Raw genomic sequence first — 57073 nt, 5'->3', positions numbered from 1 at the left:
CGGCAAATGGTGGGAGGCCGGTGGTGGCGGCACCGCGTGGGACACCCTCACCTTCGACCCCGAACTCAACCTGATGTACGTGGGCACCGGCAACGGCTCGCCGTGGGCGCACCGCACGCGCAGCCCGGCCGGCGGCGATAACCTGTACCTGGCTTCGATCGTCGCGCTGGACCCCGACACCGGCAAGTACGTGTGGCACTACCAGGAGACACCGGGCGACAACTGGGACTACACGTCGACGTCGCCGATGATCCTGGCCGACCTGAAGATCGACGGCCAGCCGCGCAAGGTGATCCTGCACGCGCCGAAGAACGGCTTCTTCTTCGTGATCGACCGGACCGATGGCCGCTTCATCTCCGCGAAGAACTACGTCGATGTGAACTGGACCACGGGCTACGACGCCAACGGCCGTCCCGCCGAAGTTCCCGAGGCACGCGCGACCGACAAGCCCTATGACGCGATTCCGGGCCCGTACGGTGGCCACAACTGGCAGTCGATGTCGTTCAATCCGCAGACCGGGCTGGTCTACGTGCCGGCGCAGAACGTGCCGGCGAACCTCATGGACGACAAGCGCTGGCGCTTCAATGCCACTGCGCCCGGTGCGCTGCAGAGCAACACCGGTTGGAACACCGGCAAGATCGTCGGCTCGGCGAGCCCGGCCAACAAGCCGTTCGGACGCCTGATCGCGTGGGACCCGGTGCAGCAGAAGGCGGCATGGACGCAGGAATACGTCGCGCCATGGAATGGTGGCACGCTGACCACGGCGGGCAACCTGGTGTTCCAGGGCACGTCGGACGGACGGCTGATTGCCTATGACGCGCGCAACGGCGACAAGCTGTGGGAAACGCCGACGGGTACCGGCGTCATCGCTGCCCCGACAACGTACATGGTCGATGGCAAGCAGTATGTGTCGATCGCTGTGGGCTGGGGTGGTGCGTATGGCGCGTACCGCCGCGTCGCCGACCGCGAGGGTCCCGGCACGGTCTATACGTTCGCGCTCGGCGGCAAGGCGGCCATGCCGGAATTCGTCAAGGCACGCGTGGGCGAACTGCTGTCCGGGGTCAGCTACGATCCGGCCAACGTAAAGGCCGGTGCCGGCCTCTACGTCAGCAACTGCGTGGCCTGCCATGGCGTGCCGGGCGTGGATCGCGGCGGCAATATTCCCAACCTGGGCTATATGCACGCGACCTACATCCAGAACCTGGACAAGTTCATCTTCAAGGGGCCTGCGATGGTGCGCGGCATGCCGGACTTCAGCGGCAAGCTGAGCGCCGACGATGTCGAGAAGCTGAAGGCCTTTATCCAGGGCACGGCCGACGCGATCCGGCCCAAGTCGGTCGCCGGTACCGGCCAGTAGCCTGATTGCAAGCGGAAGGCCGTCCGCCCCGTCAGTCGATGGCGGGGCGGCGGCTGATAGTCCAGCCCGTGAACGGCGTGGCCGTGCTGCGATGCGCGGTCCAGAGCGTCTGGCAAGACTCGCACTGATGTTCGCGGGTCTGGCACAGCGCGCTGCCGCCGAAGTTGCGCTCACGCACTTCACCGAGCGGGCGCAGCGCACCATGCCCAGCGGCGCAGCGCGCGTCCAGGCGCAGCCGTTCGCAACGCCGGCACAACGGGCGCGGCGCAAGCTCAGTGCATGGCTGCGTGGCGGAAACGCGTTCCGCGGGCAGGAGCGATGCGCCTGCCGCCGCCGCATCATCCTCCATGGGTGCCGTGCCGCCGACGCGATGCCGCGTGCGATGCAGCGCCGCCCAGTAGAGCGCCCGCAGCGCGGGCGACCCGTCGCGCATGACAGCCTGGCGGCAACGCTCGGCATGCCGCGCCATCGGCAGGCCGAACTCCGCGGCCGAAGCAAAACAAACGACCTGCACCTGCGGTGCGCCATCGTCCACCCATTGCTCGAACAGCGCACTCAACTGCCGGCGGTAGTCGTCCTCGCCGCCCGAGGCGCGAGCCAGTGCGGTGCGGTGCGCGCGGCGGCTCAGGGCCCGCACTTCGCGCCTGAGTTCGCTCATTGCCGGCAATAGCCGCGCGGGCGTCTCCTCCCGTACCGGCGTGGCACGCATCCTGTGCAAACGGCTCACTTCCTGCTCCTGTGTCGTTGGTCCGGCGCCCCACGCGACAACGCTCCGGGCCCGATCTGGCAAGTCGATTCTAGGACCGCCATGGCATACGCCAGCCCCCCGTAACCGGGGGCAACCTGATACGGGTGGGTGATTGCAACCCCGGGATTTGCTCTACTTGTCTGCATGATCAACGGCGCGGTTGCGCCAATGCAGAAGGAATCGGGAGACAGTCATGGGCGTACTGAGCGGCATCCGCGTCGTGGAATTCGAAGCTATCGGGCCGGGGCCGTTCGGCGCCATGCTGCTGGCTGACATGGGCGCCGACGTGGTGCGTATCGACCGCCCGCAGCCTCCGAGCGACCTGGGTCCGAAGCGGACCGGCGGTGGCAAGCGTGTCGATGTGACCGGACGCGGGCGGCGCTCCGTCACGCTGGACCTGAAGCAGGCCGATGCGCAGCAGGCGGCACTGGAACTGATGGCGCGCGCCGACGTGGTAATCGAAGGGTTCCGCCCCGGCACCATGGAACGTCTTGGTCTTGGGCCTGACGTCGCGCTCGCACGCAATCCGAAGCTCGTCTACGGCCGCATGACCGGCTGGGGCCAGACCGGGCCGCTGGCGGACCGTGCGGGGCATGACCTGAACTACATCGCGCTTTCCGGCGTGCTGTCGGGCATTGGCCGCGCTGGCGAGGCGCCCGTGCCGCCACTGAACCTCGTCGGCGACTACGGCGGCGGCGGCATGCTGCTCGCGCTTGGCGTGGTGGCGGCCCTGCTGCATGTGCAGCGCGGCGGCAAGGGTCAGGTGGTGGACGCCGCCATGACCGAAGGCGCTGCGCAGCTTGGTGCCGTGATCTGGGGCCTGCTCGCTTCGGGTAGCTGGCAGGAAGAACGCCAGAGCAATGTGCTCGATGGCGGCGCGCCGTGGTACGACAGCTATCGAACGCGCGACAGCAAATACATGGCCATTGGCCCGGTCGAAGGCCGCTTCTACGCCGAACTGCTCGAAAAGCTGGGACTGGCTGCAGAGGAACTGCCTGCGCAGTACGACCGTAACGGCTGGCCTTTGCTGCGCCGGCGCTTTGAAGCCGCCTTCCTGACCCGCACCCGCGACGAATGGTGTGCGGTATTCGAAGGCAGCGACGCCTGCTGGGCACCAGTGCTCGACTTCAGCGAGGCGCCGTCGCATCCGCACCATCGCGCGCGCGGCAGCTTCATCGAGGTCGATGGCGTGGTGCAGCCGGCACCGGCGCCTCGCTTCCTGGGCACGCCTTCCGAGGTCCGCGGCGCCGCACCGCAGCGCGGGCAGCACGGCGCCGACGCGCTGCGCGACTGGGGCTTTGATGCCGACGCCGTGGCGCGCCTGCAGGCACTTGGCATGGGTTTCCTGTCCGGCGAGTAAGCCGGGCATTGACGTTGTCTCCACCTTGCCGCCACCGCGTGGCAAGTTTTCAGCTCCGGCCATCGGCCGGAGCCTTTTTCCCGCATGAATATGTCAGCCACCCGATCCATTGCCTTCGAATGCGGCGCGTTGCCGGCGCGGCAGGACGTCGCTGTCGTCCCCGCAGGCTTCCGGCCACTCCCGACGCACCGCGGTTTCATCCATCTCTTCGGGCCGGTGTATCTGCACGAGACCGAGCCCGTGGTCGGTGCGCGGGTGGCCGCAGAGCATCTCAACGTGCAGGACATTGCCCATGGCGGCTACCTGGCCGCGCTGGCGGACAGCGCCTACGGCATCGTCATGCGGCGGGACAACCCCGACCTGGTGCCGCGCACGGCTCACCTGAGCGTGGACTACCTGTCCGCCGTGCGTGAAGGCGACTGGATCGAAGCGCGGGTGACGTTCGTCAAGCAAGGCAAGCGCATCACCAACGGCCTGTGTTGCCTGACTGTCGACGGGCGCATGGTGCTGCAGACCACCGGTGTCTTCGCCACGCAGCGCGTCGGGACCGGGGAAACCCGCGCGAGGGAAAACCCGCCCAGCCAAACCTGAGGGTTCCCGCCCGCCGCGCGCACGATACCGTTTCGATTCGCCTGCGCCGCACGCGCAGATCCGCCCTACCCTTGAAGTGAGGTAAAACGAAATGCGTAGCAAACCCCTGTTCTTCCTTGGCCTGCTGGCATGGAGCGCGATGAGCGCGGCGCAGACCTATCCGTCGCGGCCCATCACCTTCGTCGTGCCCGGCCCTCCTGGCGGCGCCACTGATACCGTCGCACGCGCACTGGCCGAGGACATGGGCAAGCGGCTCGGCCAGCCGATCATCGTCGACAACAAGCCCGGCGGCGGCGGCATGATCGCTGTGCAGGCCGTCACGCGTGGCGCGCCGGACGGCTACACCATCCTGCTTTCGCACTCGGCCCCGCTAATCAACACGCCGTACCTGTATGCTCACGTTCCGTATGACGTGCGCCGCGACCTGGCCTTCGTCAGCGAAGTCGCAGTGGGCAAGATCGTGTTCGCGGTCACGCGCGATGTGCCGGCGAAGAACGTGCAGGAGTTCCTGGCTTGGGCGGCGAAGAACAAGGGCAAGGTGAGCTTCGGTTCGTATGGCGTGGGATCGTTTCCGCACCTCGTGGGCGCTCACCTGAACCAGACGCGCGGCCTGGACATGACGCACGTGGCCTACAAGGGCGAAGCGCCGATGGTGCAGGACATGCTGGCCGGCAATATTTCTTGGGCCATCGGCTCGGTGACCACGCTCGGGCCGCAGATCAAGAGCGGCCGCTTGCGCGCCCTGGCCGTGATGGGTGACAAGCGCATCAAGGAGATGCCTGATGTGCCGACCATGACCGAAGCCGGCATGGCCGATCAGGAGATGCGTCCGCCTGCGTGGCTGGGGCTGTTTGCACGGTCGGGCACGCCTGCGGCGATCCTGTCGAGGCTGGAGAGCGAGGCGCGTGCGTCGGTGCAGTCGCCGGCCATGCGTGCGAGGCTTGATGCGATGGCGCTGGAGCCGGTCGGCAATACTTCCGCCGAGTTCAGGCGGGAGTTTGATGCGACGGAGCCGGTAATGGCCAGGTTGATTAAGGCTAGTGGGGCGACGGCAGAGTGAAGGGGGGTGAGGAGGCTGCTGGTGAGGGCGGGGTTTATCGTTCTTGGCAGGCGCCGCCGTTTCGCCGGCGTAGCCGGCGGGGGTTTTGTAGTTGGGATTGAGGTGTCGTTCTTGGCAGGCGCCGCTGTTTCGCCGGCGTAGCCGGCGACCTACTCTTTTGTCCGAGCGACAAAAGAGTAGGCAGAAAAGCGCGTCGTTGCCGCTGGCCATCAATTCCACGGCGGCAGGGGTTCAAACGGCTTTGGACGCCTGCGATGGTGGTCAGCCGTTCGACCCTGCTACGCCATGTGAGTCAGAACCTGTGCCTGGCGCGGCACGGCTTTTGGACGATCCCCAAGACGGACTCGGGTACAGCGTTTCAATAAGGTCAGTGGTGGGACGCCTTCGGCTGCGCTACGCGCGCGTCGTCGTCTGGGCGCAAGCTGATCAACCTCGCTGGTGCCCGAGGTCCCTTTATCCCTTCCGCTGCCCTTTCTCTACTCCGCGCATGCATGCGCGGGCATCGTCACCGAGGCGTGGTTGGCCCTGGGCCTGTGTGCTTAGACTAGGGCTCTGCGCGTAGCGCAGCCGAAGGCCCTTGCACGATGCCGTTGGCAGCAGGGGCCACGAACGCTTGCAGGGCTCGTTCAATCAGCGCCGTATTCCCGGCCACGGTCGTGCCCCACGCGGCAGGCAGCGTGACTGACTCTGAAGCCCATACCCGTACAACACCGCTGGCACACTACGATAAAAATTCGCCCCTTTGGGGCAACCAAAACGCGTTTTTGGTTACTTTTGTCGCTCGGACAAAAGTGACTCGCCGGCTACGCCGGCGAAACAGCGGCGCCCGCCAAGCACGACACCCCCCGATTCCGTCAAAGAACCCATAACCCTCACCCCCTCCCCACCCCCTGCTGCACAGCACTACGCGCCTTCAAAATCGCATCGTAACGACGCGACACCCCCAGCTTGCTGAAGATCTGCCGCATATTCCACTTCACGGTATCGACGCTGAGATTGAGCACCAGCGCAATATGCTTGTTGGTCATCGACTGTTCGAGCAGCGCCAGGATTTCGCGCTCGCGGCGCGTCAGGACATGGCTGAGCGCGCTGCCCATCTGGTCCGGATCGACGCCAGCTACGACAGGCTGCGCCGATGCGCTACGACCAACCGGCTCGCGCGCGACGGCAAGTTGCCGGTCGACTGGCGGCTGGGCCGTATGGCCCGCCGGCAGTTCGCCGGCGTACTCGCCTAGCAGCTTTCGCACGCGTTCCCCTTCGTCGACAAAGGTCCTGACCAGCCCCAGACGTTCGCCTGCAGCCAGCGCGGAAGCCAGACAGGTCCGCGCCATTTCAGATTGCCCGACATCCTCCCAGGCCTGCGCCTGCAGCAGTTCGGCACAGGCTACCAGCCGTATCCTGCCGCTTGCCTCGCCCTCGGAATGGGCGATTTCCAGCGCGGCCTGTGCCTGTTCCGGATCTGCCGCCGCCAGTGCCACGCGGGCGCGCGAGAGCGCCACGATGGCCCTGATCTCCTGGTCGCGCGGTATGTCGAGAACATGGGCGCGCGCGATGTCGTCGAGCGCTGCCTGCAGGCGCCCCGCATGGCGGCGGTCATGCAGCGACAGCGCGAGCCGCACCTGCTCCGCGACCACCCTTGCCTCCCCGCGCGGCAGGCCGCGTTGCTGGAGCGTGGATTCCGCTTCGGCAAGGCTCGCCAGGGCGTGGTGGACTTCGCCACTGCAGGCCAGCAGGCGCGCGCGGCACACCGCCGCCTCGATCAGCACGTCAGGCGTGGCAAAGCGCACCAGCGCGAAGCGTCCCGCCAGATGCTCGCGCGCCTGCTGCGGCTGGTCCTGCTCATACAGCGCACAGGCGACCGGCACCGCGCACAGGCATGCGGCAATCGAACGCCAGCCATAGGTGCGTTCCGCCGTCGCCAGGGCTTCGCCGCCGAGGCGGAATGCCTCGCGCGCATGCCCTTCCAGCCATGCCGCCACGGCTGCAGTGCCGGTGCGCATCAGCGCGATCTCGCTGGCGTCGGCGCGCGCCGGCGCCAGGTGTGGCGGGCGCCGGCCCGTCATCGCGCCGCAACGCGTAGCCAAGGCCATGCGGACGTGCTCGAGCGCCGGGCTATCGATCGGAGGGTCTGGCATTGCCTGGAAAATGGCTTGCGCGCGCGGCAGATCGTCGCGCTGGACAGCAATCGTCGCGGTGACCAGCGCCGTGTGCCGCGCGACGGTCAGCGCATCGCAGGCGCCCATTGCGTGCCAGCGATGCAGCCAGTCCATCGCTTCCTGGGGCCTCGCCGATACCACGCACGCCCACACGGCAGTCAGGCAGAGCACGGGGTGGTCGATCGGGCGGCCCGCGGGGCGGCCATCGAGCCAGCGCAGGAAGTCACGCAGCTGGCTCACTGCAGGCAGATCCGGCGCAACTTCGTCGAGTACCGCAATGACCGGTGCGTCGTCGCCGCAGCGCAGCGCATGCGGCAGCGCTTCGGAGACGTAACCCTGCTGGGCCAGCCACATGGCGGCGCGGCGATGCAGTTCGGCGGCATCGTCCTCGCTTGCGGGATGGCGGTGCCGCAGCGCGGCGGCAAACTGCGGGTGAAAGCGCCACCAGCCGTCGGCCTGAGCCGTTGCAGGCTGCAGGAAAAGCCCCAGTTCGTCGGCTACCGCCAGCCGTTGCGCGGAGTCCGCATCGCCTGTCACGTGCGTGGCCAACGCGGCATTGAAGCGGCGCAGCCGGGAGAGCCACGTGGCCCAGCGCAGCAGGTCCTCGGGGAGGCCTGGCAAGGCTGCTTCGTCGATGTAGTCACGCAAGGCGGCGGGGCATGGAGCGTCAGCCCCATCGCTGTCATTGGCAAGCGCGCCGGCCTGTCCGGCGAGCAGTTCCAGTCCGACCGGCCAGCCCTCGGTCGACTCGTGCATCAACACCGCCGCGTCCAACGCTTCGGCGTTCCCACGGGATGACGCGTTCGGCCGGCGTGCCAGGAAGGCCTGAGTCTCCGCGAGACTGAAAGCCAGGTCGATGGCGCCCACGGTATGCAGTTCGCCAGCGCCCTGAAGCCTTCCGAGCGCCAGCGCGCTCGCCTGCCGTGTGGCAGCAACGACGTGCACGTCCGGCAGGCGCGCATCGAGCAGCGACTGCAGCACAGCAACGGTGGCGGGTTCGCGCACGTGTTCCAGTTCGTCGAGCACCAGATAGAGCTCACCGGCGGCGCCGGCCAGTGCGCCAATCAGGTCGCGCACCAGGATCTGGGGATCGGAGCAACTGGCTGGCTGCCAGCGCAGATTGAGCCCCGCTTGCCTGAAGCTCGCGTGCAGACTGGTGCAGAACGCGTATGGCGAGTCATCTTCCTCGCACAGCGTCAGCCACGCGACGCGTGCACCCTCCTCCACCAGGCGCTTGCGCCATTGCGCGAGCGTGAGGGACTTGCCATAACCGGCCGGCGCACGCAGCAGCATCAGCCGGCAATGCCGTGCAGCATGCAGTTGGCGCACCAGTGCGTCGCGCGGTACCAGCCGCTGGGAAAGCCGCGGCGGCATGAAGCGGGTGGCAAGGGGTGGGTAACGTTCCATCGGGCCTTCAGCGGAGCGCGGGACAAACTGCCGGCCGGCCGATCATCGGCGGCCGGGACGCAGCCGCACTATAGGGGACAGAGGCGATGGCATGGCCGCGCGGTTGCCCGCCCCACCTTTTGCGGGTGGGGCACCGGACCGGCCGCCACTCGCGGCGAAGGGGCCGGGTCAGCGAATGTGGCGCCAGCGGGGTCTGCGCGGCGCCGCAGGTGGCGGCGAATGGGGTCAACTGCCGTACAATCGGCCGCACATGGATCCCACATGGATCCCACAAGGTTCCTTTTCCACGGCCCCTCAACAACTGTACCGAGTGTTCCGCCCCATGCCTGAACGGACCGATACGCCCTCGCCCGCCCCTGCGCCATCTCTCGCTGCAACCATGCCGGCACGTGCCGGCGTGGCACAGCGCGGCGCGGCCCGCGTCGTGGCCCGCGAGCGGCTGCTGGCGCAACTGACCGAAGCGCGCCGGCGCCGCTGCATCGTGATCCAGGGACCGGCAGGTTGCGGCAAGTCCGCGGCGCTGATGGCCTGGCGTCTGGAGCTGCTTGGCCTTGGCTTCGACATGGCGTGGCTGACGGCGGAGCCCGAGGACAACGACCTCGCACGCTGGCTCGACCGGCTGCTGGGATGCCTGTCGGACGTCAGCCCCGCCATCACGCGCGAAGCCATGCTGCTGGCGGGCCGCGGGCTGGACGATGAAGGCGTCGAGCGCACCATCATCGCGTTGGTGCGCGGCATTGCCGCCTGCCCGCGTGAACTCACGCTGGTGCTCGACGATCTCCATCACATCACCGAGTTGCGCGTGCGCGACGCGATGCAATGGCTGGTGGATTACGCACCGCCTAACCTGCATCTGGTGCTGGTTTCCCGCGCTGCGCTGCCGCTCTCTCTGGGCCGCGTGCGGGACCAGGGCATGCTGCTGGAGCTCGACCAGCGCGACCTGCGCTTCACTGCCGAGGAATCGCGCCAGTTCCTGACGGCCCAGCTGGGGGACATCGCTCCGCGCGATGCGCGCATGCTGCACGAACTGACCGACGGCTGGGTAGCAGGCCTGCAGCTGTTCGCCACGCACTGGAAGCGCAAGAAGCAGCACGACAGCGGCATTTCCTTTGCGACCGATTTCGTGCACGCCAATGTGCAGAATGCCGGCGCCTTTGCCGGCTATTTCGAGCGCGAGGTGCTGTCGCGCCTGGCGCCGGACGAGGCCGAGCTGCTGGTGCGCGCCGCCGCGTGCGAGCGCTTCAGTGCCTCGCTCTGTGCCGCGCTGAGCGAGGGCAGCCAGACCGAAGCCGAGGTGCTGACGCTGCTGGCACGGCTCGAAAGCGAGAACCTGTTCATTGCGCCGGTCGACGATTCCGGGCGCGAGACGTGGTATCGCCTGCACCCGCTGTTGCGCGAGACACTGGCCGAACGCTTTCGCGCACGCAGTGAACGCCAGCAAGCGGCTGTGCACGCCGCGGCCTGGCAATGGTTCCGCGACCACCGCATGCTCGAAGAGGCCGTGCGGCACGCGATCCTGGCCGGCGAGCCCGGCACGGCCGCCGATTTCGTCGAACGCTTCGCCACCACGCTGATGTCGCGTGGCGAAACGCGCAAGGCGCTCGCGTTGCTGCGGCTGTTGCCGGCCGAACAGGTCCAGCAGCGCATGGAACTGCGCATGCTGACGTTGCGCATGCATATCTACATGCACGACGCCGATGCTGCCGCGGCGATCGCCGACCGCATCGAAGCGGACCTGCCGGCCGACGCGGACAACCTGCGCTACCGCCTGGCCTTGCAGCGCCTCAGCATCATGGTGTTGCGCGACGACACTGCCGGCGCGCAGGCGCTGCTGCCACAGGTGCTGCAGCCGCCGGAACAGCTGGAGCCCTTCTACGCAGGTGGCCGCAACAACCTGCTGTCGTGGCTCTATATGCATCTCGGTGAATTCGAACAGGCTCGCCGCGTCCAGACCGACGCCCGGCCCCTCATGGTCGAAGGCGCACCGCTGGTCGGTACGGCCAGCGGCAGCCTGAACGGGCGTTGCATGATCGGTTTCAGCTACGCGCTCGAGGGCAAGATGCTGCAGGCCGAGCGCGTGTGCCGCGACGTGCTGCGCGAAGTCGAACAGGCGGGCAGCACGCGTTCGGAGCCCGAGTACTTTGCCGCGGCACTGCTGGCCGAAACCCTCTACGAACAAGGCGACCTGGACGCTGCGCGGCGTTTGCTGGAAGACCGCGTGGACGTGCTGGAACGGGTATCGATCCCCGATACCGTGCTGCGCGTGCACACCGTGCTGGCCGCTGCGCATTGGCTGAGCGGCCACCGGCTCGATGCCTTTGCGCAGCTCGAACGCATGGAAGAGTACGGCAACCAATTCCGGCTCGACCGGCTGGTGGCCCAGAGCCTCGGCTACCAGGTCCTGCTAAATCTCGTCAGTGGCGATATCGACACTGCCGAAGCGGTGCTGGCCCGGCTGCGCGCGGTCGCGCTGCGCCACCAGCATGCGCCCCGGGGCTCGCTCGATGCCATCCACTTGTCCGCCGAACGGGCCAGCATTCTCGTCAGCCTGGCGCACGATGACCTCGACGACGGCTGGCGGCGCGTCATGGACCTGCTGGCGTATTGCGAGGCACGCGGATGGCAGCGGCATGCCACGCAGCAGCACATCCTGGCCGCGGTGATCGCATCGCGGCGCGGCGACACGGAGACGGTCCAGGATCACGCCATGATCGCCCTGCGTCTCGGGCACAAGCTCGGCCTGGTCCGGGCGTTGATGGACGCCTACCCGGGCTCGCTTGACCTGCTTGTCGCCGCGGCGGCCAATGAGCCGCAGGATCCGGTGCTCGGCTTCTACGTCGAGCGCCTGCAGGCTGCGGCGCGTGCGCTGCCGCAGATGACGGCCGATGCTCCCGACAGCGCCGGCCACGCCTTGGCAGGACAGGAAGAACTGAGCGACCGCGAAGCCGACGTGGTGCGGCTGCTGGCGCAGGCGCTGCCCAACAAGAAGATCGCCCGCACGCTCGGCCTGTCGCCGGAAACGGTGAAGTGGCATTTGCGGAACATCTTCCGCAAGCTCGGCGTGAGCAGCCGCGACGAGGCCGTGGCGCGCATGCGCGACCGCGGGCTCGGACAGGACGCCTGAGCGCGGCGCACACGGTTTCCCCCTCCGGGCCGCCCACGCCCTGACCACCCGGCCACCTGATGCGGGTGGTTTTCCCACCCCACCCCTCCCCGGTAACTTAGCGCCATACCAACGCCACGCCCTGCCAGCAGCGCAGGCGGCGAGCGCAAGGCGAGCCACCCTGGCCCGCCCTATACCGTGGAGGCAACAACATGACAGCATCCCTGGCCGGAACTGTGCCAGCCGTGCCGGCTGACCAGCCGGCACGCTACCGCCCGACCGTATTCCCGAGCCGCCAGACGGTGGTGGAAACCCGTGCGGACGGCACCGTCCTGCTGCGTTGCGCCACGCCACCTGCGGACCTGACCCAGCACGGCCTGCCCGAGTTCCTGCCGCAGTGGGCGGAACGGCGCGGCACCCTCCCCGCGTTCCGCGAGCGTGATGCGCAAGGCGAGTGGCGGTCGCTGAGCTGGGCCGATCTGTGGCAGCAAGTGCAGGCAGTCGGCGCCGCGCTGCTCGACATGGGCCTGGGCCAGGACCGCCCGCTGATGCTGCTGTCCGGCAATTCCATCGAACAGGCCGTGCTGCTGCTTGCCGCAGAATACGTCGGCGTGCCGACCGCGCCCGTTTCGCCGGCCTACTCGCTGGTGAGCCGCGATTTCGCCCGGCTGCGCAGCGTGGCAGAGCTGGTGCCGCCGGCCGCGGTCTTCGTGCAGTCGGCCGCGCCCTTCGAACGCGCCATTGCGGCGCTGGACTGCGGCAATGCCCCGGTTATTGCCGTGAGCGGCGCAACGGGCAACCAAATGGCGTGGAGCCAGCTTGTTGCCACCGAACTGACGCCGGCACGCCTGAGCCGCCTGGCGGCCGCACACGCGGCGATCCGCCCTGAGCAGACCGGCCGCGTGCTGTTCACGTCAGGCTCGACCGGCACGCCGAAGGGCGTGGCGCTGTCGTACAGCAACCTGGCCGCTGTCGCCACCTACTATGCAGACACCTATGCTGCGCTGACCGAGCGCCAGCCGTCGTTCCTGTGCTGGCTGCCCTGGCACCATGGCCTGGGCGGCGTGCTCAACCTGAGCCGTGCGGTCGTGCTGGGCGGTACGCACTACATCGACGACGGCAGGCCGCTGCCTGGCCAGTTCGAGCGCACGGTGCGCAACCTGCGCGAAGTCTCCCCGGCAATCTTCACGAGCGTGCCGTCGGCGTGGACCATGCTGGCCACGGAACTGGAGCGTGACCCGGAACTGGCCCGCAGCCTGTTCGCCGAGGCCGTGAATTTCTCCTACGGCGGCGCCAGCCTGCCGCGCGACGTGTGGGAGCGCATCCACCGTGCCGCGGAAGCCACCATTGGCGAGCGCATCGTGTTCTGTTCGGGCCTGGCCTGTACCGAGACCAGCGGCATGGGCATCCAGTGTCCGTGGCCGACCGAGGCGCCGGGCAACGTCGGCGTGCCGATGCCCGGCTCCGAAGTCAAGCTCGTCCCGCTGGACAGTGGCGACGGTCGCTACGAAATCCGTATGCGCGGCCCGTTCGTGTTCGCCGGTTACGTCAAGCGTCCGGACCTGACCGCAGCCGCCTTCGACGACGAAGGCTACTTCTGCCTCGGCGACGCCGTACGCCTGGCCGATCCGGCCGACCCGGCGCGTGGCGTGACCTTCGCCGGCCGCGTGGTGGAGGACTTCAAGCTCACCAACGGCACGTGGGTGCGCACCGGCGCGGTCCGCCTGGGCCTGGTCGAGCAATGCGCGCCGCTGATCACCGACGCCGTCGTCTGCGGCCACGACTACGACTATCTGGCCGCGCTGGCCTGGCCGAACCTGCCCGCGTGCCGCGCGCTTGCGCCGGAACTCGCCGAGGCCGATGCGGAAACCCTGGTGCGCCACCCGGTGGTCATCAACGCAATCCGCGACCGGCTGCGTGGCGGCAGCGCCGGCGCCAGCATGGCCGTGCGGCGCGTGCTGCTGATGGCCGAGCCGCCTTCCATCGACGCCAACGAAATTGCCGACAAGGGCTACGTCAACCAGGCCGCCACGCGCGCGCGCCGGGCCCACCTTGTCTATGAACTGTTCCAACCCCAGCCCGCGCCCCACGTGGCCTGCGCATCCTGAACCCGCTTCCACCGGAGCCTTCCATGCAAATCACCCGTACGATCTACCGCGACGACCACGAAATGTTCCGCACCACGGTGCGCCGCTTCCTTGAGAAGGAATGCGTGCCCCGCCAGGCCGAATGGGACAAGGCTGGCGTGGTCGACCGCGAAACCTGGCTCAAGGCCGGCCGTGAAGGCCTGCTGTGCGTCACGCTGCCGACCGAATACGGTGGCGGCGGCGGCGACTTCGGCCACTCGGCGATCTACAACGAGGAACTGGCGCGCGCCGGCGTGAGCGGCCTGGGCTTCGGCGTCCATTCGGACATCATTGCCCCGTACATCAACCGCATCGGCAATGAAGAGCAGAAGCAGCGCTGGCTGCCGAAGGTCTGCTCGGGCGAATACGTCCTGGCGATCGGCATGACCGAGCCGGGCACCGGCAGCGACCTCAAGGCCATCCGTACCACGGCCGTCCGCGACGGCGACGAGTATGTGATCAATGGCAGCAAGACGTTCATCAGCAATGGCCTGAACGCCGACCTGATCATCATGGTCTGCAAGACCGACCCGGCCGCCGGTGCGCGCGGTGTCAGCCTGATCATGGTCGAAGCCGACCGCGAAGGCTTCCGCCGCGGCCGCAAGCTCGACAAGGTGGGCCAGCACGCGCAGGACACCGCCGAGCTGTTCTTCGACAACGTGCGCGTTCCCGTCAGCAACCTGATGGGCGAAGAAGGCAAGGGCTTTGCCTACCTGATGGGCGAGCTGCCGCAGGAGCGTCTGTCGATCGCCATCAGCGCCGCCGCCAAGCTGGAGACCTGCCTGGAGCACACGCTCAACTACGTGAAGGACCGCAAGGCGTTCAACCAGACCGTGTGGGACTTCCAGAACACCAAGTTCAAGCTCGCCGACATCAAGGCCCAGGCGATTGCCGTGCGCCTGATGGTGGACCACTACCTCGGCGAGCACATCCGCCGCCGCCTGACGCTCGAAGAAGCGGCCATCGCCAAGCTCTACGCGACCGAGGCGCTGGGCAAGGCGCTCGACGAGATGGTGCAGCTCCACGGCGGCTACGGCTACATGCTGGAGTACCCGGTGGCGCGTGCGTTCGCCGATTCGCGCGTGACGCGCATCTACGGCGGCACCAGCGAAGTCATGCGCGACCTGATCTCGCGCAAGCTGTAAGCGTCCCCAACAACAACCCGAAGATATTCAGGAGCCATTCAATGACTCGCAAAGTTTTCGTCGCCGGCGTCGGCATGATCCCGTTCAAGAAGCCCGGCACCAGCGAAACCTATGACACGATGGGCGCTCACGCCGTGAAGCAGGCGCTGGAAGATGCCGGCCTGTCCTACGCCGACGTGCAGCAGGCTTATGCCGGCTACGTCTACGGCGATTCCACGTGCGGCCAGAAGGCGCTGTACCACGTCGGCATGAGCGGCATTCCGGTCATCAACGTCAACAACAACTGCGCGACGGGTTCGTCTGCGCTGTTCCTTGCGCGCCAGGCCGTGCAAAGCGGTGCGGTGGATTGCGCGCTCGCCGTTGGCTTCGAGTTCATGAATCCCGGCGCGCTGAAGTCCGCGTGGACGGACCGCGCCAGCGCGCTAGAGCGTGCCAACAACATCGTGGATGAACTGGTCGGCCGCCAGGAAGGCCTGAGCAATGCCATCCGCCAGTTCGCCGGCGCCGGCATGGCCCACATGAAGAAGTACGGCACGAAGCTGGAAACTTTCGCGAAGATCCGCGCCAAGGCCAGCCAGCACGCCGCGCGCAACCCGCTTGCCGTGTTCCGCAACATCGTCTCGACCGAAGACGTGATGGCCGCGCCGATGCTGTGGGACGGCGTGCTGACGCGCCTGATGGCCTGCCCGCCGACGTGCGGTGGTGCTGCTGCCATCGTGGTGTCCGAAGAGTTCGCCCGCAAGCGCGGCCTGCGCACCGATGTGCTGATCGCCGCGCAGGCGCTGACCACCGACACGCCGAGCACCTACGACGCGAAGGACATGATCCGCGTGGTCGGCTTCGACATGACACGCGCCGCCGCGGCCAGCGTCTACGAGCAGGCCGGCATCGGCCCGCGCGACATCGACGTGATCGAGCTGCACGACTGCTTCGCGCAGAACGAACTGCTGACCTATGAGGCGCTTGGCCTGTGCGACGAAGGCCACGGCGAGAAGCTGGTCAACGATGGCGACAACACCTATGGCGGCGAATGGGTCGTCAATCCTTCGGGCGGCCTGCTGTCCAAGGGCCATCCGCTCGGCGCCACCGGCCTCGCGCAGTGCTATGAGCTGACCCAGCAGATCCGCGGCACGGCCGAAGCGCGCCAGGTTGAGAACGCGAAGATCGCGCTGGCGCATAACGTCGGCCTCGGTGGCGCCTGTGTCGTCACCGTCTACCAGAAGGCCGGCTGACGGCTCACGAACCTCAAGAATTCCACGGAGGCATTCGACATGATCGACAAGAAACACATCGGCAAGGTGATCGCGGATTTCCGCACCACCGCCCCGGCCAGCCAGCTTCGCTTCTTTGCGAAGGCCACTGGCGAGACCCGCCCGGTCTACACCGACGAGTCCGCTGCACGCGATGCCGGCCATCCGGGCCTGCCGCTGCCGCCCACGTTCCTGTTCTCGCTGGAACTGGCGCAGCCGGCCAGCGGCTGGCGCGAAGAGCTTGGCATCAAGACCGAGCGCATCCTGCACGGCGAGCAGTCGTTCAAGTACCACCGCATGGCCTATGCCGGCGAGGTGCTGCACTTCCGCACCACCGTTGCGGATATCTACGACAAGAGGGGCGGCGCGCTGGAGTTCGTGGTGCGCGAGACCCGCGTCACCAACCAGGAAGGCGAGCACGTGGCGGACCTGCGCAGCGTGCTGGTACAGCGCAACGGCTGAGGAGAACTACGCATGACCAAGCTGAGCATTGACCAGGTCCAGGTCGGCGACACCCTGCCGCCGCTGACGCTGGAGCCGATCAACCGCACCACGCTGGCGTTGTTTGCCGGCGCATCGAACGATCACAACGCAATCCATATCGACACCGACTACGCACGCAAGGCCGGCATGCCGGACGTATTCGCGCACGGCATGCTGTCGATGGCCTATCTCGGGCGCCTGCTGACGCTGTGGGTCGACCAGCGTCAGTTGCGCGATTTCGGCGTGCGCTTCGTGGGCATCACGCACCTGGGCCACCGCATCACTTGCACGGGCCGCGTGACCGAGAAGTTCGAAGCCGATGGCGAACAGCGCGTCCGCCTGGAAATCCAGACCGCCAACCAGTATGGCGAAACCAGAATCCTGGGCGACGCAGTCGTCGCCCTGTAAGACCCAAACATACTCAGGAGTCAGAGATGGGAGCACTTGAAGGCAAGGTAGCACTGGTCACCGGTTCGGGCCGCGGCATCGGCAACGCAATCGCACTGCGGCTGGCCCGCGAAGGCGCACGCCTGGTCATCAACGACCTGGACGCCGAGCCCGCGCAGCAGACCGTGGAAGAACTGAAGGGCATGGGCGTGGAAGCCGTGGCCTGCGTCGGCAACGTCGCCGCGCCGGACTTCGCCGAGCGTTTCATCGGCACTGCCATGAACACGTTCAAGGGCATCGACATCATCGTCAACAACGCCGGCTTCACGTGGGACGACGTGGTGCAGAAGATGAGCGACGAGCAGTGGTACGCGATCCTGGACTGCCACATGACGGCACCGTTCCGCATCCTGCGCGCGGCTTACCCGCACCTCAAGGCGCTGCACGCGGCCGACAAGGAAGCGGGCCGCGAGGTGTACCGCAAGATCGTCAATATCTCGTCCACGTCGGGCCTGAACGGCAACGCCGGCCAGATCAACTACTCCGGCGCCAAGGCTGGCGTGATCGGCATGACGCGCGCGATGGCGCGCGAGTGGGGCCGCTTCAACGTCAACGTCAATGCGGTGGCCTTTGGCCTGATCCATACCCGCATGACGTCGGCTGACGCCAAGGCGGGTGCCACGGTCAATATCGAAGGCCGCGAAATCCGCGTGGGGCTGAACCCGGAAATGCTGAAGTCGCACGCGCAGCGCAACCCGCTGGGCCGTGGCGGTACGCCCGAAGAAGCGGCAGGTGGCGTCTACCTGTTCTGCTCGCCGGATTCGAACTACATCACGGGCCAGGTGGTGGCTGTCGCCGGCAACGTGCAGTAACGGGCGATTGTTGAGGAACGGCGGAGCGCATGCCTGCGCTCCGCGCGAGTCAAGGGCCTTGCGCGCAGTGGATGCGGTGTGCAAGGCTTTTTTTGTTTTTCCGCCGAATGGCTTGGGGTGGTGTTCTTGGCGGGCGCGGCTGTTTCGCGGGCGTAGCCGGCGGGGCTACTCGTTGGGGGGGGTTATCGTTCTTGGCGGGCGCTGCTGTTTCGCCGGCGTAGCCGGCGAGTCACTTTTGTCCGAGCGACAAAAGTAACCAAAAACGCGTTTTGGTTGCCCCAAAGGGGCGAATTTTTATCGTAGTGTGCCAGGGGTGTTGTACGGGTATGGGCTTCAGAGTCAGTCACGCTGCCTGCCGCGTGGGGCACGACCGTGGTCAGAATTACAGCGCTGATTGAACGAGCCCTGCAAGCGTCTGTGGCCCCTGCTTCGAGCGATATCGTGTGATCGCCTTCGGCTGCGCTGCGCGCAGAGCTCAAGTCTGAGCACACAGGCCCAGGGCAATCCACGCCTCGGGACGGTCCCCCGCGCATGGCATGCCGAAGTCGAGAAAGGACCTTGGACGCCTCGGGCGCCAGCGACGTTGATGAGCTCGCGTCCCGACTACGACGTGCGCGCAGCGCAGCCGAAGGCGTCCCACCACTGACCTAGTTGAAACGCTGTACCCGAGTCCGTCTTGGGGATCGTCCAAAAGTCGTGCCGCGCCAGGCACAGGTTCTGACTCACATGGCGTAGCAGGGTCGAACCACTGACCACCGTGGCAGGCGTCCAAAGCCGTTTGAATGACTGCCGCCGTGGAATTGATGGCCAGCGGCAACGACGCGCTTTTTGGTTACTTTTTGTCGCTCGGACAAAAAGTGACTCGCCGGCTACGCCGGCGAAACAGCAGCGCCTGCCAAGAACGACACCCCAATCCCAACCACAAAACCCCCGCCGACTACGCCGGCGAAACAGCGGCGCATGCCAAGAACGACACCCCCGCAAAGGCAGCGAAAAGCTTTGAACCATGCATCCGCGCCCACCCCCCCCTCAGTCAATAGGTACTCTCCCCTCCCCCCATCTGCAGCCTGATTGCAACACCCATACCCCCATCCACTCCCTTTTGGATGGGTTCCAAAAGCGTCCCCACGGCTCTAATGCAGGCAGACGAGCAAGCGGCTTGTCGCTGGCGTCACGCATGCGCGACGCCAGCTCCCGGGCCCCGATGGAGGCGGGTACCCGGCTGCAACGAAGACATCCAAGGAGAAGATCTAGCATGAAGAAATCGCTTTTCGCACTGGCAGCGAGCCTGCTGGCTGGTGCGGCGCACGCGCAGACCAGCGTTACGCTTTACGGGGTCATCGACGGGTCGGTCGAATACGTCAATCGGGTTGCATCCGCCGCGGCTACGCCCACCCAGGGTGGCAGCCGCTTCGGCATGCCGAGCGTGGGCGGCCTGTCGGCGTCGCGCTGGGGCTTGCGCGGCGTGGAAGACCTCGGGGCCGGCAACAAGGCCCTGTTCGTGCTGGAAAGCGGTTTCCAGTGGGATTCCGGCGCCCTGCAGAGCGCTCCCCTGTTCAACCGCCAATCGTTTGTCGGCTTGCAGAACGAGACCTATGGCAAGGTGACCTTCGGTCGCCAGTACGCTTCGTTCTTCGATGGCATGGCCAACTTCGCGCCGCTGCGCTTCGCCGCGACGTACGAGCCGGGCATCTGGTGGATGGGCCTGAACTACCGTCAGGACAACATGGTCAAGTACACGGGCCAGTTCGGCCCGCTGCAGGCGGTGGGCCACTTCTCGTTCGGCACCGGCGTGGCGGTGCAGAATGCGGCCATCGCATTGGCCAATGGTGGCGCCGGTGAGGTACCAGGCCATTTCACCGACAACACTGCCTACGGCGGCTCGCTGATGTACCTGGACGGCAGCGGACTGGGCTTCTCCGTCGCCGCCGACATCTGGCGCCCGGCTGCCGTCACGGGCCAGCCCGGCAAGATGAGCAAGTACGGCGCCGCTGCGCTCTACAACACGGGACCGTTCAAGTTCACGGCCGGCTACCGCTACAACAAGGGCGAATTCTCGAACGGTGCGACGCTGCTGCGCGACGACTACTGGTGGGCCGGCGTGAACTACCAGGCCACGCCTGCGCTGGGCCTGTCGCTCGCGTACTACTACGCGGACGTCAAGGGCGCGCGCGCTACCGCCACCGCGGCGGAGACCAATCCGTCGAACATGCAGCAGGTCAGCTTTATTGCCGACTACAACTTCAGCAAGCGCACGGACGTGTATTTGTCGCTGGGGTATGCGCATAACGGCGGCCTGAGCTTCGACGGTCTTGCCACGGCTTACGCGTTCAAGTATCCGACCATGGCCGGCCAGAAGAACATGGTGGGCGTGACGGTGGGCGTGCGTCAGGTGTTCTGACGCACGGACACCCGTGCGCGCAGAGGGGCGTTCATTCGATCGCCCTGAACTGCGCGCACAACCGGAACACATCTTCGGAAAGGGCCATCTGCTTCGCCGTGGCGTAACGGGTGGCCAGCTTCATGAGTTCCTTGATGTCGCGGCCGCTTGCCCTGGGATAGGCGGCCGTCAGGGCATCGACCAGTTCCTCCCCCAGCGACGCACCACACTGTTCGGCCTGCAGGCGCCACAGGCGCGCCGCATCTTCCCTGCCCGGTGTCTCGTACTGGATCGTCGCAATGCAGCGCGACAGTATGGCGTCGTCGACATCACCGGTGCGGTTGGTCGTCATGAACAGCAACCCGCTGAAGTATTCGAGCGTGCGCAGGAACTCGGCGACGATGGCGTTGTGCTCGAGGTCGTTGTCGCGGCGGCGGATGTAGACGTCGGCCTCGTCCAGCAGCAGGACCGCGTTCCAGCGCATGGCGCGACGCAGGATCTCCATCAGCGTGGCGCCAACCGACGCGGCAGTGGTACCCAGCTGCCCCGAATGCACGCGGTAAAGCGGCTTGCCGACGACTTCGGCGTAGACCTCCGCGGTCAGGGTCTTGCCGAGTCCCGGTGCTCCCTGGCAAAGAATGGTCGTACCGCCTGACTTGCCGGGCACGAAGTCCTGCACCAGCACGTCCATGTGCGACGTCAGGATGTCGATCAGATCGCGATGATGGTCCGGCAGCACCAGCTTGTCCCGCAGTTCGGGCCGGTACTTGTACTCGCTCAGGTGCTGCACGTGTACCCAGACGTTCTGATGCCATTCCAGGTGGAACAGGTGCACGTAGCCATGCAGCGGCACCTTCTCGAAGCCGCTGGCGACACCGGCGCGGCGCCAGAACTCCGCATCGCAGCTCATCTCGAAACGCCGTTCGAGCCGTTCCTCGTCATTGATGCAGCGTGCGGTCACGCCATCGGCCATTCGCGCCAACGCGACGGTGTTCTTGCCTTCGACCGTGAAGCCGGCACGCGTCGCGATGAACTGCGCGCCAAAGCTGCGCTGGTAGCGCACGAAGCGCTGAGCATGGATCTCGTATTCGCGCCGGAACTCCGCACACTCCTTGAAGAAGCCGAATTCCGCAAGCAGTTCGGGGATCGTGCGGTCGACGATCTCGTCGCGCGTGACGATGATCGACGTCGTCATGCCTGAACGGCGACGCGTGGGGTCGGTCTGCTCGGAGTTGGCGGACAGCATCGTGTTCGCGAGCATGTCGATGGCCACATAGGGCATGCCCTGCTCCGGCTCGACATGGCGGATGCGCTGGACCAGCCACGGCAGCAGCACGCCGTCGCGGCTGCGCTGGTACAGCCAGCCATCGATGGCATCGCGCGACAGGTAGGCGATCAGCCCTGCCACCAGCATCTCGAGGCCCGGAATCGTGCGCGCTTGCGGCGCGTTGTAGATGTTGTCGAGCGCAAGCATCTGGAACAGCAGTTCGCGCTCGTTCTGCGCCTTGCTGAGCGTATAGAGCGAACTGAGCGATTGCGCGTCGAACAGGCGCGCCGACACCACCATGTTGCCGTGGCAGACACCGTGTTCCCTGAGCTGCCGGGCCAGCGGCGATTCGGCCTCGATCAGCGCGAGCAGCGGATGGATCAGGGACTGCGGGATTTCGAAATTCATGGGTGGCGCTCCGTTAGGCCAGGAAGAACCGGATGGCCTGGCCGACGATGTCGGGCTGTATCGCATGCGGGCCGTCGAACTCGACATACTCGATGTCGTAGCCGGCGGCCCGGAGACGCATCGCGTTGTTGCGGCCACTGGTCTGAACGGGGAGTTGTTCATCGGCGAGCCCATGCGCGATAAAGACCTTGGGCATGCCCTCCTGCATGAACACCGACATGAATCCGCCGGAAAATGCGATCACATGGCTGGCGATATCGCCATTGGTGATGCCGATCGACAGCGCATAGCTCGCGCCATCCGAAAAGCCGGCGAACGCCAACTGGTCGCGGCGGATGTGGTAGCGAGAGGTGACCCCTGCCAACGCCTGTTGCAACCGCTGCAGGTCGGGACCGTTGCCACCGATCACGATATCCCATGTCGGAAACATCGAATGCGGTGCCAGTACCAGGAATTTATGCTGCTCCGCGTGTGGTTCGATGAACGGCAGGACCTTCCCGGGAAATCCGCCTGCCCCGTGGAACATGATCATCAGCGGAACGGGGGCATCGGCATTCAGCCCCTCTGGCACGAACAGGACCGCGTCGCGTTCGTCGGCAATGCCAAGCCGGTGGCGGCCCGGTGGCAGCGGCGCCGCCGAAGGCACGGCATGCGTGAAGGCCATCCGGCCCAGCAGCGAAGGATCGAACATGGCGCAAATGGAGCAAGGTTCACTTTGTTGATATGTAATATATCACCAACTTGTGCGCATGGCGACCGCTGTCCGGGCTGCCAGGACAGCCCTTAGTGCGTTATGTCGTGCTGGTAAAGCAGGCGTTGCCCGTCGGCATTGGCGGCGGCCACTGCATCGATGGCCGCGCTTTCAGGCATCGGCCCCGCGAGGCTGAGCTCGAACTGGTCGTCGAGCATGGGGCGGGCGATCAGTAGCCGTTCATCGTGATGGCAGTACAGCGCGAAGCTGACGCCATGACGCACCGCCTGCTTAGCGCCGGTGCAGAACCGGGCAATGCAGATCGGGCAATTCCAGTCCCATGCACCGGGAGCGGACTCAGGCGCGTGCGCATAGCACTGGATGAATTGTGATGGTGTCGCCATGGGCACCCCGCGCTATTGGGTCGGATGCCAACAGCGTAGGACAAAGGCGGCCTCGGCGCCGGCCAATCTCAGCCGAATTTGATCGGGCAACGGCTAGCGCTTGTTTTGCCCGTCACTCGGGGGCGGGCATCCGCCGATCACTTCACTCCGCCGTGCGCCCCAGCTTGCACGACCGGTCGAGGAAATCGCTCGCATGGCCGGTCGTGCCGGCCGTCTTGTCCACGGGCTGGTCGACGACCAGAAAGCCCGACGCAGCGTCCTGTCGCGTCACGTAAGTGACGAACACGCCGCGATCCCCTACCCGTCTCGGCTCCGGCAGCCCTTTGCGCACGATGTCGAAGGCATTGAAGCGAAGCGCGGTATCCGGTGACGGGATCAGCACCGCGCGTACTGGCTTGCCCTGGAAACGGAGTTCGGTCCAGCCGTCGCTTGCCTTGCCCGCGTTGTCCGCAACAAATGCGCGCGCGGCTTCGCTGATGCAGTCGAGATGGATGTGAAGCTGGTCCTGGCTGCGCGATGCCCGCGAGTTCACCGCCAGGCCGAGCAGATGGTCCGGCACGCGCTTGCCGATCGACTTGCCGACGATGTCGCGCACTTCCCAGCCGAACGCCCACTGGTTCTGCGGCCCGCCATCCCACAGCGCGGGATCGTCGACACCCGTTACCTTGTGGTCGGGGATCACGAGGTAATGGCTCGCCCCGATCGCGTCCTTGTACAGCACCAGGCCACGTTCACGGTCGACGACCGCGCAATCGGCGTGCCGCGGCTGGTCGCTCGTCAGGCAGCGCTCCTGCACGTTCTTCCACAGGCTGTCCCGCGAGATGCCAGGGAACCACAAGTCGTCCTGGCGGCATTGCGCGGTCAGCGCAAGCGTCGACAGCACGGCCAAGGCAGCGGCGGCCATGCCGCGGCGCAGCCACGGACGTGAGGCAGTGTTCAAATCAGGGGGAATGGCACGCATGGCGGCAATGATCGCATGGCAACGGCAAACATCTTCAATAGCACCATGCCATGACGCCAACGTGACCGGCCGCACCGCGCCCGGTCCATGCGGGCACGCTTACTTGAGGAACTGCCCCCAGTAGGCTTCGACCTGTTCGACCAGCGTGGGCGGGAGCGCCACGTAGTTTTCCACGGCGGCATCGGTCTGCCCTTCGCGCAGCGCCCACCGGAAGAACGCGAGCGCGTCTTTGGTGCTGCCGCTGGCGAGCCCGGCGCGCGGCATCAGCACGAACACCACGCCCGCGATCGGCCACGCATTGGCGCCGGGCGCGTTCGTGACCACCTGGTAGAAGTCCTGCTGCGGCGCCCAGCTTGCCGACGCTACGGCCGCGCTGAAGCTGTCGCGAGTGGGCTGCACGTAGCTGCCAGCCTGGTTCTGCATGGCGGTGTACGGCAACTTGCGCTGCAGTGCATACGACAGCTCCACGTAGCCGATCGCACCCTTGACGTTGCGGATATACAGCGACACGCCTTCATTCCCGTTCGCGCCCACGCCGGCCGGCCACTTGACCGTGGTGCCGGATCCCACGCTGCTCTTCCAGTCGCTGCTCACCTTCGACAGGTAATCCGTCCAGTTGAAGGTCGTACCCGAACGATCGCTGCGGTGAACGACGACAATCTTCTGGTCTGGGAAGGCAACACCAGGGTTCACCTGAGCGATGGCCGCGTCGTTCCAGTTGATGATCTTGCCCTGGAAAATGCTGGCCAGCAGTGCTCCGGTCAGTCGCACTTGCCCGGCGCCGATGCCGTCGAGATTCACCACCGGCACCACGCCGCCGACGACCAGCGGAAACTGTGCAAGCCCGGCGGCCTGCAGTTCTTCGGGCCGCAATGGCATGTCGGTCGCGCCGAATGTCACGCTGCCGGATTTCACCTGCTGGATGCCGCTGCCCGAGCCGACCGCCTGGTAGTTGATCGTCTTGCCGGTCTTCGTGTAGTACGTGGCAGCCCATTTGGCCATCACGGGATAGACGAAGGTGGAGCCCGCACCGGTCACCTCGGCTGCATGCGTCACGGTTGCAGGCGCCAGCAGCAATGCCGCACATGTGGCCACGAGGCAGGATCGCACGATATCGAACACGCGGCGACGGGCCATGGCGGCACCTCCACTTCTTGTTTGTCTTTGAGTGTCCGCGGTCACCCGGTGGCAACGGAGAAACAGACCGCATCACCCCGCCTGCGGCCGGACAATGGGTCTTCCGGCGCAATGGAGGCAGGAGTGTTTCTATGACAAAAAAGATTGTATGCGTTGCGCGCGGCAACGGAAGGGCATTTCGCACGGAATGCATGCGAAACCGAGACGACGTGTCGGTCGCCTTTCATCCATCTCGGACAAGCATTCGCCGCACGGAAGCACCGCATGGGTGCGAAAACCACGGTTGCCGTCGAGACAGTTGGCCCGCAGTCAGCTAGTACCGGCCGTACCTGCCGCCATAAAACGATCCGCTGCGCGGATTGGAAATGATGTATGCGCGGCTTCGCGCCCACGTTTGCGCAGCGAGGAAGACTTCAGGCTCACGCTGGCTCCAGTCGCTCACCATCAGCGGGGCCGAGTCGTCTTCCGACGTGGGGTACACCGCCGCCCTGTGCAGGGCGGCCCGTCCGGGAGTCCCCGGTACGGTGATCATTCGAATCGTCACGCGCATCAGCGGTTGCAGAGAAGCCCGATTGAAATGCATTCTGGAAACTCATTATGACTGTTGTGTGACGAAATTCAATGCCGCAATTGCGTTATGTTTTGCCCGCAAAGCCGCTGCACTCGTCATCGTTCTGTCACGGGTGGCCGCCAGAATGCGCACGTCATTCAAGCAAGGGAGTCGAGATGACGCATGCCATCGAAGTCCGCGGCCTGACCAAATCGTTCCGAGCAGACCGCAAGGCGCTTGACGATGTCACGCTGCACGTCGCGCCCGGTGAAATGGTCGCCCTGCTGGGCGCCTCTGGTTCCGGCAAGTCCACGCTGCTGCGCCATATCGCCGGCTTTGTCACCAGCGATGCGGGCGCGGGCGAAATCGTCGTGAACGGCCGCACGGTCCAGCGCAACGGGCGGCTGGCGCGCAATGTGCGCAGTGTTCGCTCGGAAATCGGTTTTGTATTCCAGCAGTTCAACCTTGTCGGCCGCCTGCCGGTGATGACCAATGTGCTGGTCGGCATGCTGTCGCGCCTGCCGAAGTGGCGCAGCCTGTTGCGCCTGTTCAGGGCCAGCGAGATCCAGGCAGGTCTCGATGCGCTTGCCCAGGTTGGTATAGACGACTATGCGTTCCAGCGCGCCTCGACCCTGTCGGGCGGCCAGCAGCAGCGCGCCGCCATTGCACGCACGCTGGTGCAGAACGCCCGCGTAATCCTGGCCGACGAGCCGATCGCGTCGCTGGACCCGGAGTCGTCGCGCCGCGTGATGTCGCTGCTCGCGCAGATCAACCGCACGCGCCAGGTGGCCGTGGTGGTGTCGCTGCACCAGGTCGACGTGGCGATGCGCTACTGCCCGCGCGTAGTCGCGCTGCGCCACGGCAAGGTGGTCTATGACGGCCCGTCCGCGGCGCTCACGCCCGACATGCTGCGCGATCTCTATGGCACCGAGGCCAAGGAGTTGTTGCACGACACCCTCGACAGCGAACCGGATGCCATGCCCGTGCCCGCGCTGGCGGCCATGAATCTCGCAGCGGCCTGACGGCTGTCTCGCAACGCGTTCTTTTCCAGATTCAAGACGTACTCAAGACGTTCACCAAACCGAATTCCAACCGGAGTTATCCATGCTTCGCAGAACTTTCCTCGCCGTGGTCGCATCGACCGTTGTTGCCATGCCCGCGTTTGCGCAGGACGCCAAGACGCTGAACATCGGCTTCATCTCGACGGAATCGTCGTCGAACCTGAAGTCGGCGTGGCAGCCGCTGATCGATGATCTCAGCAAGACGCTGGGCGTGACCGTCAAGCCGTTCTTTGCCTCGGACTATGCCGGCATCATCGAAGGCATGCGCTTCAACAAGGTCCAGATCGCCTGGTTCGGCAACAAGTCGGCCATGGAAGCCGTGGACCGCGCCAACGGCGAGGTGTTCGCCTCGGTGATCGACAAGGACGGCAACCCGGGCTACTGGTCGATGCTGATCGTCAACAAGGACAGCGACATCAAGAGCGTCGAAGACGTGATCAAGCGCGGCAAGGAACTGAGCTACGGCGCCGGCGATCCGAACTCGACGTCGGGCACCGCCGTGCCGGGCTACTACCTGTGGGCCGCCAACAAAGTCGAGCCGAAGACGCTGTTCAAGGCTGTGCGCATCAGCAACCACGAAACCAACCTGCTCTCCGTGCTGAACAAGCAGGTGGACGTGGCCGTGAACAACACCGAGAACTTCGAGCGCTATCGCATCAACACGGGCAAGAACCCGTATGACCAGGTGCGCGTGCTGTGGAAGTCGCCGCTGATCCCGGCCGACCCGATCGTCTACCGCAAGGACCTGCCGGCCGACGTGAAGAAGAAGATCCAGACCTTCTTCGTCAACTACGGCAAGGGCCCTGACGCCGCGCGCGAGAAGCAGGTGCTGGCCACGCTGACCTACCAGGGCTTCCGCCCGTCGACCGATGCGCAGCTCGTGCCGATCCGCCAGATCGAACTGGCCAAGGAGAAGGCCCGCATCGAGACCGACACCACGCTGGCCGCTGCCGACAAGCAGAAGCAGCTCGCCGACGTGAGCCGCCGCCTGGCTGACCTGGACAAGGCAGTCAGCACGCAGTAAGTCCCACTCGCGGCTGGCGGCATGCCGCCGGCCGCCGTATTGCATTCTCTCTTCTCGCTATACCGGATTGTCCCCATGACCACCACTGCCAAGCGTGCTGTGCCGCCCTCCCCCAAGAGCCAGGTGCGGCCGCCGCGCACACCGCTTTCCGTGATGCTGATCTGGGCGATCGTGCTGGCCATGCTTGTCCTGTCCTGGAACGGCGCCGACATGCGCCCGCTGGACCTGCTGCGCGATTCTGGCAACATGGCGCAGTTCGCCGCCGACTTCTTCCCGCCCGATTTCCGCGACTGGCGCCATTACCTCGACGAAATGCTCGTCACGGTGCAGATCGCCGTTTGGGGCACGGCCATCGCCGTGTTCATGGCCGTGCCGTTCGGCCTGCTGTGTTCGGCCAATATCGTGCCCGCATGGATCTACCAGCCGGCGCGCCGCGTCATGGATGCCTGCCGCGCCATCAACGAAATGGTCTTCGCCATGCTGTTCATCGTGGCCGTCGGGCTCGGTCCCTTCGCCGGCGTGCTGGCGCTCTGGATCCATACCACCGGCGTGCTGGCCAAGCTGTTTGCCGAAGCCGTCGAAGCGATCGATCCGCGCCCTGTCGAAGGCGTGCGAGCTACCGGCGCCGGCCCGCTGGAGGAGATCATCTATGGCGTGATTCCGCAGGTGCTGCCGCTGTGGCTGTCGTTCGCGCTGTATCGCTTCGAATCCAACGTGCGTTCGGCGTCGGTCGTCGGCATCGTCGGCGCGGGCGGCATCGGCACCGTGCTGTGGGAAATCATCCGCAGCTTCCAGTACGGCCAGACCTGTGCCGTGATGATCATCATCATCGTCTTTGTGACTGCCATTGACGTGATCTCGGCGCAGATCCGCAAGGTGCTGGTTTGATCGACAAAAATACTCCCTGCAGAACTTCCATGCTGACCCTGCCCCGCATTGAATCGCTGTTTGCGAGCCACGGTACTGCCTACTACGGCGGCGAAGCCATCAGCCAGACCGCCCACGCGCTGCAATGCGCGCAACTGGCCGAACAAGCCGGCGAGCCCGAGCCCCTGATCGTCGCCGCGTTCCTGCACGATGTCGGCCATCTGATGCTGGCCGAAAGCAGCACCACCGATATGCGGCACCAGGAAGCTGCTGCGGATGCGCTGGCTGAATTGTTCGGCCCGGATGTCACGGAGCCGATCCGTCTGCATGTCGCTGCCAAGCGGTATCTGTGTGCGGTGGACGCGGGCTACTTCAGTACGCTGTCCGAAGCGTCGGTGCACAGCCTTGCTCTGCAGGGTGGGCCCTACGATGCCACCCAGGCAAGGGCGTTCGCTGCTGGCTCGCATGCGGATGCCGCGGTCCGCCTGCGGCGCTATGACGATCTGGCGAAGGTGGTTGATCTGGGGACGCCGCCGGTGGCGCACTACGTGGATATGGCTGCACGTTGCTTGCGTGCGGCATGAGGGAATTGGTACGGACGCTGCGCGAGGGCTTGGCAGGTGGTTCGCTGGTGTAGTCGGCGGGGGCTTGTCGTTCGGGATGGGTTATCGTGCTTGGCAGGCGCTGCTGTTTCGCCGGCGTAGCCGGCGGGGCTTCTCGTTGGGGGGGGTATCGCTCTTCGCTGGCGCGGCTGTTTCGCCGGCGTAGCCGGCGACCTACTTTTACCCGAGCGGTAAAAGTAGGCAAAAGCGCGTTTACGTGGTCAACCACGAGCTCAATGCCATTGTTGCATCAGAGGACCACTGGACTGCCTGCCGCGTAGATGATTAGGATGGGACAGCGCGTACGAGCGAACCCGGATTACGGAGTGGTCCCTTCTAACACCCTCATCGCGGGGACGCCTACGGCTGCGCTACGCGCGGCTCGGAGTAAGACCGCCAAGGTCTGACCCGAACCTCGCCTCGGTGACGATGCCTTGGGCGCATTGCATGCGCGTAGAGACGGGAAATCAGGAACTGGAACTGAATTCGGGACTCGTGAGCCAGCCACGCTGATGAGCTTGCACCCAGACGACGCCGTGCGCGCAGCGCAGCCGAAGGCGTCCCACCGCTGAGGCTATTGAAACGCTGTACCCGAGTCCGTCTTGGGGATCGTCCAAACGCCGTGCCGCGCGAGGCACAGGTTCTGACTCACATGGCGTAGCAGGGTCGAACCACTGACCACCATCGCAGGCGTCCAAAGCCGTTTGAACCACTGCCGCCGTGGAATTGATGGCCAGCGGCAACGACGCGCTTTTCTGCCTACTCTTTTGTCGCTCGGACAAAAGAGTAGGTCGCCGGCTACGCCGGCGAAACAGCGGCGCCAGCCAAGAACGACACCTCAATCCCAACTACAAAACCCCCGCCGGCTACGCCGGCGAAACAGCGGCGCCTGCCAAGAACGACACCCCCATACCCTGACCCCCCCCGTTGTACTAAACTCCCCCGTAATCTCTCAAAAAAACAACAATGACAAAAACCGAATCCGCCGACGCCCAGGCTGCCGTGGGCGCCGTACTTGCTTCGCTGATCCATGATCAGCGCGAACTCCATCTGACGCTCCCTGGCGTTGGGACCCTTCACGCACGGGTGCTGAACGTGGACATGGCCGCAAGACGCTTCGTCGTGGAATGCGTGGGTGCCGTACAGGCGCTGGCGACGCTGCCAGCGGATTCCCACCTCCTGGCAGGCGAAGCATCGGCTGTCATTGACGACGTCGCGCTGACCTTCGCCATCGACGTGCCGCGCACTGCTGCGGACACCTTCGCCGCGGACTTCCCGGCAGGGTTCCGCATGGAACAGCGCCGCGCGCATTTCCGTGTCGACACCACCGACTACGCCTATGTCGCGGAAGCACGTACGGTCGGCGGCGATACGGTGCGCCTGAGGATCGCGGACCTGTCTGCATCCGGTGTCGGCCTGTGTTCCGACGAGACCAATCCTGACTTGCTGCCAGTGGGCGCCCTCTTGTCCGATGCCACGCTGCACTTCGGCACGCTGGCCAGCATGGAAACCGCGCTGCGGGTCGTGCGCCACCAGGCCAGCGACGGCCCGGATGGCATCCGCTACCACTTCGGCTGCGAGTTCGTCGGCACGCAAGCGCGGGTTCTCGGCTAGCACGCCCACGCCCACGCTCACGCTCGCCGTAACGCCCCGCTGAGTACTTTTACTCTGTTCGGCCAGACCGCATTCGGCGATATTGCGGTCATGTGAAGTATTGTCCCGGTCCGCGACGAGGCGGCCCGGGACGGTACTCACCGTGCTTGGGCGTACTGCAACGAGTGCCAGGACGGCGTACGCCTTGTCAACAGCTGTGCTTCAAGCCGTCCGTTTCACGCTTAGCATGCCCCCTGACATCGCCCCCACGCTGCCCACGATCCTCGTTGTCGACGACACGCCGGAAGTCCGCGATCTGCTCGCCGACGCCCTCCGCCAGGACTATCGGGTCATTACCGCCAGCAACGGCATGGTCGCGATTGCGATGGCGCGTTCGGCATCGCCCGACCTCGTCCTGCTCGATGTGATGATGCCAGGCATGGACGGCTATGCCGTGTGCCGGACGCTGAAGCAGTCGGCATCGACCTGCGATATTCCTGTCGTGTTCCTCACCAGCGGCACGGAGGAACATGGCGAAGTGCTGGGCTTCGAGGCCGGGGCGGCCGACTATATCCGCAAGCCGCTGAGCCTGCCGTTGCTGCGCGTTCGCGTCGCCGCGCAGATGCGGCTGAAGCTGTTCCGAGACAAGCTGGCGGAGCGCGCCGGGCGCTACGAAGAGGAAACCCGCATGCGCGAGCAGGAGGTCGGCTCGATGCAGAACGCGACCATCGTCGCGCTGGCCTCGCTGGTGGAGGCGCGCGACAACGAAACCGGCAACCATATTCGCCGCACGCAGCACTATGTACGGCTGCTCGCAACACAGTTGCAACCGCATCCGCGTTTTCGCGACGTGCTGACCGATGACGTGATTGCGACGCTGTTCAAGTCCGCTCCGCTCCACGACATCGGCAAGGTCGGCATCCAGGACCACATCCTGCTGAAGCCCGGCAAGCTGACGCCGGAGGAGTTCGCGGTCATGAAAACGCATACCACGCTCGGCGCTGCGGTGATCGCGCGTGCGGAGGTGCAGTGTGGATCGGACCAGTCGTTCCTGAGCTGCGCGCGGGAAATCGCGCAGTTCCATCATGAGAAGTGGGATGGCAGCGGTTATCCGGAAGGCCGTGCCGGCGATGCCATTCCGCTCTCGGCGCGGCTGATGGCGATTGCCGATGTCTATGACGCGCTGGTCAGCCGGCGCATCTACAAGCCTGCGTTTCCGCATGAGCAGGCCGTGCGTATCATCACGGCCGAGCGCGGGCGACATTTCGATCCGGACATGGTCGACGCGTTCCTGATGGTCGAGCACGAGTTCGACGCGATAGCGCTGCGCTATTCCGACGCGGATATCGCATTTCCGTTGCGGAGCCTGACGTACGCAAACTGAGCCGCGCGACAAGGCTTCGATGGTGGCGCCGCGGCGCCACGCCGGGCTCAGGACGCCGGTGCGGATACAACGCCGACCAGGCGTGCGAAGGCTTCGGCCGAATCCGCCAGCGCGCCGCTGTTGTCGATCTCGACCAGCCGGCACTGCGCAGGCACGGCGAACGCTTCGGTCGCACGCGCCAGCCGCCTTGCAATCGCATCCTCCGGTTCGCGGCCGCGCTGCCGCAACCGCGCGGCCAGCACTTCCGGCTTGACGCGGACATGCACGGCACACAGTTGCGGATAGCGTGCCACCGCATGCGGCAGGTATTCGCGCGAGCCGTTGACGATGACCTTCAGGCCGCGCGCCATCCATTGCTCGATCTCGAGGCCGATGCCGTAGTGCAGCCCGTGGCTGCGCCAGTGCAGCGCCAGGCAGCCAAGCCCCGCGCGACGCGCGAACTCGTCTGCCGACAGCGACACCGACGCCTCGTTGGCATCGGCATCGCGCGTGATATAGCGGTGGGCGACGACGACGCGGTCGTCCGGACCAAGCCGATCATGCAGCGCGCGCAGCAGCGAATCCTTGCCGCTGCCCGACGGCCCCATGACATAGAACAGGCCTGTGCCGTTGATGTTCGCGGTCCGCGTCATGATTCGAGGTAGCCGGCGCCGGCGCCATGGCGTACGAGCCCGTCAAAGCCGTAGTGGCGCCCGACAACGAAGTCCTGCCCCGCTTTTGGCTGCACGAAAACGCTGATGCCATCCACGTGCAGCGGCGACTCGAGCAGTGTGCGGCAATCGGCGGACAGCCGCGCCAGCGCGGCATCGGCGTCCACCGGAGACAGCATGCCCGTCAACGTGATATGGAACTTGAACGTATCGAAGACATAGGGGTAGCCCCAGGCTTCGAGCATCAGGCGCTGTGCGGGGGTGAGCTGATCGGGTTTGCGTCGGGCCACTTCTTCGCGCGTGGCCGGCGCGCGGAATGGTTCGAATGCCTGTACGCAGGTATCGGCGAGCGCGTGCATGTCGCGCGCGCCACCCGTGTTCTCGTCCAGGCACCACGCCAGGAAGCCGCGCAGCGAGCGCAGCACCAGCGGCGCATCGAACGCCGCGCGTGTCTTCGCAAAGGCGCGCGCGGCGGCATCAAGCTCCGCCGCATCGGTGCCGGTGGCCAGCCTGAACGGCGGCTTCAGCGTCGCGTGCAGGCCATAGTGCGCGGGCGCATCGATCCATGCCTGCGGACGATCCGCGTGGGAAAGCGCGATGCCGGTGTCGGCGTCGCGGCCGAGCCACTGGCTGCCAAACGTGCGGAAGGGCTCGCCCGGAGCAAGGTAGATGGCGTAGCGATGGGCTTGCATGGTCATGCCGCCATGCTGTCGTTGCGGGCCACGTCCACCCCGCCGATATCGGTCATGGGCAGCGACATGGCCGCGTGCTTCAGTTCGCCACCGACGATCGTGCCGACGACCCGCGGCAGGCCGGGGTGGCGGTCATCGACGACGATGGCATCGGCGCGCAGGCCCGGTATCAACGCTCCACGGTCGCGCAGGCCGGCGGCGCGCGCCGGATTGCGCGATACCAGCTTCCAGGCGCCGGGCAGGTCTACCACGCCAAGCTGCGCGAGCTTGAACGCTGCCTGCAGCGGCGCCGGATAGTAGTAGTCCGACGCAAGCACCGTGCACAGGCCGGCCGATACCATCTCGGTCGCATTGGGCGCGCCGGTGTGGCTGGTGCCTCGCATCACATTGGGCGCGCCGAATACGACGTCATCACCCAACTGCCGGGCCGCATGCGCGGTTTCCACCGTAAGCGGGAACTCTGCAATGCGGCAACCCTGGCGGTGATGGTGCTGCCGTGTGGCCAGGTCAGGATCATCGTGCGATGCGACCGGCAACCCGGCGGCGCGCGCCGCCGCGATCAGGCGCGACATCGCCGCGGGCACGTCCTGCGCATGCCGGCTGGCGGTACGCAGTCGCGTGCGGAAGGTCTCGGCGTCGCACTCGGCTCGCTCCGCGTATTGCTGAACCTTGCGCTCATCGCCGATGCGCTGTGCCATGGTCGGCAAATGGTCATTGATGGCCAGCAGCCCCACGCGCCCCGCTTCCATCCAGGCGAGTGCCGTTTCAACGCCCTCCAGGTGATGGGCCTCGAAACGCAGATGGACCATGTGCCCGGCACCGAGCACCGGCCGCAGCTGAGCGAGGGCCTCGAACATCCGCAACGCGTAGGCTTCGCCGCGCAGGCCACCTTCCCATGACAGCGTCACGCCGTGGAATTCGGTGGTGATGCCATGGGCAAGGAGTTGCCGGTCGACGTCGAGCAGCGCAGTGGCATAGGGAAAGCTGACGCCGGGCCGCGGCATCACGGCGCGCTCGAACGCATCGCCATGAATATCGACGATGCCGGGCAGCACCAGCAGATCGCCTGCATCCAGGCACGGCCCTGCCTGTGGCCCCTGCAGCGCGGGCTGTGTCAGGCAACCGTCCTGGAATCCCAGCGTGGCTGGGCCGATGCCGCCGGTGCCCAGCACGCGGCGGCCTGTGATCCCCGCGAGCGGGGCCGAAGTAGCTTGGCTAGTGGTATGCATGGGTAGCAAGTTAGCGCGCGTTGATGACAGCCAGATGTCTAGACCAATATCGCGGGGGCCGGTTCCTGGCTTGTCACCGGGTCTTCAGGGAACGATTGGCGATTCGCTGTCCGAGACGGTGAGCTGCACCCAGTCTCCGGCAAAGCGGGTCATGCTGTATTGCAGCGGCGAGCCGTCGATGTCGACATTGAGTGCTTCGACCTGCAGCACGGGGCGCGTCTTCGGCTGGTTCAGCAGGCGTGCGACCGGTGCGCTCGGCATCGACGCGGTAATGCGTGACCACTTGCGTGTGTAGTCGGCAATGCCGAAGTGCGCGAGCGCGCGCGAGATCGACAGCTTCTCGCGAATTTCGTCGGCCAGGGCCGGAAAACGCTTGCCGTCGAAGTAATGCTCGGCGACGTCGATGGTGCGCTGCTCGGCCTTGCCGACCATCTGGACATGCAGGATGTCCGCCGTACGTGGCAACCCAAGGTGCCTGGCGACCTCCGGTGCGCGCACCATGCGGCTATCGAGAATCTCGATGTGGCCGCGCATGCCCTGCGCCGCAAGGTTCTGCGAAAACCGCGTGCGGCGACCGATCGCATAGTCGATCGCGTGTTCCTGGACGAACGTGCCGCGGCCCTGCTCGATCCGCACCAGGCCATTGAGCTCCAGTTCGCCCATGGCGCGGCGGATGGTGTGGCGGTTCACGGCGAACCGGCTGGCCAGCTCGGGCTCTGGCGGCAACTGCTCGCCGGGGCCATACAGCTTGTTGCGGATATCCTGCGCCAGCGCCTCGCCAATCTGGCGCCATACCGCAACGCCGGAACCTCGTTCGACTTCCTGATCAGACATCGTCTTGCCTTGCGTCGTGTTGCCTTGCCTTTTGTCATCAAGCATTCACCGGAGCGGATTTCACTGGAGGCCTGCGTCGGCTCGCGTGTCCTTATCCGGTCCATACCCGTGATTGTGCCTCAGCCCCGGCGCATGGCGTTCGAGACCAAGCGCCTGCCAGGTCCGTCATGAAAGCTTCATACCAGTGTGGTCTAGTGTCGCCGTGCTGATACAGTAAACATCTAAACGTATAGACGTATAGGGGTGACGATGCAAGACAACACCACAGTGGATGCCAGCGCTGCCCGTGCGGCGTGGCTGCGGATCCTTGCCCTCGCGCAGCCAGACGCGCTGGATGAGGTCTACGCGCAACTTTCCGGACAGGGCGCCTTGCCCGCCTACCGTCTGCTGCGCAAGCCGGAGGCTGGCATGGCCATGGTGCGCGGCCGTGCGGGCGGCACGGGGGAGCAGTTCAACCTAGGCGAAATGTCGGTGACGCGTTGCGCGGTCGTGCTTGAAGACGGCGCTGCCGAAGGCACAGCAGGCGTGGGGTACGTACAGGGCCGCAGCACGCGACACGCCGAACAGGCGGCCGTGCTGGACGCCCTGCTCCAGCGCGCCGACTGGCACCAGCGCGTGCACGACACCGTGCTTGCCCCGCTGGCACAGGCTCACGCCGCGCGCGCCGCCAATCGGGCGGGCGTTGCCGCACAGACGCGCGTGGAGTTTTTCACCATGGTTCGCGGAGAAGACTGAGATGCAAACGCTTCCCTTCACCACCACTGCCGCCGCGAGCGCGACGTTGTTGCCGGGTTTCGACAATCCCGTCGAAGACGCTCAGCAGGTGTTCCGCGCCACGCTCGATGCCATGGCGCGGCCTGGCACCGTGCAGCCATTGCCCGCCTCCAGCGGCGTGCCGGACGGTCTTTCGCCGGCGCAAGCCGCACTGCTGCTGACGCTCGCGGACGCCGACACCCCGGTGTGGCTGCCCGCCGGGGTGCCGGCTGCCGTGCGCGCGTTCCTGCGCTTCCACTGCGGTTGCCCGCTCGTCGATGACGTACGTGCCGCCACCTTCGTCTGCGTGCCCGCCGGCCATGCGCAACCGGCGCTGGCCGATTGCGCGCAGGGCGAGCCTGCCTATCCTGACCGCTCGGCGACGCTGATCGTCGAAATGGAATCCCTTGCCGACGGCGAGCCGCTGACGCTGCGCGGCCCCGGCATCGAAACCACGCAGGCCCTTCGCGTAGCGGGCCTGCCTGCGGGCTTCCGCACCGAATGGCGCGCCAACCATGCGGTGTTCCCGCTTGGCGTCGACCTGCTGCTCACCAGCGGCGAGCAATTCTGCGCCCTGGCGCGCACCACGCAACTGGAGGACTGACATGTACGTTGCCGTCAAGGGTGGCGAGCGCGCCATCCTCAATTCCTACCAGATGCTCGATGCCTATCGCCGCGGCGATACCTCGGTCCCCGAACTGACGCTGGCGCAGATCCGCGAGCAGATGCCGCTGGCCGTCTCGCGCGTGATGGCGGAAGGCTCGCTGTACGACCCGAACCTGGCCGCTCTCGCGCTCAAGCAGGCTGCGGGCGACCAGATCGAAGCGATCTTCCTGCTGCGCGCCTACCGCACCACGCTGCCACGCTTTGGCTACACGGTGCCGGTCGACACCGGCAAGATGCGCCTGGAACGCCGGATCTCGTCGACGTTCAAGGATGTGCCCGGCGGTCAGGTACTTGGCCCGACGTACGACTACACGCAGCGCCTGCTCGATTTCTCGCTCGAAGCCGAGCGCGACCCGGCTCCGCTGGCGCCGTCGGCGGAGCCGCTGGCGTCTGACATGCCGCGCGTGACCGCGCTGCTCGAAGCCGATGAATTGGTCGAGGCCGATGCCATCCCCCCCGGCGACCCGGCCCCGCCCGACCTGACGCGTGAACCGCTCACACTGCCGGCCGGCCGCGCCGCGCGCCTGCAGAACCTGGCGCGTGGCGACGAAGGCTTCCTGTTGTCGATGGGCTATTCCACGCAGCGTGGCTACGGCAACTCGCACCCGTTCGCGGCGGAGATTCGCTATGGCACCGCTGAAGTGGAACTCTTCGTGGAAGAACTCGGCTTTCCCATCACCATCGGCGAGGTCGAGCTGACCGAATGCCAGATGGTGAGCCAGTTCACCGGCAACGCCAATGAAGCGCCGCGCTTTACGCGTGGCTACGGGCTGGTGTTCGGCTACGGCGAACGCAAGGCCATGTCGATGGCGCTGGCCGACCGCGCGATGCGCGCCGCCGAGCTTGGCGAAGCCGCCGATGCTCCGGCCAACGACGTCGAGTTCATGCTCTACCACAGCGACAACGTCGAAGCCTCCGGCTTCGTGCAGCACCTGAAGCTGCCCCATTACGTCGACTTCCAGGCCAACCTGGAATTGCTGCGCCGCCTGCGCGCCGAGCAGGACGCTGCGCGTCCGGAAGCCGCACCTGCTGCCACCGTAGCCAACAACCAGCCGCAAGAGGAGACGCTGGCATGAGTCAGACCCACGCCACTGTCGCTCGCGACGACCATTACAACTTCGGCTACCTCGATGAGTCGACCAAGCGCATGCTGCGCCGCGCGCTGCTGAAAGCCGTAGCGATTCCCGGCTACCAGGTTCCGTTCGGCAGCCGCGAGATGCCGCTGCCGTATGGCTGGGGCACGGGTGGCATCCAGGTGACGGCTGCCATCATTGGTACGCAGGACGTGCTCAAGGTGATCGACCAGGGTTCGGACGACACCACCAACGCCATCAACATCCGCCGCTTCTTCGGCCGCGTGACGGGCGTGAAGACCACCGAGCGCACCGCCGAGGCGAGCATCATCCAGACGCGCCACCGCATTCCCGAATCGCCGCTGCGCGCCGGCCAGGTGATGGTGTTCCAGGTGCCGATCCCCGAGCCGCTGCGCTGGCTGGAGCCGAGCGAGCGCGAAACGCGCACCATGCACGCGCTGGCCGAATATGGCTCGATGCACGTCAAGCTGTACGAAGACATCGCCCATCACGGCCATATCGCCACGACCTACGACTATCCCGTGATCGTCAACCAGCGCTACATGATGCGTCCGTCGCCGATCCCGAAGTTCGACAACCCGAAGCTCGACCGCAGCCCTGCGCTGATGCTGTTCGGTGCCGGGCGCGAGAAGCGCGTCTACGCGGTGCCGCCATACACCTCGGTGAAGAGCCTCGATTTCGTCGACCATCCGTTCACCGTCGAGAAATGGAGCAGCTGCTGCGCCCAGTGCGGCGCGACCGACAGCTTCCTCGACGAGATCATTACCGACGATGCCGGCACGCGCATGTTCGTGTGCTCCGACACCGAATACTGCGGCGACCGTGTCGCCGCGCAGCAGGCCGAAGGAGCCGCACAATGAGCGCCACCCCGCTGCTTTCCGTCCGCAACCTCACGCGTACCTGGGACGGCGTGCATGGCTGCCATGACGTGAGCTTCGATCTCTATCCCGGCGAAGTGCTGTGCGTGGTCGGCGAATCCGGCTCCGGCAAGAGCACGCTGCTGCAGGCGCTGTCGATGCAGGCGCCGCCGCAGCGCGGCAGTGTCAGCTACGACATGCGCGAAACCGGCCTGACCGATCTGGCCACGCTATCGAGCGCGCGCATGCGCCTGCTGGCGCGTACCGACTGGGGCTTCGTGCGCCAGCATGCGCGTGACGGACTGCGCATGCAGGTCAGCGCCGGTGCCAATATCGCCGAACGGCTGATGGCGGTCGGCGAACGCCACTACGGCGACCTGCGCGAGATTGCCGGCGCGTGGCTCGAAAAGATGGAAATCGACCTGGGCCGCCTGGACGATGTGCCCACCACGTTCTCGGGCGGCATGCAGCAGCGCCTGCAAATCGCGCGCAACCTCGTCACGCATCCGCGGCTGGTCTTCATGGACGAACCCACGGCTTCGCTCGACGTCTCGGTGCAGGCGCGCCTGCTCGATCTGTTGCGCCGGCTGGTGACCGACCTCGATCTTGCCGCCATCCTGGTCACACACGACCTCGCCGTGGCCCGCCTGCTCGCGCACCGCACGCTGGTGATGCAAGGCGGCCGTGTGGTCGAGCAAGGCCTGACCGACCAGATTCTCGACGATCCGCAGCATCCTTATACGCAGCTGCTGGTTTCGTCCATCCTGCAAGGCTGACCATGACACAAGCCGCACCCAAGCAAGCCATGATCGAGGTCCGTGGCCTCGGCAAGATGTTCACGCTGCACAATCAGGGTGGCATCCGCCTGCCGGTACTGCAGGCGATCGATTTCGACGCCGCCGGCGGTGAATGCCTGGTCCTGTCGGGCCCGTCCGGCACCGGCAAGAGCACGCTGCTGCGCTGCCTGTACGGCAATTACCTGGCGACGGAAGGCACGATTCGCCTGCGTGATGCCACCGCACAGGACGCACCGTGGGTGACGCTCAGCCATGCGCCCGAGCAAGTCATCCTGAAGCTGCGCCGCGACGTGATCGGCTATGTCAGCCAGTTCCTGCGCGCGATTCCGCGGGTGTCGGCCATCGATGTCGTAGCCGACCCGCTGCAGCAGCGCGGTGCAAGCCACGAAGAAGCCCGCACCCGCGCCGCCGTGCTGCTGGAGCGCCTGAACGTGCCACGCCGGCTGTGGGACCTGCCGCCGGCCACGTTTTCGGGCGGCGAACAGCAACGCGTTAACATTGCACGTGGCCTGATCGGCGGACACCCAATCCTGCTGCTCGACGAGCCGACCGCCTCGCTCGACGCGGACAACCGCGCCGTGGTGGTCGAACTGATTCGCGAAGCGCTGGCCGATGGCCGTTGCCTGATCGGCATCTTCCACGATGACGCCGTGCGTGAAGCCGTCGCCACGCGCCTGCTGCCGCTGCAACCCGCGACGGCTCTTGCCTGAACGCCTTGCCTGACAGATACAGAGATACAGGAACCGGAAATGTCTTCCACCTACCTGACACACGCCACCCTGGTCCTGCCTGACCGCGTGTTGCCCGATAGCGCGCTGCTGATCGAGAACGGCCACATTGCCGCGATCGAACCGGCCCCGCATACCGTGCCGGCTTCGGCGCAGGTATTCGACCTGCGCGGCCACACCGTGATGCCCGGGCTGATCGACGTTCATTCGGACGCCATCGAAAAGGAAGCCGAACCGCGCGCTGGCGTGATGTTTCCGCTCGATTTCGCCGTGGCGCAGGTGGACCGCCGCAATGCCGCGGCCGGTATCACCACGCCGTACCACGCGCTGTCGTTCGCGAGCAACCAGTTCGGCGTGCGCAACAACGAAACCGCATCCACACTGGTGCGCACCGTGGCCGCCTATCGCAGCCACAGCCTCGTCGACAACCGCATCCATTGCCGCTATGAAGTGACCGATGCCACTGCCGTGCCGGTGCTCGAAGCACTGATGGCAGAAGGCGTCGTGGACCTGCTCTCGGTCATGGACCATTCGCCGGGACAGGGCCAGTTCAAGACGCTGGACGCTTACCTGTCGTACATGATGGGTAACCACGGCATGAGCCGCGAAGAGGCGGTCGATGCAGCCGAAAAGAAGGCCGCGCAGCTCGCAGGCGCGCATGAGCGTGTGCAGCGCCTGGTGGCGCAGGCCCACCGCCTGCAGATCCCGACGGCGAGCCACGACGACGATTCCCCGCAGCGCATTGCCGCGATGCACGCGCTCGGCGTGCGCATGAGCGAGTTCCCGATCAACGTGGAAACCGCGCAGGCGGCGGCAGACCACGCGCTGCCGACCATCCTTGGCGCGCCCAACGTGCTGCGCGGCAAGAGCCAGAGCGGCTCGATGCGCGCGATCGACGCGATCCACGCGGGCGTTGGCCATATCCTGTGCTCGGACTACCAGCCCTCGACGCTGATCGCAGCCGCCTTCACCGCCGCGCAGCAGGCCGGACTGCCGCTCAACGAGGCGCTCGCACTGGTGACGGCCAACCCGGCCGACGCGTGCCTGCTGAGCGACCGGGGCCGCCTGGTGCCGGGTTCGCGTGCGGACGTGATCGCCGTCTCCCATGTCGCCGGACAGCCGCTGGTGACGCACACATGGTGCGCTGGGCGGCTGGTGTTCTCTGCCGGCTACCCGGCCGTGCAGCACGTACGCGCCCAGGCGCCGGGGGTGCAAGCCCCGGTGCGCGAGGTCGCGTGATATGCCTGCGCCGCGTGTAGTCGCCGTCAGCCGCAGCCCCCGGCATGCGTTCAGCAAGACAGGCGAGGATGCCATTCGCCTGCTGCCCGGACTGGGCGTGGAAGGCGATGCCCATGCCGGCGCCACCGTGCAGCACCGTTCGCGCGTGGCGGTGGACCCGACGCGGCCCAACCTGCGCCAGGTTCACCTGATCCATGCCGAACTCCACGCCGAGCTGGCGACGGCAGGCTTTGCCGTCGCCTATGGCGAGCTTGGCGAGAACATCACCACCACCGGCATCGATCTGCTCGCGCTGCCGACGGGCACGCGGCTGCGGATCGGCGACGCCGAGATCGAGGTCACCGGCCTGCGCAACCCATGCGCGCAGATCGAGCAATTCCGGCAGGGATTGCTCGCGCAGGTCGTGTACCGCGACGCGCAAGGGCAGCTGGTGCGCAAGGCCGGCGTGATGGGCGTGGTCCTGGCCGGCGGCATCATCCGGCCCGGCGACAACATCGAGGCGGTGTTGCCGCCGCTGCCACACCGCGCGCTGGAGCGCGTGTAGCGAGCGCTCCAGCGTTCAGTCGATGGTGATATGCCGCTGGCGGATCAGCCCCGCCCAGCGGACGCTTTCCTTCTGGATCGTCGCGGCAAGCTGTTCCGGCGTGCCGCCGGCCGCTTCCATGCCGAGCGTTGCGAGCTTTTCCTTGAGCGCAGGGTCCGCCAGCACGGTATCCGTTTGCTTGCTGAGCTTGCGCAGCACGTCCTGCGGCGTGCCGGCCGGTGCCATCAATGCGTACCACGATACGGCCTCGAACTTCGGCAATCCCTGCTCGGCAATGGTCGGCACGTCGGGCAGTACGGCCGAGCGGCGCGCGCTGGCCACGCCGAGCGGCACCAGCTTGCCGGCCTTGATATAGGGCAGCGCCGACGAAAGCTGCGCGAACATCATCGTCACCTGTCCGCCCACCACATCGGTCATGGCCGGGCTCACGCCCTTGTACGGCACGTGGATCAGCTTGATGTTGGCATCCTGCTGCAGCAGTTCGCCGGCCAGGTGCGCCTGGCTGCCGGCACCGGGGGACGCAAAGGTAAGCTGGCCCGGCTTCTGTGCGGCCAGCTTGAGCAGGTCCGACAGCGATTTCACCGATGTGGAGGCGTTCACCACCAGCACGTTCTCGGCCGTGGCCAGCATGGCTACCGGCGCGAGGTCGGCGGGCTTGTACGGCAGGTTCGGCATCAGCGACGGATTCACGGCGATATTGCCGACCGGCACGATCGCGAGCGTGTAGCCGTCGGGCGCGGCCTTGGCCACCATGTCGACGCCGATGGTGCCGGCGGCGCCGGCCTTGTTGTCGACCAGCACGCTCTGGCCGGTGGCTTTTGAGATTCCCTCTCCCACCGTGCGGCCGAGCACATCGGCCGGCCCGCCCGCCGCGAACGGCACCACCATGCGCACGGGCTTTGCCGGATAGTGCTGCGCGGCGCCCTGGGCCTGTGCGGGCGCAAGTGCGAGCCACGGCATGCAGGCCGCGACGCAAGCGAGCAGATAGCGCGCGGCAATACGGTTGACGATAGTTTTGCTGACTGGCTTCATTGCAGTTCCCCCTGGCTTGACCTTACGTAACAACAATCCGGTTTGTGGCGCATGCGGGCGTGGTTTCAGGCGACGCGCAATCCGCGCTCACTGCCGATGGCGCGCGCGATCACGATCTGCAGGATCTGGCTCGTCCCTTCGTACAGCCGCAGCAGGCGTGCATCGCGATACATACGCTCGACCGGATAGTCGGCGACATAGCCCGCGCCGCCGAACACCTGCACCGCGCGGTCGGCCACGCGGCACAGCATCTCGGACGAAAAGTACTTGGCCGCGGCCGCTTCCTTCAAAGCGCTGCGCGCCGTGTCGATCTGCCGCGCTGCAGCCAGCGTCATCGCGCGCGCGGCCTGGATGTCGACCTCCGAATCGGCAAGCATGGCCTGCACAAGCTGGAAGTCGATGATGGCGCGCCCGAACTGGCGTCGCTCGCCCGCGTACGCCACGGCTTCATCGAGCAAGCGCTGTGCCATGCCGACGCCCATCGCGGCAATATTGATGCGGCCATGGTCGAGCGTTTTCATCGCGGTGCGGAAACCCCTGCCTTCTTCGCCGCCGATCAACCGTTCCGCCGGCACGCGCACGTTGTCGAACACGACATCGGCGATCTGGGAGCTGCGGTGACCCATCTTCTTTTCTGGCTTGCCGACGGTCAGCCCAGGGCTGTTCCTGTCGACGATGAACGCGCTGACACCCGCCGCGCCCGGTTGCGACGCATCAGTGCGCACCATGACGGTGAAGACATCGGCCCGCGTGGCGTTGGTGATGAAGCGCTTGGTGCCGTTGAACACGTAGTCGCCGCCCTGCCGCTCGGCGCGCGTACTGAGGCTGCCGGCATCCGAACCGGCGCCGGGCTCGGTCAGCGCAAAGGCGCCGACGAGTTCGCCGGTCGCAAGACGCGGCAGGAACTCCGCCTTCTGGGCGTCGGTGCCGTCGAGCGAGATCGCACGCGAGCCGATGCCCAGGTTCGAACTGTAGACATAGCGGAACGCGGGCGAACTCAGGCTCAGGATCATCTGGAAGCGTGCCTGCTGCTCCGCGCTCAGTCCGCTGCCGCCATACTCCTGCGCGATCGACAAGCCGAAGTAGCCCTGCGCTTTCATCGCCTCGATGATTGCATCGGGGACACGGTCGGTCTCTTCGACTTCCTGTTCACGCGGCATCAAAGGCTCGCGCACGAATCGCTCGGTCGCGGCGAGCATCTGCGTGAAGCTGTCCTCGGCAGCGGCGGGGTGTCCAGTGTCTTGCTCATACAGGCTCCGTGTCTTCGGCCGGTGCGGTCAACGCAAAGCCGGCTTCATCCGCCTCCCGCGCAAGCACGGGCAGGCATGCATAGTCCTGCGGTTGCACTGCGGCAAAGCGCGCCAGCCCTAGTTGCGCCAGTAGCGTCACGCCCAGCGGATCGCGGTCCATGGCCAGCAACGCCTCTCGTAGGCGGGCACACGACTCGGCGCCGATCTGCGCGGATGCGACCAGCGGCGGAATCGGCGCGGCTGGCGTGTGGTCCAGCGTCCGCAGCCGCGCGACGCGTTCCGGCGCGTAGGCGCGCAGCAGGTCCAGCACATAGCTGTCGACCACGCCGACCTCGGCCGCGCCGTCGATCACCGCGTCGATGGTCGCAAGCGGTGTCGGCGTGGGCCGGGCGGTCGGCCGGTAGAGCGTGCGTGCCCCGGCTGGCGCCTGCCGCATCAGGAAGTGGCGCGGCGCGTTGTAGCCCGAGTTCGATTCCGGCAGCATGCACGCGAGCCGGTCGCCGAACGTCTGCGCCAGCGTTTGCGCAGGCGAATCGGCACGCACGATGAACTCGCTGAAATAGATCGGGCGTCCCTGATAACGCGGCCCGGCCGGCACCGGCGCGGCAAGCAGTTCGCGCCCTTCCGGCGCGCACGCATATGGATAGCCGCACATGAATACGCAGCCGCAGTCCGGCCGCGCCCACAGCGCGCTGACCGGTGCCGGCGCGGCATGCTCGACATAGGGCATGTCCACGCCAGCGCAGTCGGCGACACGCGCAAACAGCGCCTGCCAGGCGCGCGCCACCGGCGCGGCCACGGCATACATGCGTGCGCTCGCGATCATGCGTACACCAGCCGCTGGCCCAGCCCGCGCTCGCCTGCCTTCTGCAGGATGGCGTGACCGAGCGCAATGTCGCTCAGCGACAGGCCGCGGTGCCAGAACAGGTTGGTCTCGTCGTCGCTCTGACGACCCGGCTTGCGGCCGGCCGCGATCTCGCCGAGTTCCGCATACAGCGTCTGTTCCGACAGCTTGCCCGCTTCCACATGGGCACGCAGCGAGCCGAACATGCCGCCCTTGCACTGGCCCCAGTCATCGACGACCAGCTTCGTCATGATGTCGGTCAGCGACAGTTCCACCGCACTCATGGTGCCGTACGGCACGACGAACGCGCCGCGCTTGATCCATTCGGTCTTGAGCATCGGCGTCGGACGGTCCAGGCGTGAGGCCTCGACCACGATGTCGGCATCGCGCACGCACGATTCCCAGTCCTCGGTCACGACGATCTTCTTGCCGAGATCGCGTTCCAGCTTTGCCGCGAAGGCATTGCGGCTTTCCGGGCGGCGCGAATGCACGCGGATCTCGTCGAAGTCGAACAGGCTATCGAGCAGCCGGACGTTCCAGTAAGAGGTGCCGCGCGCGCCGATATGGCCCAGTACCTTGCTGTCGCGCCGGGCAAGGTGCTTCGCACCAAGCGCGGTCAGCGCGCCGGTACGGGCGTCGGTGATGAACGTCGCGTCGATCATCGCGACCGGCATGCCGGTGCGCGGGTCAAACAGGTTCAGCATGGCCATTTCCGACGGCAGGCCAAGCTTGTAGTTGTCGACGTAGTCCCCGACGATCTTCACGCCGGCCAGCCCGAGCGGTGCCACGTAGCCGCGCAGCACGTTGAAGTGGCCATTGAAGGCGGGATCAGGCATCAGGTGCACGCGTGGCTCGATCACGGTCTGGCCATTGCCCTGCGCGACCAGCGCCTGTTCGACTGCCGCAATGATCTCGGCATCGGTCAGTTCCAGGCGTGCAATGTCCTTGCCGTTGATGTAGGTGAGGTGGATGTCGCTCATACAGTCTCCTGTCCGTTTGGTCGTTTGGTTGTTTGGTCGGGTGTTGAAAGGCCTGCCAGGTCGGTGCCTCATGCATCGGAAGCGGTTGCGCCCGAGCCCTTTCGCGGTGCATTGCTTCGCTTTGGTGCAGTGCGCAAGGCCTTGATTTGCTGGGCTTCTGAAGCGTTTCGGTGGATTCAGTGTAGGTACGCCGGCCTTAACTGTCATATGCTTATATATGCACCATCCATAACACTGTGTTAATGCTATGAAGATGAACCTCCGCCAGATCGAGGTGTTCCGCGCGGTCATGCTGACCGGCTCGGTCAGTGGCGCGTCAAAGCTGCTGTACGTGTCTCAGCCCGCGATCAGCCGCCTGCTTGCGCATACCGAGCAGCGGCTCGGGCTGACGCTGTTCGAGCGCACCAAGGGGCGTTTGCATCCCACGCCGGAAGCGCGCCGGCTGCTGAGCGAAGTCAATGTCGTCTACGAAGGCGTGGAGCGTGTCAACGAGATCGCGGAGGATCTGGCCGCGAACCGTACCGGCAGCCTGCGCATCTCATGCAGCCCGAACCTCGGCCAGACAGTGCTGCCACGTGCCATCGCCGGATTCCGGCGCGCACACCCGGCCGTGCGCGTAGTGGTGCGCACGCAGATTCCGGTCAATATGCTGCGCGGGCTGATCTCCGGGCAGGTAGATCTGGCCGTATCGAACATGCCGCTCACGCACCCGAACCTGGAATCGCGCTTGCTGGTAAAGAACCCGATCGTCGCGTTGGTTCCGGCCGGTCACCGCCTGAGCGCGCGCAGCTCGATACGCCCTGCCGAACTGGCTGGCGAGGATCTGATCGGATACGGTCCAGACGTGCCGTTCGGGCTGCTGGTGCATGAGGTGTTCGGCAGTGAAGGCAGCCAGCCGGACATGCGCGTGCAGGTCGAACAGGCCCACGTGGCCAGGGCGCTGGCCCAGGCCGGCGCGGGCATTGCGCTGGTCGATGCCATGACGGTGCTGGGCCAGGACTGGCCCGACCTGGTGGCGGTGCCGATCCGTACCAGGGTCAATGCCTCGGTACAGATATTCCATGTGCAGACCGAGCCGTTGTCTCGGCTGGCGCTGGCGTTCGTGGATACGCTGACGGCGATCATGGAGCGGTAGCCCACAGCACGGCCTGCCGCGCAAGCTACAGCAATGACGTTCGGAGGGGCCCCGCCGTTGTCCGCGCGGCTACGCGAAACTAGAAGCGTTCGGGCACGCGATGGTACGGATGGTCCGACTCCTTGTAGTTTCCCCGCTTCTGCCGGGCCGGCAGCTTGGGTGTCTTGCGCGAAATCGCCTGGTACGGGATCTTGTCGAGCATATGGCTGATGATGTTCAGCCGTGCGCGCCGCTTGTCGTCCGAATGAACGATGAACCACGGGGATTCATCAGTGTCCGACGCCGCGAACATGGCGTCGCGCGCGCGGGAATAGTCGTACCAGCGCGAATACGACTTGAGATCCATGTCGGTCAGTTTCCAGGTCTTGCGCTGGTCGGTGATGCGCGCCTGCAGTCTGCGGGTCTGCTCCGCTTCGCTGACTTCGAGCCAGTACTTCAGCAGCAGCACGCCGGACTGGATGATGGCGCGCTCGACCAGCGGCACCGCGCGCAGGAAGCCGTCGACCTGCTCCTCCGAGCAGAACCCCATGACACGTTCCACGCCGGCGCGGTTGTACCAGCTCCGGTCGAAGATCACGATTTCCCCGGCAGCAGGCAGGTGTGAGATATAGCGCTGCACGTACATCTGGCTCTTTTCGCGTTCGGTTGGCGCGGGCAGTGCCACCACGCGGAACACGCGCGGACTCACGCGTTCGGTCATGGCCTTGATCACCCCGCCCTTGCCGGCGCCGTCGCGGCCTTCGAACAGCACGCAGACCTTGGCACCGGTGGCCTTGGCCCATTCCTGGAGCTTCACCAGCTCGACATGGAGGTGGTACAGCGCTTCCTCGTACTGCTTGCCGGACATCTTCGCGTCAGTGCCAGCATCCCCACCGGCATCATTGGTACCGTGCTTTTCCTGTTTCTTTTTGCCCATGAGCAGTCTCCCGTGGCTGACCGGCCCCGCCGGCCCACGTTCTACTTTGGTGCTTCGGAGGCCATAGGGCAAGGCTTCGTTACGCTCGCCGGAGGCGGCGCCCGGAAGCCCGCCGGCAGGCCGGCCACGGGGGTGCAGCCCTGCAGCACCACGCCAGGCAGGTACTGCGCCACGCACGTGCGCGCGGCGATCAGTGCGTCGAGGTCGATGCCGGTATGGATGCCGATCGATTCCAGCATGAACACCAGGTCTTCGGTGACCACGTTGCCGCCGAGTCCGCCAAGCGAGGCATGGATGACGGTCATGCCCGCCTCGACCGCTGCAAGCGCATTGGCCAGGCCCAGTCCACGCGTATTGAGCAGGTGGATGCCCGGCGCCCTCTGCACGCCTATGGCCAGCCAGACCGCCTGCGTCAGCCGGCGCACCTGCCGGGGATCGGCGCAGCCCGCCGTATCGCACAGGACAATGTCTTCGGCGCCGGCGGCCGTGAGGGTCTCGGCCAGGCCGGCAATGGCGGCTTCGTCCGCGGGCCCGGTCAGCGCGCAGCCGAATGCCATCTCCAGCCGCACCTGCAGGCGCGGGCGTGCCTGGCGCGGCACGGCGTCGATACGCTGGGCGATCCGGCGCACCTCGCGCAGCATCTGGGCATGGGTGCGGTTCATGTGACGCAGGCTGTGGGCTTCGTCGGCGAAGACGGGCAAGGCGATCCGGTGCACGCCGGTGGCAAGCGCGCGCTCGGCGCCCATGAAATTGGGCACGCGGGCGGCAACCCTCAGCCCCGGGAGCGCCAGCGCGTGTGCCACCGCTTCCGACAAGTCGGCCATCTGCGGCAGCACACCGAAAGCGGCAAGCGAGCCAATCTCGATATCACGCAAGCCCGCGGCCGCTTCGGCGGCAATCCATGCCTGCCGGGCGGCAGCTGGCAGCCGTTGGCGCAGCGACTGCAGGCCGTCGCACAGCCCCGCTTCGCTGACCACCACGCCGACGGGCGAACGCGTTGCCGTCATGGTGCTGCCTCGTCCGTGCCGCGCTGCTGCGCCGCAAATGCCCGGACGATCTCCCCGGCGCCGGCGCTCCAGACCCCTTCGCGGGACATCACGTACTCCAGCGCCGCTTCCAGGTAGCGGATGCGGTGCGATTGCCCCAGCACCCATGGATGCAATGACAGCGAAAGTATACGACCGCCCTGCTCGCGTGCCTCGTCAAGCAGCAGATCGCAGGTGTCCGCGAACTGCCTGAGCCAGGCGCCCTCCGCATGGAAGTTTTCCATCAGCACGAATCGGTCTTCCTGCTCGCTCGACAGCGGCATTGACCACAGGTCGCCAAGCCGGGTGTGAAAGCGGTACGGCATGTCTTCATTGCCGCCATCGCAGAAGTAGTCGATACCCTGTGCGCGCAGCAACTCCGGCGTATGCGCGCTTTGCAGGTGGCCGGGCCCGAACCAGCCGCGGATATCGCGCCCGCTCACGCGGCGCAGCGCATTGAGCGACGCCGCGGTCTGCGCGCGCTCGTCGCTGTCTTCCGGCAGCCCGACCGCCTGGTCCGGGCCCTCCGGGCGGGGCATGTCCATGTGCCACGAATGGCCGATGATCTCGCTGCCGCGCGCGACGATTTCCTGCATCAGCGCCGGGTATTGCTGCGCCAGGCGCGCGTTGCACGCGAAGGTTGGCCGCACGCCATAGCGGTCGAACGCCTGCAGGAGCCGGTAGATGCCGATCCGGTTGCCGTAGTCGCGCAACGTGTAATGGCGCAGGTCCGGAGACAGGATGGCCGGGTGCGCGGTCGCGTCGGCCAGGTCGTCCCCGGCATGAAGAGGAAGCCACTGGAGGCTGACGTTGACCCACACGGCAAGGTGCTTGCCGCCAGGCCACGCGACCGGGCGCCGTTCGGCTAGCCGGGACCATGCGTAACGGTCGTGCTCAATGTCCGAATCGCGCTTCGGGTATTGCAAGGTATTCACATCCAGGGACATCAGAAGTCGTTCCGCGTTGAAGATGCTAATTCCGTCGATGACGTGATTTCACCCGCGGCAGGAGGGCCCACGGGGGTGTCGCGGTGGTACTGCGGCTTTGTCGCGGCGGGCTCCGCAGACGTGTGGCAGGAATACGGCGGGGATCTGCGTCGGGATATATGCTGCGGCGATTTGCACGGCACCTGCGCCGCCGCGGCATCGCCTTGCCCCGTGCAGGCGCGGGCAATGTCGGGGTCGCGCAATATGTCCGCGGAACCGCTTGCGACCAGGGTGCCGCTGGCAAGCACCACCACGTCATGGGCCAGCTTCGAGACCGCCGGCGCGAAACGCTCTGCCATCAGCACCGTCACGCCGTCCCCGCACAGGCCGCGGATGACAGACGCCATGGCCGCCCTGTCCCGCGCGTCCAGACCTTCCAGCAAGCCGTCGAGCAGCAGCAATCGGGGCCGGGCCGCCAGCGCGCAAGCCAGTGCCAGCCGCCTGCGCGCGGCCGGTGCCAGGCAGTTCGCCGCCTTATGCAGATGGGGTTCCAGGCCAAGGCGCCGCGCCACTTCGTCTGCCTGGGCGAGTGCCACATGATGTCCGCGCACGTGCCACTGCGCCGCGCTGGCAATGCGCTCGCGCACGGTCCGCACGTCGGGCTTCGGCACCGCCGGGCCGACTCTCCATATGCCGAGCCGGTTTACCACATGCGGGGTCAGGCCGCTGATCTGGTGGCCGTCCAGTTCCACGGTGCCTGAGCACGGCGCCAGGTGTCCCGACAGGATGCCCAGCAGTGCCGATTTGCCCGCTCCAGTCGGGCCTACCAGCGCAGTGACATGCCCGCGGACGAGATTCATACAGACATTACCCAGCACGGCATGGCCGCCAGGCCGGAAGCTCAGGCCATGGGCCGTCAGCATGATGTCCGGCTTCATGCCCGGCTCCCGACAGCTTCGCCGTTGGGCATTTCCACGAGGCACCAGGCAGGCCCGCAAGGATGACCCGGATCGGCACCGGGCCAGGACAACGTATAAAAAACGCCGGCTGCCGCCGCGAATGCGGCGAGCACGGCAATGGCCGCCAATTGGCCGCGCACTCCCTCAATGCGCGGCACTTGCGCTCCACCTTTGCGGTTGCGCCCCGCTAACCGGCGGGCCCCGTAACGCAACAAGTGCCGCCGTTCCCCGAAGAACAATCTCGCGGCGGCAGACACAAAGGTGCAACTCTGGCAGCCGGCCTTGCCGGCAAACAGGAAAGCGAAAAATCGGGGCACGGCGCGCGGCGGCTTGCCGGGAGCGGCGCCGCTCGCGGCATGGATGCCCGCGGTGCGGCCGACGTGGCCGGTGCGGCCGGTGCACGGCGTCGAGTGTTCAATGCTCATCTGTGCGCCCCCTTCTGCCCCGGAAACGGTCACCGCAGGCCGGTCGTGATGTCGCTGGCCAGCCAGACGCGGGTGGTTGCCTCCCCCGCGCGCGTGAGTGCCATGCGGTAGTCATAGCAATGCGGCCGGTACAGGCCATGAAGCCACTGGACGGGATAGCCGTCGACATCGCGCACCACGCGCACCACTGACAGCAGCGCGGACCCTACGGGCTCGTCCAGCAATGGCGCCACCACGGCATCCGCGGGACAGCTCGACACCGACTGCTCGGCCGCGCCGATCCGTATGCCGCCTTTTTCCAGCAGCGACAGCATGGGCTGCTGTTCGAGGTCGAGCGGTGTCAGCAACGGTGACAAGTGAGTCGGCAGATAGGTCGTGATCAGCGATACCGGCTTGCCCTGATGACTGCGCAGGCGCACGACGCGCAAGGCATGCTGCCCCTCGGCCATTGAAAGCCCTGCCGCGGCGTCGGGCGGGCACGGCTGCACTCCGTACTCGATCAGGCGCACGGACGTCTGCTCGGCCGAGGCGATCAGGTTGTCCAGCAGGCCTTGAATCCTGGGCTGGCTTTCCGCGCGGCTCGGGTGATCGAGCTTCACGAAGGTGCCCTGGCCTGGGCGCCGGTAGACCATCCCCTCCCTGACCAGTTCGATGATGGCGCGGCGCACGGTCACCCGTGCCACCTGGTATTGCTCCATCAACCTGAGTTCGGGCGGAAGGCCGGATCTGTCATAGACCCCGCTGACGATCTGGTGGCGCAACGCCACATAGATCTGGTGGTAACGGGGCATAGGCGAACGAGGGCTGTCCATAATCATTTTTTGGTTATCCGAGGGCGTCAAGCCGATGCCGGCATAGCCGCCGGCAATACCACTGCAGGCAGCGCATGCCATCCCTGGCTTGAGTTGCCTAAACTGGTGGATTCTCGAAATGACGCTAAAGGTATATCAGACGTATTGTTATCTCAACGGGACATGAAATAGGACATCGTAGATATTTACCCCAATGCAATTCGTTGAGGCAAATTGTCCTAATGTCTCCATTTTTCGGCATCTTGTGCCTGAAGCTGCTGATATTGCGCAACAACGTTCATATCGCCGAAGGACGAAAGGGCTATCGACCAGCTTTTAAAGAAATTTAATAAGTGATGCGGAAAATATCCTTTCGCCGACCCGACGTGGATTTTTCATGCCTGCGCTGTCGATTGGCTGTCATTTCCCTGTCGATTTCCTGTCAATGCGAAATCTATTAAGGAAGGAGGACGGAATTATTTATGGAATTACTGAATCCCGCTGTGAAATGTTCGTATTTACACCAATGGAAATACGGGGACATTGCTAAAGCGGCACACACGGGCAAGCGGTCGGTCGCGACGGGCGTACAACAGGAAAGTGATGTTCTGCTCGCTCGAGGGGGCACACCGGATTTGTCATGACGGCATCGGCCCATCGCCGCTATACTAAAAATGCTGCAGAGCAGCATTTCCTTGGTCGACTGAACGCTTCTTCGGAGTCAGCGATGTCCTTATGCGATCTTTGCCTGGCACAGATCGACCGGCCCGGCCATGTCCCGCCGCATGCACGACTGGTCAAGCGCGGCCAGGTCCACACTGCCACAGGGCACCACGCCTTTGCCTACCGGTGCGAAGACTGTGGTCACGCCATCCTGCTCACTGCCGCGCATCAAGATGCGCCGGACCGGTGGGTACTGGGCGATGACATTCCCGGCGCCGCCTGACCGGGGCGCCGGAAGACAGGCGTCCGCCTGCTATTTGCTGCTGCTGCGATCGTCGCCGCCGAGCGGGTCGACGATGATCATGGTGCGGTCCAGCACGCCGCGATCGTCAAAATAGGCACTGAAATGCGCGGGCTGGTAGCCGGCGACGTATAGCCGGTATGACCAGGCCTCACGCTTCATCAGCGGGTAGTACTGCACCGGCTCGCGTGGCATGCCGAAGCGCTCGGCCACGTCGCGCTTGGTCCAGACGCCGGGGCGCGCGGTATAGATTTCTTCCTCGGTCAGCATCTGCCGGAATTTGGTCAGCTTGCCGGCCGCATCGAAATCAGCGGCGTAGACGGCGAAGCCAAGCGGCTGCTTGGAGTAGATCCAGCGGCTGGTGCCGTCACTGAGCGGGTAGGTCTCGGTAGGCTTGCCGAAGGCATCGCGCACGCTCGATTCCGGGCTGCCGATCATCTTCTGCGCGGTTTCGACCGGCTGCAGCGTTGCGCACGCACTCAGCACGAGGGCGGCGGCCGCCAGCCACCCGCCAGTTCGTATTTGCATGACCTTTCTCCAGTGTCAGCCTGGGCCGCGGCGCCCATGCCTACGACCTCAGGATAGGCTGCTCGCGCACGAATTGCCGGGCAGCTCTACGGGTAAACGCGTGCCACGGGCCAAATATTCCGTCATCCGCAATGCCGATCCGCAAATTTTTCGCCACGTGAGGGATGTGACCGGCTTGTCACCCGATTTTCGCACCAAAATTGGGCGAACTGGCGATGTCCGCGCAAGAAATGCGGTGGAAGTCAGCCGCCCGAAAGCAAAGTCAGGCAAAATTCGGTGTTTGCCGGTGGCTGAATGGTCCCAGCCGCCGGCGCGTGGTTCCATTTGTCGTTCTATTCTTTGACATCCCCCCGATCCAGAGGCAAGCAATGAGTACGCAGCAACCCACCATCATCTACACCCTGACTGACGAAGCCCCCCTGCTGGCGACCAGTGCTTTCCTACCCATCATCCGCACGTTCACCAAGCCGGCCGGTGTTGACGTCGTGACCAGCGACATTTCTGTCGCTGGCCGCATCCTGGGTGAGTTCCCCGAGTTCCTGAGCGAAGAACAGCGCGTGCCGGACAACCTGGCCGAACTGGGCAAGCTGACGCAAGACCCGGACACCAACATCATCAAGCTGCCGAACATCAGCGCTTCGCTGTTCCAGCTGACCAGCGCGATCAAGGAACTGCAATCGAAGGGCTTCAAGGTTCCGGACTATCCGGAAGACCCGAAGAACGACGAGGAAAAGTCCATCCAAAAGCGCTACTCGAAGGTACTCGGCAGCGCCGTGAACCCGGTTCTGCGCGAAGGCAACTCGGACCGCCGCGCACCGGCCGCCGTCAAGAACTACGCCCGCAAGCACCCGCACAGCATGGGCGACTGGAGCATGGCCTCGCGCACGCACGTGGCCCACATGAAGCACGGCGACTTCTACCACGGCGAAAAGTCGATCACGCTGGACAAGGCGCGTGAAGTGCGCATGGAACTGGCCACCAAGAGCGGCAAGACCATCGTGCTGAAGCCGAAGGTTTCGCTGCAGGACGGCGAGATCATCGACAGCATGTTCATGAGCAAGAAGGCCCTGCTGGCCTTCTACGAAGACCAGATGGAAGACGCACGCAAGACCGGCGTCATGCTGAGCCTGCACGTGAAGGCCACCATGATGAAGGTCTCGCACCCGATCGTGTTCGGCCACGCCGTCAAGGTGTTCTACAAGGACGCCTTCGCCAAGCACCAGAAGCTGTTCGACGAACTGGGCGTGAACGTCAACAACGGCCTGGTCGACCTGTACACGAAGATCGAGCAACTGCCGGAGTCGAAGAAGGAAGAAGTCATCCGCGACATGCACGCCTGCCACGAGCATCGTCCGGAACTGGCGATGGTGGATTCGGCCAAGGGCATCTCGAACCTGCACGCGCCGAACGACGTGATCGTCGACGCCTCGATGCCGGCCATGATCCGTATCGGCGGCAAGATGTGGGGTGCCGACGGCCGTACCAAGGACACCAAGTGCCTGATCCCGGAATCGACCTTCGCCCGCATCTATCAGGAAATCATCAACTTCTGCAAGACCAACGGCGCCTTTGATCCGGTGACGATGGGCACCGTGCCGAACGTTGGCCTGATGGCGCAGAAGGCGGAAGAGTACGGCTCGCACGACAAGACCTTCGAAATCGCCGAAGACGGCGAGGCCCGCATCGTCGACAACGCCACCGGCGAAGTCCTGTCCGGGCTGACGCAGAAGGTCGAGCAAGGCGACATCTGGCGCATGTGCCAGGTCAAGGACGCGCCGATCCGCGACTGGGTCAAGCTGGCCGTTACGCGCGCGCGCAACTCGGGCATGCCGGCGGTGTTCTGGCTGGACTCCTACCGTCCGCACGAGGCCGAGCTGATCAAGAAGGTGGAAACGTACCTGAAGGACTACGACACCAAGGGCCTGGATATCCAGATCATGTCGCAGGTCCGCGCAATGCGTTACACGCTTGAGCGCGTGATCCGCGGCCTGGACACCATCTCGGTGACCGGCAACATCCTGCGCGACTACCTGACCGACCTGTTCCCGATCATGGAACTGGGCACCAGCGCCAAGATGCTGTCGATCGTGCCGCTGATGGCGGGTGGCGGCATGTACGAAACCGGCGCCGGCGGTTCGGCTCCGAAGCACGTGCAGCAGCTGGTGGAAGAAAACCACCTGCGCTGGGACTCGCTCGGTGAATTCCTGGCGCTGGCGGTGTCGCTGGAAGAACTGGGCATCAAGTCCGGTAACGCCAAGGCCAAGGTGCTGGCCAAGACGCTGGACGCCGCGACCGGCAAGCTGCTCGACAATGCCAAGAGCCCGTCGCCGAAGACCGGCCAGCTCGACAACCGCGGCAGCCAGTTCTACCTGTCGATGTACTGGGCCCAGGAACTCGCCGCGCAAACCGAAGACGCCGCCCTGGCTGCTACCTTCGCGCCGCTGGCCAAGCAACTGACCGACAACGAGAAGACCATCGTTGGCGAACTGTCCGACGTGCAGGGCAAGCCGGTTGATATCGGCGGCTACTACATGCCGGACGCCGAGAAGCTGTCCGCCATCATGCGTCCGAGCAAGACGCTGAACTCGGCGCTGGATTCTGTCCAGGGCTAAGACAGGCAATTCGTTCTGCCGCGGGCGCCAGCTGGCGCCTGCCTGAAGCCGGAGGTTGGCATTGATGATGCCGCCTCCGGTTTTTTATTGGTTCATCGCCGAATTGCCGGGGGATCGTTCTTGGCGGGCGCCGCTGTTTCGCCGGCGTAGCCGGCGAGTCACTTTTGTCCGAGCGACAAAAGTAACCAAAAACGCGTTTTGGTTGCCCCAAAGGGGCGAATTTTTATCG

The 57073-nt window shown here is 65.8% G+C and carries 51 protein-coding genes (1 of these 51 cut by a window edge); 30 read left to right on the top strand and 21 right to left on the bottom strand.

Features of this window, described 5'->3' with window-relative positions; genetic code table 11:
• On the top strand, positions 1-1357 hold the 3' portion of the coding sequence (locus KHO41_RS20100; RefSeq protein WP_211955049.1) for a PQQ-dependent dehydrogenase, methanol/ethanol family. 800 nt of this gene lie to the left of the window's left edge; only the last 1357 of its 2157 coding nucleotides appear in the window; the start codon falls outside the window, past its left edge; the stop codon is at positions 1355-1357.
• 31 nt (positions 1358-1388) lie between these two features.
• Here the strand turns inward: KHO41_RS20100 and KHO41_RS20095 are convergent, their stop codons facing one another.
• Positions 1389-2084 (bottom strand): hypothetical protein, encoded by a 696-nt coding sequence (locus tag KHO41_RS20095; RefSeq protein ID WP_211955048.1) that lies wholly within the window; start codon positions 2082-2084, stop codon positions 1389-1391.
• Between the two features lie 214 nt (positions 2085-2298).
• On the opposite strand from KHO41_RS20095, the gene KHO41_RS20090 reads away from it, so the two are divergent.
• The 3 genes from KHO41_RS20090 (at position 2299) to KHO41_RS20080 (ending at position 5116) form a co-directional block, all read left to right on the top strand.
• Positions 2299-3465: a CaiB/BaiF CoA transferase family protein gene (locus tag KHO41_RS20090; protein WP_211955047.1), complete on the top strand. Its 1167-nt coding sequence runs from the start codon at positions 2299-2301 to the stop codon at positions 3463-3465.
• Positions 3466-3549: 84 nt separating this feature from the next.
• Positions 3550-4056: a PaaI family thioesterase gene (locus tag KHO41_RS20085; RefSeq protein ID WP_244873917.1), complete on the top strand. Its 507-nt coding sequence runs from the start codon at positions 3550-3552 to the stop codon at positions 4054-4056.
• A 91-nt stretch (positions 4057-4147) separates the two neighbouring features.
• Positions 4148-5116: a Bug family tripartite tricarboxylate transporter substrate binding protein gene (locus tag KHO41_RS20080; RefSeq protein WP_211955046.1), complete on the top strand. Its 969-nt coding sequence runs from the start codon at positions 4148-4150 to the stop codon at positions 5114-5116.
• An 872-nt stretch (positions 5117-5988) separates the two neighbouring features.
• Here the strand turns inward: KHO41_RS20080 and KHO41_RS20075 are convergent.
• Entirely contained in the window at positions 5989-8679 is a 2691-nt protein-coding gene (locus KHO41_RS20075; RefSeq protein ID WP_211955045.1) for a LuxR C-terminal-related transcriptional regulator, read from the bottom strand.
• Positions 8680-9001: 322 nt separating this feature from the next.
• Between KHO41_RS20075 and KHO41_RS20070 the strand changes: the two genes are divergently transcribed.
• The 9 genes from KHO41_RS20070 (at position 9002) to KHO41_RS20030 (ending at position 20446) form a co-directional block, all read left to right on the top strand.
• Positions 9002-11803 (top strand): LuxR C-terminal-related transcriptional regulator, encoded by a 2802-nt coding sequence (locus KHO41_RS20070; RefSeq protein WP_211955044.1) that lies wholly within the window; start codon positions 9002-9004, stop codon positions 11801-11803.
• Positions 11804-11994: 191 nt separating this feature from the next.
• A complete protein-coding gene (locus KHO41_RS20065; protein ID WP_211955043.1) occupies positions 11995-13890 on the top strand; it encodes a feruloyl-CoA synthase in 1896 nt (631 codons plus the stop codon).
• A 23-nt stretch (positions 13891-13913) separates the two neighbouring features.
• The gene (locus KHO41_RS20060; RefSeq protein ID WP_211955042.1) at positions 13914-15053 is read left to right on the top strand and encodes an acyl-CoA dehydrogenase family protein; all 1140 of its coding nucleotides are present in this window, start codon (positions 13914-13916) and stop codon (positions 15051-15053) included.
• Between the two features lie 41 nt (positions 15054-15094).
• A complete protein-coding gene (locus KHO41_RS20055) occupies positions 15095-16285 on the top strand; it encodes a lipid-transfer protein (protein ID WP_211955041.1) in 1191 nt (396 codons plus the stop codon).
• Between the two features lie 39 nt (positions 16286-16324).
• Complete coding sequence (locus tag KHO41_RS20050; protein ID WP_211955040.1) at positions 16325-16765, top strand: MaoC family dehydratase N-terminal domain-containing protein; 441 nt, start codon at positions 16325-16327, stop codon at positions 16763-16765.
• Between the two features lie 12 nt (positions 16766-16777).
• A complete protein-coding gene (locus tag KHO41_RS20045; protein WP_211955039.1) occupies positions 16778-17194 on the top strand; it encodes a MaoC family dehydratase in 417 nt (138 codons plus the stop codon).
• A 26-nt stretch (positions 17195-17220) separates the two neighbouring features.
• The gene (locus KHO41_RS20040; protein ID WP_211955038.1) at positions 17221-18045 is read left to right on the top strand and encodes an SDR family NAD(P)-dependent oxidoreductase; all 825 of its coding nucleotides are present in this window, start codon (positions 17221-17223) and stop codon (positions 18043-18045) included.
• 782 nt (positions 18046-18827) lie between these two features.
• Complete coding sequence (locus KHO41_RS20035) at positions 18828-19085, top strand: hypothetical protein (RefSeq protein WP_211955037.1); 258 nt, start codon at positions 18828-18830, stop codon at positions 19083-19085.
• A 215-nt stretch (positions 19086-19300) separates the two neighbouring features.
• Positions 19301-20446 carry a porin gene (locus tag KHO41_RS20030; RefSeq protein ID WP_211955036.1) on the top strand — a complete coding sequence of 382 codons (1146 nt, stop codon included), beginning with the start codon at positions 19301-19303 and terminating at the stop codon, positions 20444-20446.
• A gap of 31 nt (positions 20447-20477) precedes the next feature.
• Here the strand turns inward: KHO41_RS20030 and KHO41_RS20025 are convergent, their stop codons facing one another.
• The 5 genes from KHO41_RS20025 to pstS all read right to left on the bottom strand — a co-directional run bounded on the left by KHO41_RS20025 (position 20478) and on the right by pstS (position 25293).
• Positions 20478-22100 carry an ATP-binding protein gene (locus tag KHO41_RS20025; RefSeq protein ID WP_211955035.1) on the bottom strand — a complete coding sequence of 541 codons (1623 nt, stop codon included), beginning with the start codon at positions 22098-22100 and terminating at the stop codon, positions 20478-20480.
• 13 nt (positions 22101-22113) lie between these two features.
• Positions 22114-22791, bottom strand: a complete 678-nt coding sequence (locus tag KHO41_RS20020) for an alpha/beta hydrolase (protein WP_211955034.1) — start codon at positions 22789-22791, stop codon at positions 22114-22116.
• 92 nt (positions 22792-22883) lie between these two features.
• Entirely contained in the window at positions 22884-23195 is a 312-nt protein-coding gene (locus KHO41_RS20015; RefSeq protein WP_211955033.1) for a hypothetical protein, read from the bottom strand.
• Positions 23196-23337: 142 nt separating this feature from the next.
• Positions 23338-24156, bottom strand: a complete 819-nt coding sequence (locus tag KHO41_RS20010) for a CDP-diacylglycerol diphosphatase (protein WP_211955032.1) — start codon at positions 24154-24156, stop codon at positions 23338-23340.
• A gap of 99 nt (positions 24157-24255) precedes the next feature.
• Positions 24256-25293, bottom strand: coding sequence for a phosphate ABC transporter substrate-binding protein PstS (gene pstS / locus KHO41_RS20005; RefSeq protein WP_211955031.1), 1038 nt, complete (start codon positions 25291-25293; stop codon positions 24256-24258).
• Positions 25294-26019: 726 nt separating this feature from the next.
• On the opposite strand from pstS, the gene phnC reads away from it, so the two are divergent.
• The 6 genes from phnC (at position 26020) to KHO41_RS19975 (ending at position 32374) form a co-directional block, all read left to right on the top strand.
• On the top strand, positions 26020-26865 hold the full coding sequence (phnC, locus tag KHO41_RS20000; RefSeq protein WP_211955030.1) for a phosphonate ABC transporter ATP-binding protein: 846 nt from the start codon (positions 26020-26022) through the stop codon (positions 26863-26865).
• An 82-nt stretch (positions 26866-26947) separates the two neighbouring features.
• On the top strand, positions 26948-27928 hold the full coding sequence (phnD, locus tag KHO41_RS19995) for a phosphonate ABC transporter substrate-binding protein (protein ID WP_211955029.1): 981 nt from the start codon (positions 26948-26950) through the stop codon (positions 27926-27928).
• Positions 27929-28003: 75 nt separating this feature from the next.
• Entirely contained in the window at positions 28004-28816 is an 813-nt protein-coding gene (phnE, locus tag KHO41_RS19990) for a phosphonate ABC transporter, permease protein PhnE (RefSeq protein WP_211955028.1), read from the top strand.
• A 29-nt stretch (positions 28817-28845) separates the two neighbouring features.
• Positions 28846-29379: a phosphonate degradation HD-domain oxygenase gene (locus KHO41_RS19985; protein ID WP_211955027.1), complete on the top strand. Its 534-nt coding sequence runs from the start codon at positions 28846-28848 to the stop codon at positions 29377-29379.
• A 984-nt stretch (positions 29380-30363) separates the two neighbouring features.
• Positions 30364-31011: a flagellar brake protein gene (locus tag KHO41_RS19980; protein ID WP_211955026.1), complete on the top strand. Its 648-nt coding sequence runs from the start codon at positions 30364-30366 to the stop codon at positions 31009-31011.
• A 226-nt stretch (positions 31012-31237) separates the two neighbouring features.
• On the top strand, positions 31238-32374 hold the full coding sequence (locus KHO41_RS19975) for an HD-GYP domain-containing protein (RefSeq protein WP_211955025.1): 1137 nt from the start codon (positions 31238-31240) through the stop codon (positions 32372-32374).
• A 47-nt stretch (positions 32375-32421) separates the two neighbouring features.
• On the opposite strand, the gene phnN is transcribed toward KHO41_RS19975, so the two are convergent.
• The 4 genes from phnN to phnF all read right to left on the bottom strand — a co-directional run bounded on the left by phnN (position 32422) and on the right by phnF (position 35779).
• Positions 32422-33006 (bottom strand): phosphonate metabolism protein/1,5-bisphosphokinase (PRPP-forming) PhnN, encoded by a 585-nt coding sequence (gene phnN, locus KHO41_RS19970; RefSeq protein ID WP_211955024.1) that lies wholly within the window; start codon positions 33004-33006, stop codon positions 32422-32424.
• Positions 33003-33722 (bottom strand): DUF1045 domain-containing protein, encoded by a 720-nt coding sequence (locus KHO41_RS19965; RefSeq protein ID WP_211955023.1) that lies wholly within the window; start codon positions 33720-33722, stop codon positions 33003-33005. Before KHO41_RS19965 ends, phnN begins: the two co-directional genes overlap by 4 nt.
• Complete coding sequence (locus tag KHO41_RS19960; protein WP_211955022.1) at positions 33719-34945, bottom strand: alpha-D-ribose 1-methylphosphonate 5-triphosphate diphosphatase; 1227 nt, start codon at positions 34943-34945, stop codon at positions 33719-33721. The genes KHO41_RS19965 and KHO41_RS19960 overlap by 4 nt, the downstream gene beginning before the upstream one ends.
• Before the next feature lie 84 nt (positions 34946-35029).
• Positions 35030-35779: a phosphonate metabolism transcriptional regulator PhnF gene (gene phnF / locus KHO41_RS19955; protein ID WP_211955021.1), complete on the bottom strand. Its 750-nt coding sequence runs from the start codon at positions 35777-35779 to the stop codon at positions 35030-35032.
• A gap of 249 nt (positions 35780-36028) precedes the next feature.
• On the opposite strand from phnF, the gene phnG reads away from it, so the two are divergent.
• From phnG to KHO41_RS19915, 8 genes are read left to right on the top strand one after another with little or no spacing between them, the layout of a single operon-like run.
• Positions 36029-36514 (top strand): phosphonate C-P lyase system protein PhnG, encoded by a 486-nt coding sequence (gene phnG / locus KHO41_RS19950; RefSeq protein ID WP_211955020.1) that lies wholly within the window; start codon positions 36029-36031, stop codon positions 36512-36514.
• 1 nt (position 36515) lies between these two features.
• A complete protein-coding gene (gene phnH, locus KHO41_RS19945) occupies positions 36516-37136 on the top strand; it encodes a phosphonate C-P lyase system protein PhnH (protein WP_211955019.1) in 621 nt (206 codons plus the stop codon).
• A gap of 1 nt (position 37137) precedes the next feature.
• The gene (locus tag KHO41_RS19940; protein WP_211955018.1) at positions 37138-38274 is read left to right on the top strand and encodes a carbon-phosphorus lyase complex subunit PhnI; all 1137 of its coding nucleotides are present in this window, start codon (positions 37138-37140) and stop codon (positions 38272-38274) included.
• Positions 38271-39152 (top strand): alpha-D-ribose 1-methylphosphonate 5-phosphate C-P-lyase PhnJ, encoded by an 882-nt coding sequence (locus KHO41_RS19935; RefSeq protein ID WP_211955017.1) that lies wholly within the window; start codon positions 38271-38273, stop codon positions 39150-39152. The genes KHO41_RS19940 and KHO41_RS19935 overlap by 4 nt, the downstream gene beginning before the upstream one ends.
• Positions 39149-39925, top strand: coding sequence for a phosphonate C-P lyase system protein PhnK (phnK, locus tag KHO41_RS19930; protein ID WP_211955016.1), 777 nt, complete (start codon positions 39149-39151; stop codon positions 39923-39925). The genes KHO41_RS19935 and phnK overlap by 4 nt, the downstream gene beginning before the upstream one ends.
• Positions 39926-39927: 2 nt before the next feature.
• On the top strand, positions 39928-40656 hold the full coding sequence (gene phnL, locus KHO41_RS19925) for a phosphonate C-P lyase system protein PhnL (RefSeq protein ID WP_211955015.1): 729 nt from the start codon (positions 39928-39930) through the stop codon (positions 40654-40656).
• Positions 40657-40695: 39 nt separating this feature from the next.
• Positions 40696-41913, top strand: a complete 1218-nt coding sequence (locus KHO41_RS19920) for an alpha-D-ribose 1-methylphosphonate 5-triphosphate diphosphatase (RefSeq protein WP_211955014.1) — start codon at positions 40696-40698, stop codon at positions 41911-41913.
• A 1-nt stretch (position 41914) separates the two neighbouring features.
• A complete protein-coding gene (locus tag KHO41_RS19915) occupies positions 41915-42457 on the top strand; it encodes an MOSC domain-containing protein (RefSeq protein ID WP_211955013.1) in 543 nt (180 codons plus the stop codon).
• A gap of 15 nt (positions 42458-42472) precedes the next feature.
• On the opposite strand, the gene KHO41_RS19910 is transcribed toward KHO41_RS19915, so the two are convergent.
• The 4 genes from KHO41_RS19910 to KHO41_RS19895 all read right to left on the bottom strand — a co-directional run bounded on the left by KHO41_RS19910 (position 42473) and on the right by KHO41_RS19895 (position 46563).
• Positions 42473-43489, bottom strand: a complete 1017-nt coding sequence (locus KHO41_RS19910; RefSeq protein WP_211955012.1) for a tripartite tricarboxylate transporter substrate binding protein — start codon at positions 43487-43489, stop codon at positions 42473-42475.
• 65 nt (positions 43490-43554) lie between these two features.
• On the bottom strand, positions 43555-44688 hold the full coding sequence (locus tag KHO41_RS19905) for an acyl-CoA dehydrogenase family protein (RefSeq protein WP_211955011.1): 1134 nt from the start codon (positions 44686-44688) through the stop codon (positions 43555-43557).
• A 46-nt stretch (positions 44689-44734) separates the two neighbouring features.
• Positions 44735-45565, bottom strand: a complete 831-nt coding sequence (locus KHO41_RS19900; RefSeq protein ID WP_211955010.1) for a phosphate/phosphite/phosphonate ABC transporter substrate-binding protein — start codon at positions 45563-45565, stop codon at positions 44735-44737.
• Entirely contained in the window at positions 45562-46563 is a 1002-nt protein-coding gene (locus tag KHO41_RS19895) for an ornithine cyclodeaminase family protein (protein ID WP_211955009.1), read from the bottom strand. Before KHO41_RS19895 ends, KHO41_RS19900 begins: the two co-directional genes overlap by 4 nt.
• A gap of 247 nt (positions 46564-46810) precedes the next feature.
• Between KHO41_RS19895 and KHO41_RS19890 the strand changes: the two genes are divergently transcribed.
• Positions 46811-47698 (top strand): LysR substrate-binding domain-containing protein, encoded by an 888-nt coding sequence (locus KHO41_RS19890; protein ID WP_211955008.1) that lies wholly within the window; start codon positions 46811-46813, stop codon positions 47696-47698.
• 79 nt (positions 47699-47777) lie between these two features.
• Here the strand turns inward: KHO41_RS19890 and ppk2 are convergent, their stop codons facing one another.
• From ppk2 to KHO41_RS19865, 5 genes are all read right to left on the bottom strand, one after another.
• Positions 47778-48614 carry a polyphosphate kinase 2 gene (gene ppk2 / locus KHO41_RS19885; protein ID WP_211955007.1) on the bottom strand — a complete coding sequence of 279 codons (837 nt, stop codon included), beginning with the start codon at positions 48612-48614 and terminating at the stop codon, positions 47778-47780.
• Positions 48615-48655: 41 nt separating this feature from the next.
• Positions 48656-49621, bottom strand: coding sequence for a beta/alpha barrel domain-containing protein (locus KHO41_RS19880; RefSeq protein WP_211955006.1), 966 nt, complete (start codon positions 49619-49621; stop codon positions 48656-48658).
• Positions 49618-50586: a polysaccharide deacetylase family protein gene (locus tag KHO41_RS19875; protein ID WP_211955005.1), complete on the bottom strand. Its 969-nt coding sequence runs from the start codon at positions 50584-50586 to the stop codon at positions 49618-49620. Before KHO41_RS19875 ends, KHO41_RS19880 begins: the two co-directional genes overlap by 4 nt.
• Positions 50586-51503: an ATP-binding cassette domain-containing protein gene (locus KHO41_RS19870; protein WP_211955004.1), complete on the bottom strand. Its 918-nt coding sequence runs from the start codon at positions 51501-51503 to the stop codon at positions 50586-50588. The genes KHO41_RS19875 and KHO41_RS19870 overlap by 1 nt, the downstream gene beginning before the upstream one ends.
• A 475-nt stretch (positions 51504-51978) precedes the next feature.
• Positions 51979-52740: a GntR family transcriptional regulator gene (locus tag KHO41_RS19865; RefSeq protein WP_244873916.1), complete on the bottom strand. Its 762-nt coding sequence runs from the start codon at positions 52738-52740 to the stop codon at positions 51979-51981.
• A gap of 640 nt (positions 52741-53380) precedes the next feature.
• On the opposite strand from KHO41_RS19865, the gene KHO41_RS19860 reads away from it, so the two are divergent.
• Positions 53381-53686 carry a hypothetical protein gene (locus tag KHO41_RS19860; protein WP_342344471.1) on the top strand — a complete coding sequence of 102 codons (306 nt, stop codon included), beginning with the start codon at positions 53381-53383 and terminating at the stop codon, positions 53684-53686.
• A gap of 30 nt (positions 53687-53716) precedes the next feature.
• Here the strand turns inward: KHO41_RS19860 and KHO41_RS19855 are convergent, their stop codons facing one another.
• Complete coding sequence (locus KHO41_RS19855) at positions 53717-54232, bottom strand: hypothetical protein (RefSeq protein WP_211955002.1); 516 nt, start codon at positions 54230-54232, stop codon at positions 53717-53719.
• A 368-nt stretch (positions 54233-54600) separates the two neighbouring features.
• Here KHO41_RS19855 and KHO41_RS19850 point away from each other — a divergent pair, with 368 nt between their 5' ends.
• On the top strand, positions 54601-56844 hold the full coding sequence (locus KHO41_RS19850; RefSeq protein WP_211955001.1) for an NADP-dependent isocitrate dehydrogenase: 2244 nt from the start codon (positions 54601-54603) through the stop codon (positions 56842-56844).
• Positions 56845-57073 lie beyond the last annotated feature (229 nt).

This window comes from Cupriavidus numazuensis (assembly GCF_905397435.1).
Taxonomy (GTDB): domain Bacteria; phylum Pseudomonadota; class Gammaproteobacteria; order Burkholderiales; family Burkholderiaceae; genus Cupriavidus; species Cupriavidus numazuensis.
Note: the sequence above shows the minus strand (reverse complement) of the source record. Positions and strands in the feature narration are given on the sequence as shown.

Bases quoted from the DNA above. Each gene is read 5' to 3' on its own strand.
- KHO41_RS20085 (WP_244873917.1), top strand. From the start codon at position 3,550: ATGAATATGTCAGCCACCCGATCCATTGCCTTCGAATGCGGCGCGTTG.
- KHO41_RS20065 (WP_211955043.1), top strand. From the start codon at position 11,995: ATGACAGCATCCCTGGCCGGAACTGTGCCAGCCGTGCCGGCTGACCAG.
- KHO41_RS20030 (WP_211955036.1), top strand. From the start codon at position 19,301: ATGAAGAAATCGCTTTTCGCACTGGCAGCGAGCCTGCTGGCTGGTGCG.
- KHO41_RS19890 (WP_211955008.1), top strand. From the start codon at position 46,811: ATGAAGATGAACCTCCGCCAGATCGAGGTGTTCCGCGCGGTCATGCTG.
- phnH (WP_211955019.1), top strand. From the start codon at position 36,516: ATGCAAACGCTTCCCTTCACCACCACTGCCGCCGCGAGCGCGACGTTG.
- KHO41_RS20045 (WP_211955039.1), top strand. From the start codon at position 16,778: ATGACCAAGCTGAGCATTGACCAGGTCCAGGTCGGCGACACCCTGCCG.
- KHO41_RS19895 (WP_211955009.1), bottom strand. From the start codon at position 46,563: ATGAGCGACATCCACCTCACCTACATCAACGGCAAGGACATTGCACGC.
- KHO41_RS19905 (WP_211955011.1), bottom strand. From the start codon at position 44,688: ATGCTCGCCGCGACCGAGCGATTCGTGCGCGAGCCTTTGATGCCGCGT.
- KHO41_RS19880 (WP_211955006.1), bottom strand. From the start codon at position 49,621: ATGACGGCAACGCGTTCGCCCGTCGGCGTGGTGGTCAGCGAAGCGGGG.
- KHO41_RS20055 (WP_211955041.1), top strand. From the start codon at position 15,095: ATGACTCGCAAAGTTTTCGTCGCCGGCGTCGGCATGATCCCGTTCAAG.
- pstS (WP_211955031.1), bottom strand. From the start codon at position 25,293: ATGGCCCGTCGCCGCGTGTTCGATATCGTGCGATCCTGCCTCGTGGCC.
- KHO41_RS20090 (WP_211955047.1), top strand. From the start codon at position 2,299: ATGGGCGTACTGAGCGGCATCCGCGTCGTGGAATTCGAAGCTATCGGG.
- phnF (WP_211955021.1), bottom strand. From the start codon at position 35,779: ATGTCTGATCAGGAAGTCGAACGAGGTTCCGGCGTTGCGGTATGGCGC.
- phnC (WP_211955030.1), top strand. From the start codon at position 26,020: ATGACGCATGCCATCGAAGTCCGCGGCCTGACCAAATCGTTCCGAGCA.
- KHO41_RS19900 (WP_211955010.1), bottom strand. From the start codon at position 45,565: ATGATCGCGAGCGCACGCATGTATGCCGTGGCCGCGCCGGTGGCGCGC.
- KHO41_RS19870 (WP_211955004.1), bottom strand. From the start codon at position 51,503: ATGAAGCCGGACATCATGCTGACGGCCCATGGCCTGAGCTTCCGGCCT.
- phnE (WP_211955028.1), top strand. From the start codon at position 28,004: ATGACCACCACTGCCAAGCGTGCTGTGCCGCCCTCCCCCAAGAGCCAG.
- phnN (WP_211955024.1), bottom strand. From the start codon at position 33,006: ATGACGCGGACCGCGAACATCAACGGCACAGGCCTGTTCTATGTCATG.
- KHO41_RS20025 (WP_211955035.1), bottom strand. From the start codon at position 22,100: ATGAATTTCGAAATCCCGCAGTCCCTGATCCATCCGCTGCTCGCGCTG.
- KHO41_RS20080 (WP_211955046.1), top strand. From the start codon at position 4,148: ATGCGTAGCAAACCCCTGTTCTTCCTTGGCCTGCTGGCATGGAGCGCG.
- KHO41_RS19985 (WP_211955027.1), top strand. From the start codon at position 28,846: ATGCTGACCCTGCCCCGCATTGAATCGCTGTTTGCGAGCCACGGTACT.
- KHO41_RS20010 (WP_211955032.1), bottom strand. From the start codon at position 24,156: ATGCGTGCCATTCCCCCTGATTTGAACACTGCCTCACGTCCGTGGCTG.
- KHO41_RS20020 (WP_211955034.1), bottom strand. From the start codon at position 22,791: ATGTTCGATCCTTCGCTGCTGGGCCGGATGGCCTTCACGCATGCCGTG.
- KHO41_RS19850 (WP_211955001.1), top strand. From the start codon at position 54,601: ATGAGTACGCAGCAACCCACCATCATCTACACCCTGACTGACGAAGCC.
- KHO41_RS19965 (WP_211955023.1), bottom strand. From the start codon at position 33,722: ATGACCATGCAAGCCCATCGCTACGCCATCTACCTTGCTCCGGGCGAG.
- ppk2 (WP_211955007.1), bottom strand. From the start codon at position 48,614: ATGGGCAAAAAGAAACAGGAAAAGCACGGTACCAATGATGCCGGTGGG.
- KHO41_RS19875 (WP_211955005.1), bottom strand. From the start codon at position 50,586: ATGTCCCTGGATGTGAATACCTTGCAATACCCGAAGCGCGATTCGGAC.
- KHO41_RS19910 (WP_211955012.1), bottom strand. From the start codon at position 43,489: ATGAAGCCAGTCAGCAAAACTATCGTCAACCGTATTGCCGCGCGCTAT.
- KHO41_RS20050 (WP_211955040.1), top strand. From the start codon at position 16,325: ATGATCGACAAGAAACACATCGGCAAGGTGATCGCGGATTTCCGCACC.
- KHO41_RS20060 (WP_211955042.1), top strand. From the start codon at position 13,914: ATGCAAATCACCCGTACGATCTACCGCGACGACCACGAAATGTTCCGC.
- KHO41_RS19920 (WP_211955014.1), top strand. From the start codon at position 40,696: ATGTCTTCCACCTACCTGACACACGCCACCCTGGTCCTGCCTGACCGC.
- KHO41_RS20035 (WP_211955037.1), top strand. From the start codon at position 18,828: ATGACTGCCGCCGTGGAATTGATGGCCAGCGGCAACGACGCGCTTTTT.
- KHO41_RS20040 (WP_211955038.1), top strand. From the start codon at position 17,221: ATGGGAGCACTTGAAGGCAAGGTAGCACTGGTCACCGGTTCGGGCCGC.
- KHO41_RS20075 (WP_211955045.1), bottom strand. From the start codon at position 8,679: ATGGAACGTTACCCACCCCTTGCCACCCGCTTCATGCCGCCGCGGCTT.
- KHO41_RS19865 (WP_244873916.1), bottom strand. From the start codon at position 52,740: ATGCCCCGTTACCACCAGATCTATGTGGCGTTGCGCCACCAGATCGTC.
- phnD (WP_211955029.1), top strand. From the start codon at position 26,948: ATGCTTCGCAGAACTTTCCTCGCCGTGGTCGCATCGACCGTTGTTGCC.
- phnK (WP_211955016.1), top strand. From the start codon at position 39,149: ATGAGCGCCACCCCGCTGCTTTCCGTCCGCAACCTCACGCGTACCTGG.
- KHO41_RS19855 (WP_211955002.1), bottom strand. From the start codon at position 54,232: ATGCAAATACGAACTGGCGGGTGGCTGGCGGCCGCCGCCCTCGTGCTG.
- KHO41_RS19940 (WP_211955018.1), top strand. From the start codon at position 37,138: ATGTACGTTGCCGTCAAGGGTGGCGAGCGCGCCATCCTCAATTCCTAC.
- KHO41_RS19975 (WP_211955025.1), top strand. From the start codon at position 31,238: ATGCCCCCTGACATCGCCCCCACGCTGCCCACGATCCTCGTTGTCGAC.
- KHO41_RS20015 (WP_211955033.1), bottom strand. From the start codon at position 23,195: ATGGCGACACCATCACAATTCATCCAGTGCTATGCGCACGCGCCTGAG.
- KHO41_RS19935 (WP_211955017.1), top strand. From the start codon at position 38,271: ATGAGTCAGACCCACGCCACTGTCGCTCGCGACGACCATTACAACTTC.
- KHO41_RS19915 (WP_211955013.1), top strand. From the start codon at position 41,915: ATGCCTGCGCCGCGTGTAGTCGCCGTCAGCCGCAGCCCCCGGCATGCG.
- phnG (WP_211955020.1), top strand. From the start codon at position 36,029: ATGCAAGACAACACCACAGTGGATGCCAGCGCTGCCCGTGCGGCGTGG.
- phnL (WP_211955015.1), top strand. From the start codon at position 39,928: ATGACACAAGCCGCACCCAAGCAAGCCATGATCGAGGTCCGTGGCCTC.
- KHO41_RS19860 (WP_342344471.1), top strand. From the start codon at position 53,381: ATGACGGCATCGGCCCATCGCCGCTATACTAAAAATGCTGCAGAGCAG.
- KHO41_RS20070 (WP_211955044.1), top strand. From the start codon at position 9,002: ATGCCTGAACGGACCGATACGCCCTCGCCCGCCCCTGCGCCATCTCTC.
- KHO41_RS19980 (WP_211955026.1), top strand. From the start codon at position 30,364: ATGACAAAAACCGAATCCGCCGACGCCCAGGCTGCCGTGGGCGCCGTA.
- KHO41_RS19960 (WP_211955022.1), bottom strand. From the start codon at position 34,945: ATGCATACCACTAGCCAAGCTACTTCGGCCCCGCTCGCGGGGATCACA.